This is a genomic window from Streptomyces sp. NPDC029526 (assembly GCF_040637405.1).
Classification (GTDB): Bacteria; Actinomycetota; Actinomycetes; order Streptomycetales; family Streptomycetaceae; genus Streptomyces.
The window spans coordinates 111,983-164,168 of the sequence record NZ_JBEZWE010000012.1; the positions used below are offsets into that span (position 1 = coordinate 111,983).

Below are 52,186 nucleotides of genomic sequence, written 5' to 3' on the forward strand. Positions count from 1 at the left end.
TAGCCGTGCTGCTCGGCCCAGCGCAGGTACATCCGCTGCAGCTTCTCGGCGAAGTCGGCCGCGTCGACGCCGCCGGCCTCGGCACGGATGTTGACCAGGGCCTCACGGGCGTCGTACTCGCCGGACAGGAGGGTGCGGACCTCCATCTCGTCCAGCGCCTTGCGGACGGCCTCGAGCTCGGACTCGGCCTCGGCGCGGGTGTCCGGGTCGTTCTCCTCCTCGGCCATCTCGAAGAGCACCCCGAGATCGTCGATCCGGCCGCGCAGCGCCTCCGCCTTCCGGACCTCGGCCTGGAGGTGGGAGAGCTTGCTGGTGATCTTCTGCGCCGCTTCCGGGTCGTCCCACAGGGACGGCGCGGCCGCCTGCTCCTCGAGCACGGCGATATCTGCCCTCATCCGGTCGAGGTCCAGGACGGCCTCGATCGACTCCATGGTCGAGGAGAGGGACTTCAGCTCTTCGGATACATCGACGACTGCCACGCCCTCCAGCGTAACGGTTCCGCCGCCCGGCCCACGCCGGGTCCGGCACGGGCGGGACCACGGCCCGCGGGCGGGCGGAGGGCGCGGATCCCTGGCCGGGGCCGCGGCCTGGGCCGAAGCCCCGGACGGCCCGGGGGCGGCGTGAGGGCGGCGTGAGGGCGGTCTGGCGGCGGTCCGGGGGCGGCTTGGAGGGGCGCGGAGCAGGTACGGGGGCAGCTCGGGGCGGGCCCGGGGAACGGGCCGGAACGGGCCCGGGGAACGGGCCGGAACGGGCCCGGGGAACGTCCTGGGCAACCGTCCGGAGCACCCAGGCAACCGTCCGGAGCAGCCTGGGACCCGACCGCCGGACCGGTGGCGGGGTCCTGCGCGCCCCCGTGGGGCCCGAGTCCGTCAGCCCGCCGTGCGGGACGCCCGGCGGGCTCGGGTCCCGCCGGGGGCCGGGTGGGCGGGCTCGGCGTCGCGGGGCCGTGGAGGGGCTGCGGAAGCGCGGTCAGGGCGTCGAGGGTGCGGAGTTCCGGGTGTCCTGGGGGGTGGTGGTGTCGTCGTCCGCCGTGGCCAGCCAGGCGCCGACCCCGAGGGCGGCGGCGAGCACCACCGCGGCGGCGGCCAGGGTGATCCGGCGGCGTCGGGCGACCGCGCGGTTGCGGGCCGAGCCGGGACGCGGGGCACCGGCCGCCCGGGGTGCGCGGGCGGTGCCGCGGGCGCCGCCGGCCAGTTCGTCAGGGGCCGGGACCCGCATCGACGTGTGCGTGTCGCGGTTGGAGTCGGCGGGCTTGGCACCCGGCACCAGCGGCACCGCTCCCCGGCGGCGCACCGGCTGCCCGGCGGCCGGGGCGGCGGGGGCGGCGTCCTGCGGAACCTCCTCGGCCGGTTCGGTGCCCGGCTCGTCCACGTCCAGCGGGGGCATGCCCGCCAGCAGCGGGAGCAGCTCGCGCAGCCGGGCCCCGAGCTCGGAGGCGCGCAGCCGGGAGGCGGGGGCCTTCGCCAGGCACTGCACCAGCAGCTGCCACAGCTCGTCCGGGATCCCGGGCAGCGGGACGACCGACTCGGTGACGTGCCGGCGCAGCACCGCGCCCGGGTGCCCGCCGCCGAACGGCGTGAAGCCGGCCAGCAGCTCGTACAGGACCGTGGCCAGGGCGTAGATGTCGACGGAGGCGCGCGGCGGCAGGCCCTCCACGATCTCCGGGGCCAGGTAGTCCGGTGTTCCGATGATCTTCGTGGCGCGGGTGCGGCGGGGGGTGTCGATCAGCTTGGCCACGCCGAAGTCGGTCAGCAGGGCGCGGTGCGAACCGCCGGGGCCGAGCGGGCCCTGCATGTCCAGCAGGACGTTCTCCGGCTTGACGTCGCGGTGCACCACCCCGGCGGCGTGCGCTGCCGCCAGCCCGTCGGCGACGTCCGCGACGATCGCCACGGCCGCCTCCGGGGCGAGCCGGCGCTCCCGGTCGAGGCGGGTCCGCAGGTCGGTCCCCCGGACCAGGTCCATGACGAGCGCGAGGTCGTTGCCGTCGACGACCAGATCGCGCACCGAGACCACGTGCGGGTGCTCCAGGCCGAGCAGCGCGGTCCGTTCCTGCACGAACCGTCCGACGAGTTCCTCGTCGGAGGAGAGGTCCTCGCGCAGCAGCTTGATGGCCACCGGCCCCTCGGGCCCCTCACCCAGCCACACCGTGCCGGCGCTGCCCCGCCCGAGGATCTGGTGGGCGGTGTACCGGCTGCCGATCTTCCGTGCCAAGACTGCTCCTACCGACGCGTGTTGTCGCCAAAGCTACGCGTCCGGGGAGGCAACCTTCACGGCGGAGGCGGAAATCACCCGCCGGGTGTCGACAAATCGGCAGGCTCGGCGTGTCGGAAGTGCCCTCGGGGGGCGGCGGCCGGGGGCGAATTCCGGCCGGACGCCCGTCCGCGGTGCACGGGAACGGCCTGATCCGGCGGAGCACCCCGCCCCGGGAGCGTTCCCTTCCCGGCGAAGCGCTCCCGAAGCGCTCCGATCCTCCCGAACGCCCCGTTTCCTCCCGAACACCCCGCTCCCGGAAGCGTCGCTCCCACCGGAGCGCCCCGATCCGCCGGACACCTCGTTCCGCGGCACGGCCGCGTTCGCGGGGTCGGGTGCCGGTGGAGTGCCCGGCCTCGGGGCCGCGGCACGGCCGCGTTCGCGGGATCGGGTGCGGCTGGAGTGCCCGGTCTTCGGGGCCTGTGGCCCCGGACGCCCGTCGGGGACGCCCGTCGGCCGGCGGAACCCACCGGACCGGGCACGGCCGGGAGAGCCTCCCGGCCGGGCCGCACCGCACCCGGCCGCCCAGGACGCTTCCGGCCGGGCCCCTGCGGGGGTCCGCCGCGTCCCGGTCACCTCTCAGGGCTGCCGGTGTCCCGTCAGGGGGTGCCCGTGCCGCCGTCCGACCCGCTGCCCAGGTTCTGGACCCAGTCCGTGGCCGTGCTGAACCAGTCGGTCAGCTGGGCCCAGTAGCCCTTGCCGGTGCCGATCCAGTCCTGCAGCGGGGTCAGCTCCCAGATCAGCCAGCCCGCCACGAAGAAGATGACGAGCGTGAACAGGCAGCCCTTCAGGCAGCCGAGCCCGGGGATGCGCATCGGGTTGGCGCTGCGCTGCCGCTGCCGGGGCTCGCGCGGCGGACGCTGCGGCTCGGGGGCCGGTGCGTACCGCTGCGGCTGCGGCTGCGGCTGGGGCGGGGGCGGCGGCGGGGCGTACTGCTGCGGGCGGTGCTGCTGCGGGTGTCCGTAGCCGGGCCCCTGCTGGGGCTGCGGCCGACGCTGGGGCGGCTGCTGGGGCGGCGGCTGCTGGGGCCGGGCCACCTGCCGCTGGGGGCGGCGGCGCAGCGGGTCCTCGTCGGGGGCCAGGTACTGCACCTGGGTCTGCTCGTTGCGGTCGCGGGCGGCGCGCAGCTGGTTCTGCCAGGGGTGCGGGTCCTCGGGACCGCCGCCCTGCCCGTTGTTGCCGGGCGGGCCGGGGGGCACCGGGGGCATGACCGCCGTGGGGTCCGCCGCGCCGCCGGGGCCCGCGGTGTGCGGCAGGACGCTGGTGGCGCCGTTCGGGTCGTAGGCGCCCGCGGTGTGCGGGAGCACCTGCGTGGGGTCGGAGGCACCGGGGGTGCCGGGCGTGCCCGGCACCGGGGCGGGTGCCGGGTCGGGCATGAGGAGGACGCCGACGTTCTCCGCGGCGCCGATCTGCGCGGAGTTCGCGTGCACCCCGATGCCGTCGGCGACGACCCGCAGGCCGCGGGCCAGGTTCTCGGCGCTGGGCCGCTGGTCCGGGTCCTTGCGCAGGCAGCGCTCGATGACCGTCCACAGCGGGTCGGGGACGGTGGACGGGCGGCGCGGTTCGGCGCTGAGGTGCTGGTGCAGCACCTCCAGGGCGGAGCCGCCGGAGAACGGCGGCCGGCCGGTGACCAGCTCGTACAGCAGGATGCCGGCGCCGTAGATGTCGACCGCCGAGGTCTGCGGACGGCCCTCGGCGGACTCCGGCGCGATGTAGGCGGGCGTGCCGACGAACTCGTGGGTGCGGGTCAGGCCCGGGGAGTCGGCGAGGCGGGCGATGCCGAAGTCGGTCAGCATCGGGTGCATCTCGCCGCCGTCCTGCTTGAGCAGCACGTTGGCGGGCTTCAGGTCGCGGTGCACCACGCCGTCGGCGTGGCTGGCGCCGAGCGCGTCGGCGATCTGGGCAGTCAGCAGCGCGGCGGCGACCGGGGTGAACGGGCCGTTCTCCCGGAGGTAGCGGTGCAGGTCGGGGCCCTCGACGAGGTCCATGACCAGGGCCAGCAGATCGCCCTCGACGACCAGGTCGCGGACCCGGACGATGTTGGGATGGGTCAGCCGCAGCAGCACGTTGCGCTCCCGCAGGAAGCGCATCACGACGTCCGCGTCGTTCGCCAGCTCCTCCTTGAGGACCTTGATCGCGACGGTCTCGCCGGGCTGTCCGGGCACGGCCGCCTCGGCGCCCGCGGTCTCCCGCTGGCGTGCTCGCCAGACGGTGCCCGTGGCGCCGCGTCCCAGCGGCTCCTCGAGCAGGTACTTGCTGCCTACCGGCCGCACGTCATGCTCCCTGCTGCTTGCTTGGCGTACACCGTGGTCCACCGTGCTGCGGAATGTTCCGACCCACTGTAGTGCCGCCACGCGGGGCACCGGCCTGACGACTTCGTCGTCGTCCCTTCCGTGGGCCTTACGCGCCGGGCCCCGCCGGCGTTCGAAGGTTCGGGGGAAAGACGTGCGACGTGGTCCGTTGGTTGCCACGGGCCGGACGTGACCGATCTCAAGTCGGCGCACAACGATCATCCACGCGTCACTGGTCAGGCATTTTTGGGGGCAGAGCCGACCAATCAAGATCATTCGCTGGCGGGGGGCGGGCGCGTTGTCGGTGGCAGGTGCGAGGATGCCGGGAGAACTGGCCGTACGTGCGCGTGTGGCGGTGGGGGAAGTCCGCGGTGGGGGACCGCGGGACCGGCTTTCGTCCTCCCGTGTCGCGAGCGCCCGCGCAGAAGGGACCGCTGACGGCGATGCAGATCCGGCTGACCGTCGTAGACCCGTCGGGATCCTCCTCCCCCGCGCGGGACCGGGCCGCGAGCTGCGACGTGCTGGTGACGGCGCCCGCGGGCACCGCCCTGGCCGCGGTCGCCTCCGCCCTCGCCTCGGCGGTGACGGGCCCCGAGGGCTCCGGTTCCTCGGGCACCCCCGTGCTGTACGCGGGCGGGCACCGGCTGGACGCCCGGCGCTGCACACTCGGCGAGCCGCCGCTGATCGACGGTGCCGTGCTGGCCGTGGGCGCCCCCGGCGAGCCCGAGGCGCACCCCGAGCTGGACGAGGCCCCGACCCGGCTGCACGTCGTCGCCGGTCCGGACGCGGGCGGGGTGCACCTGCTGCACGGTGGTGAGATCCGCGTCGGCCGCTCCGCCGACGCCGACGTACCGCTCGACGACCCGGACGTCTCCCGCCTGCACTGCGCGGTGACCGTGGGGCCCGACGGCCGCGTCCAGGTCGCCGACCTGGGCTCCACCAACGGCACCACCCTGGACGGCCGTCCGGTCGGCCCCCGGCCGGTCCGGCTGGCCCCGGGCGCGCTCCTGCGGGTCGGCGAGTCGAGTCTGAGTCTCACCCCGGCGGCCGGGCCCGGCGCCCGGACCGGGACCACCCCCGACGGCGAGGGCCATGTGCGCGTGCCCGGGCCGCGGTCGCACGGGGACGCCGACGGCACGGCGCCCGCACCCGCCGCCTCCGCACCGACCGCCTCCGTGCCCGCGCAGGCGGCGGGCCCGGGCGGGGAGGGCGCCCCGGGCGGGGCCGCCGGTCCCGCGCCGGTGCCCGACGCGCCGACCGGGCACGGCCGGGGCGGGGCCCACTGGAGCGGCGGTCCCGCGGACCGCGGCCCCGCGGGCGGCCACCGGGAGCCGGCCGGGCCGCCGACGGTGCCGGAGCAGGCCGCGGCGCCGGCCGTCGAGCAGCGGGACACCCGGCGCGCCCCGGGCCCCGGCGGCCGGACCCTGCACGTGGCACCGCGCGGCGAGCTGCCCCGGGTGCCCAAGGGGCGGCGGGTGTCCCGGCCCCGCCCGGCCGACGGCGCCCCGGACGCGGGCCGGCCCGGAGACGGCGCACCGGCCGATGCCCCACGTCCGGAGGGCGGCCGGACCCCGGCCGCCGACGCGGCCCTCCCCTTCCCCGCCCAGCGCGGCAACGACGCGGCCATCCGGCCCGACACCGCCCCCGCCCCGGCGCCGTACGCCACCGGTGACGACGCGGACGGCCCCGGCTCCCCCGCCGCCACCCGCAAGGCCACCCCGCTGCGGGGCACCGACCTCCCCCCGCCCGCCGACGCCCGCAGGCGCGGTGGCCTCGGCGCCTGGGCGCGCCGGCTGGCCGGGAAGCGCCCCGAGCAGCCCGCCCCGGAGGCCGACGACCATGGCGACGCCCCGGACGCCCCCGCACCGGAGGCGGCCACCGCCCCCGCCCGGCCGGACACCTGGCCCGACCCGGCCACCCTGCTGCTGACCGCGCTGGGCCCCGGCCCCCGGCTGTGGGAGCGCGGACCGGACCACCCGGAGGCGCTCGCGGTGCGCCTCGGCACGGCCGACCGGGCGGCACCCGACGGCTCGGGCCTGCTGCCCGCCGTTCCCGTGACGTCCGGCCTGCGCGAGGTGGGCGCCCTCGGCCTGGCCGGTCCGCGCGCGCGGCTCGCCGGGCTGGCGCGCGCGGTCCTCGCCCAGCTCGCCGCACTGCACTCCCCGGACGTGCTGGAGATCGTCCTGATCGCCGCGGACCGCTCCCGCCCGCTGCCGGAGCGCACCGCCGAGTGGGCCTGGCTGGGCTGGCTGCCGCACGTCCGCCCCGGCCACGGGCAGGACTGCCGGCTGCTGCTGGCCCACGACCGGGAACAGGCCACCGCCCGCACCGGGGAACTGCTGCGCCGGCTGGCCGACCACGAGCAGGCGTCCGCGCCCGCAGCCGGGCCCCCGCCCGACCCGGCGCCCGCCGGCCCCGGACGGGCCGCCGACCCCGGACACTCCGCCGGCCGCAGCCCGTCCTGGGCCCGCGGCACCGGCGGCGCGGACGGCCCCGGCCCGTTCACGGTGGTCGTCGTGGACGGCGACCCCGGGGGCGCCGACGTGCGCGAGGCGGTCGCGCGGCTGGCGGTGGAGGGGCCGCGGGCCGGGATCCACCTGGTGTGCCTGGCCGAGGCGCCCGCCGCCTCGCCCACCTCGCCGCTGGGCGAGACGTACGAGGCGGCCTGTGCGGTGGCGCCGGCGTTCCGGGCGTGCGGGGCGGTCGCCCTGCTCTGCGGGGACGTGGCGACCACGCTGCGGCTGCTGCGGGTGGCCGCGACGGCCCCCGGCTCCGTACCCGGCCCGGTCGGGCACGGCACGCTCGCCACGGTCGACGCGGTCTCCCCGGCCTGGGCGGAACGCTTCGCCCGCGCCCTGGCCCCGCTGCGCCCGGACGGCCCGTCCGGCGGGCGGCACACCCGGGTGTCCGCGCCGCTGCCGCAGTCCGCGCGGCTGCTCGACGAGTTGGGCCTGGCCCGGGCCACCCCCGCCTCGCTGATGGCCCGTTGGGCGGACGCCGTCGACGACACGGAGGCGCTCGGCGGGCGGGCCCGAGCCGTGCTGGGCGCCGGGACCCGGGGCCCGGTCGTCGCCGACCTCGCCGCCGACGGCCCGCACCTGCTGGTCGAGGGCCCCTCCGGCAGCGGCCGCACCGAGACGCTGCGCGCCGTCGTCGCCTCGCTGGCCGCCGCGGAGCGCCCCGACCGGCTGGGCATCGTGCTGGTCGACGGCCGGGGCACCGGCGGTGCGGGCGACGGTCCCGTGGACGGCCTCGGGGTGTGCACGGACGTGCCCCACGTCACCACCCACCTCGCGGCCCACGACCCGGTGCGGATGCGGGAGTTCGCCCAGTCCCTGACCGCCGAGCTGAAACGGCGGGCCGAGCTGCTCGGCCGTTCCGACTTCACCGAGTGGCACACCGGGCGGGCGCTGGCGGACCGCATGGTCGCCCAGCGCAACCGCTCCGCGTCCGCCCCCGGCGCCGACCAGGGCGACCTGGACGCCCCGCCCAGCACCACCATCCGGCTGCGGCCGGGAGCGGCCCGGCGCGCGGCGGACGCGGCGCCCCCGCTGCCCCGGCTGGTGGTCGTCGTCGACGACCTGGACGCCCTGGTGTCCCCGGCGCTCGGCTCCCCCGGCCGGCCCGCGGCCGGCTCGGTGCTGCGGGCCCTGGAGGCGGTCGCGCGGGACGGTCACCGCCTCGGCGTGCACCTGGTAGCGGCGACCGCGCCGTGTCCCCGTACGGCGGCGAGCGAACCGGTGAAGCAGGCCTCGCTGCGCGTCTCGCTGGACGCGCCCGCCACGGGCCCGGACCAGCCGGCGCCCGGCCGGGGCCGGCTCACCCGGGCGGACGGCCGGGTGACCTCGCTGCAGGCCGGGCGGGTGACGGGCCGGATCCCGCGGACGGCGACCCTGCGGCCCACCGTGGTCCCGCTGGAGTGGCACCGCATGGGCGACCCCCCGGCCCGCCGCCCGGTCCGGGAACTCGGCAACGGCCCCACCGATCTGGCGCTGCTCGCCAGCGCGTTGGAGCGGGCCGCCCGGGAGGTGGCCGCGTCCCACGTTCCGTCACTTCTGTAACTCCCGTACCAGGCACGGGTGTTGGTCGTCACGACGCGGTCACGATCGTCCGCTTGACACCGGACGCACTCTTGCCACCCTCCGACCCCGGCGGTAGACCGGAGCGCACGGGACACGCTCGGCGTTCGAGGTTGCGAAGAACGGGGCAGTGATGCGCAGGACGAGCAGGATCATCGGCATACGCACGTCGCCCGGAACCCCCACGGCGCCCTCCCGCGCCCGCCGTTCCACGCGGGCGGCGGCTGCCCTGGCGGCGGGGGTGCTCGCGGTCTCGCTCACCGCGTGCGGAGGCGGGGACGACGGCGACGACGAACCGGGCGGCGGCGCCGAGGAGACCGGCTCCACCGTCACCCTCCCGAAGCTGGACGGCGAGAAGCTCGAAGTGGCCGCCGTATGGACCGGCGCCGAGCAGGCCAACTTCAAGAAGGTCCTCGCGGAGTTCGAGAAGCGCACCGGCGCCGAGGTGACGTTCGTGCCCGCCCAGGACCCGATCATCAACTTCCTCGGCTCGAAGATCGCGGGCGGTGCCCCGCCGGACGTGGCGATGCTGCCGCAGCCCGGCGCCATCAAGCAGGCGGTGGAGAAGAAGTGGGCCAAGCCGCTGGGCGCCGAGGCGAAGGCGGAGCTGGCCAAGAACTACTCGCAGGGCTGGCAGGACATCGGCTCGGTCGACGGCGAGCAGTACGGCGTCTACTACAAGGCCGCCAACAAGTCGCTGATCTGGTACAACGCCCAGGTCTTCGAGAACGCGGGCGCGAGCGAGCCCAAGACCTGGGACGAACTGCTCACCACCGCGCAGACGGTGTACGACTCCGGGGTCACCCCGTTCTCGGTCGCCGGGGCGGACGGCTGGACGCTGACCGACTGGTTCGAGAACGTCTACCTCTCGCAGGCCGGCCCCGAGAAGTACGACCAGCTCGCCGCGCACGAGATCAAGTGGACCGACCCGTCCGTGAAGGACGCGCTGACCACCCTGGCGGAGATCTGGGGCAAGAAGGACTACGTCGCGGGCGGCCCGTCCGGCGCGCTGCAGACCGAGTTCCCGGCCTCCGTGACGCAGACGTTCACCGGCGGCGACCAGCCCGCGGCGGGCATGGTCTACGAGGGCGACTTCGTCCAGGTCAACATCGCCGAGACCGAGGCGGAGATCGGCACCGACGCGAAGGTCTTCCCGTTCCCCGCGGTCGGTGACACCGCGCCGGTGGTGTCCGGCGGCGACGCGGCGGTCATCCTGGAGGACTCCGAGGCGGCGCAGGCGCTGGCGACCTTCCTGGCCTCCCCGGACGCGGCGAGCATCCAGGCGAAGCTGGGCGGCTACCTCTCGCCGAACAAGAACGTGCCCAACTCGGCCTACCCCAACGACGTACAGCGCCGTACGGCCCAGGCGCTCGTCGACGCCGGCGACGACTTCCGCTTCGACATGTCCGACCAGGCACCGCAGGCGTTCGGCGGCACGCCCGGCAAGGGCGAGTGGAAGGCGCTGCAGGACTTCCTGAAGGACCCCTCCGACATCGCCGGCACCCAACGGCAGCTGGAGGCCGACGCGGCCGCGGCGTACGGGAACTGATCCGGCATGACGTCGGTCAGGACGGCGGGGGCGTCCGGTGCGGCCCCCGCCGCCGCCCCCAGGTCGCGCAGGAGCGTCACCGGCACCCGCAGGACCGTCGCGGCGCTGTTCCTGCTGCCCGCGCTGGTCCTGCTCGGCGCGCTCGTGGTCTACCCGATCGGGTACTCCGTCGTCCGCAGCTTCTACGACCAGTCCGGTGACGCCTTCGCCGGACTCGACAACTACCGGGCGCTGTTCACCGACGACGGCATCCGCACGGCGCTGAAGAACAACGTGATCTGGGTGGTGTTCGCCCCGACGGTCGCCACCGCCCTCGGCCTGGTCTTCGCGGTGCTGACCGAACGGATCCGCTGGGGCACGGCGTTCAAGCTGGTCGTCTTCATGCCGATGGCCATCTCGATGCTGGCCGCCGGAATCATCTTCCGCCTGGTGTACGACCAGGAGCCGGACAAGGGCGTCGCCAACGCGGTGTGGGTCGGGGTGCACGACACCTTCGCCCAGTCCTCCGCGTTCCCCAAGGCGCACCCGGGCCGCGAGTCGCCGCTGGAACCGGCCGGCGGGGGCGCGTTCGTCACCACGGCGACGGTGAGCCCGGGCGACGTCGTCGCCCTGCCGCTGGTGGGCGTGGCCCCCGACATGATGCCGGACGACGCCGTCAGGGCGGTGGCGGCGACGCCGGACCCGGACCGGATCACCGGGACGACCTGGCAGGACTTCACCCGGGGCAAGGGCGTCGGCACCCTCAACGAGGTCGACGCCTCGGAGCTGGGCTACCCGGGGATGCGGATCGAGGCGGTCAGGGACGGCGAGGTGGTGGAGAGCACCACGGCCGCCGCCGACGGCACCTTCTCGCTGTCCGCGAAGGCCGACGGCGCACACCTGCGGCTGCCCGCGAGCAACTTCGCGGCGCCCTACAACGGCCTGGACTGGCTCGGCCCGGCGCTGGTCACCCCGTCGATCATCGGCGCGTACATCTGGATGTGGGCCGGTTTCGCGATGGTGCTGATCGCCGCCGGGCTCGCCGGGATGCCGCGGGAGCTGCTGGAGGCCGCCCGGGTCGACGGCGCCAACGAGTGGCAGGTGTTCCGGCGGATCACGGTGCCGATGCTGGCGCCCGTCCTCGCGGTGGTGGTCGTCACCCTGATGATCAACGTGCTGAAGGTCTTCGACCTGGTCTTCATCATCGCGCCCGGCTCCTCCCAGGACGACGCCAACGTCCTGGCCCTGGAGCTGTACCGCCAGGGCTTCTCCGCCGACCAGCCCGGGATCGCCAGCGCCATCGCGGTGTTCCTGCTGCTGCTGGTGATCCCGGTGATGTGGTTCAACGTCCGCAGACTGCGGCGGGAGGTCAGGCGATGACCGTGAAGGCCGACCCTCCGGTGGCGGCGTCCCCCGCACCGGAACCCGCCCGCGCGGCCAGGGAGCCACTGGGGTCCCGGCTCGCCCGGTGGGTGAGCGGCGGGGTGGTGCGGGTCTTCCTGATCGTGGTGGGACTGTTCTGGCTGGTGCCCACCGTCGGGCTGCTGCTGGCCAGTCTGCGCACCCCCCGGGACATGGCCTCCAGCGGCTGGTGGACGGTGTTCACCGAGCCCTCCCAGCTCACCTTCGGCGCCTACGAGACGCTGCTGAGGAACGACGACATCACCGACTCCCTGCTCAACACGGTGCTGATCACGGTGCCCGCGACCCTGCTGGTCGTCGTCATCGGCGCCCTGGCGGGCTACGCCTTCGCCTGGATGGAGTTCCCGGGCCGGGACTGGTGGTTCCTCGCCGTGGTGGGACTGCTGGTGGTGCCGGTCCAGGTGGCGCTGATCCCGATCGCCGAACTCTTCGGCCGCATCGGCGTCTTCGGCTCGGTGATCGGCGTGATCCTGTTCCACGTCGGCTTCGGCCTGCCGTTCGCGGTGTTCCTGCTGCGGAACTTCTTCGCGGAGATCCCCCGGGAGCTGCTGGAGGCGGCCCGGCTGGACGGCGCCGGTGAACTGCGCCTGTTCGCCCGGGTGGTGATGCCGCTCGCCGGTCCGGCGGTGGCCTCGCTCGGCATCTTCCAGTTCCTGTGGGTGTGGAACGACCTGCTGGTGGCGCTGATCTTCTCCGACTCGGGGAGCCAGCCGATCACGGTCGCCCTGCAGACGCAGGTCCGGCAGTTCGGCAACAACATCGACGTGCTGGCCCCGGGCGCGTTCATCTCGATGGCCATCCCGCTGGTGGTGTTCTTCGCCTTCCAGCGGCAGTTCGTCTCCGGGGTGATGGCGGGCGCAGTCAAGTAGCGCACGCGGCGACGATCCGGGGGGCGGACCGCCGAAGGTCCGCCCCTTCGGGTGAGCGGATTCCCCCGGATGCCGCAGCGGGCAGTAACCACATCGGCCCAATGCCCGTTCCCGGGCCGAACGTCCGCAGCGACCGTTGGATGGCCCGTGCCCAGGTTCAGTGTCATTGTCCCCGCGTACCAGGTCCAGGCGTACCTCTCCGAGTGCCTGGATTCGGTGCTGTCCCAGTCGTACCCGGATCTCGAACTGATCGCGGTCGACGACGCCTCGCCCGACGCGTGCGGCGCCCTGATCGACGCGTTCGCCGCCCGCGACCCGCGCGTGAGGGCCGTGCACCTGCCGCGGAACACCGGCCCCGGCCCCGCCCGCAACGCCGGGATCGAGCGCTCCACGGGCGACTACCTGCTGTTCCTCGACGGCGACGACACCCTCGCCCCGGAGGCGCTGCTCGCGCTCGCCGACCGGCTGAAGGAGACCGAGGAGCCGGACGTCCTGGTCTACGGCCACGCGCGCACGCACTGGTCCGGCCAGGCCCCCGTCGGCCGGGCCGCCGCCGGACCGCTCACCGAGTGCGGTCCGGCCCCGTTCCGGCTCGCGGACCGGCCGGCGCTGCTGAACCTGCCGGCGGTGGCCTGGGACAAGGCGTACCGGAGGGAGTTCGTCGAGCGGGAGGGTTTCGCGTTCCCGCCCGGCCTGCACCAGGACGCGCCGTGGACGTACCCGGTGCTGATGACGGCCCGGACGGTCGCCACCCTGGACCGGGTGTGCGTGCGCCACCGGCAGCGGCGCGTCGGCGGCCTGATGCGCACCGCCGGTGAACGGCACTTCGACGTGTTCGACCAGTACGACCGGGTCTTCGCGTTCCTCGACGAGCGGCCGGACCTGGCGCGCTGGCGGCCGGTGCTGTTCCGCCGCATGGTCGACCACCTGACGGCCGTCTACGCGCACCGCGACCGGCTGCCGCGGGGCGCGCGGGGCACGTTCCTGCGCCGGGCGCGCTCCCACTACCGCCGCCACCGCACGCCCGGCGCGTCCGTCCCCGCCGGGGCCCGCGTGCGCCACGCCGTGATCCGTCTCGGCCTGCGCCGCACCCACGCGGCCCTGCGGCTGGCCTCGGCCCTGCGGCGCGGTACGGCGCGGCGCACCGGACGGCTGCTGCGCGCGCTGCGCGGCGCGGCCCTGCGGGTGCACTACCGCACCCAGCGGCTGCTCCCGCTGCGCACCGACCTGGCGGTGTTCAGCTCCGGGGACGGGCACGGGCACGGCGGCGACCCGGGCGCGCTGGAGTCCGCGTTCCGCTCCCTGGCGCCGCACATCCGCACCGCCTGGGTCTCCCGGCCCGAGCACCTGCACACCGTCCCGCCGGGCGCGCGCCGCCTGGGGCCGGGCACCGCCGCGTACTGGACGGCCCTGGCCCGCGCCGCCCACCTGGTGAGCGACACCGCCTTCGACCCGCGCCTGGTCAAGCGCAAGGGCCAGGTCCTGGTGCAGACGCGGCAGGGCACGCCGTTCGCCCGTACCGGCCTGGACCTGGCGGAGCGCCCGGCGGCGGCCTCCGGGGCCGCCCTCGCGGCGCTGCTGCGGGACGCCGGCCGGTGGGACTACCTGGTCTCCGCCGACCTGCACTCCACGCTCACCCACGAGCGGACGCTCCCGGGCGGCTACACCGTGCTGGAGTACGGCCGGCCGCGCGCCGACCGCCTCCACACGGCGACCGCGGCGGACGTGGCCCGGCTGCGGGACGCGCTCGGCGTCCCGGACGGCGCGGTGGCGCTCCTGTACGCGCCCGCCGACCGCGACTACCGCCGCACGCAGGTGCCGCTGCTGGACCTGGAGCGCCTGGCCCGCCGGCTCGGTCCGCGCTTCGTGATCCTGGACCGCTCCCCCGCCGGCCACGACGCCCCGCCACTCGCCGCCACCGGCCGGGTGCTGGACGTCTCCGGGCACCCGCACGTCGAGTCGCTCTGCCTGGCCTCGGACGTGCTGGTGACCGACTACGCGCCGCTGATGGCCGACTACGCCGGGCTGGACCGCCCGATCGTGCTGCACCTGCCCGACCGGGAGGCGTTCGAGGCCACCCGGGGGACCGTCCTCGACCCGTGCGCGTTCCCGCCCGGCGCGGTGGCGCGCAGCGCGGACGAACTGGCCGACATCTTCGCCACCGGCCACTGGCGCGGCTCCCGTTCGGACGAGCTGCGGGCCGCGTTCCGGGCCCGGTTCTGCCCGCACGACGACGGCCACGCCGCCGAACGCGTGGTGCGGCGGGTGCTGTTCGGCGAGGACGGACTGCCGGTGGTCGTGCCGCCCGGGGAGCGCCGCCCGGCGCCGTCGCCGTCCGCCGCGCGCTCCGCCACCCCGCTCACCACGGTGCCCGCGCCCGCCCCGGCCGGGGACGTGTCGGTGCCGGAGCCCCGGCCCGGCCTGCTGGTGGCCGCCGCCGACCGCGGCTGACCGCCCCGCGACGAGCCGCCGTGCGCCCGGCCCCACCCGGCCGGCCCCGGGCCGCCCGCACCCCGGCGGCCCACGGGGCGTCCGGGCCGGTCCGCCGCCCCGGCGGCGGGGGCTCCCCTCACCCGATGAGGTGAGGGCGGGTCACGGGCGGGCCGCGTGGCCGGGCCGGGCGGGAAGGTACGGCAGATGCTCCCCGTCTCCCGACCGAACGGCCCGGACCGGTGACCCCCGCGGTCCTGGCCCGGCGTGCCCTGACCGGGGCCACGGCGCTGCGCGGCGGCCGCGCGTGGCGGCCCACGCCGTACCAGCTCGCCGGCCTGTTGTGCTGGCTCACGCTGTCCCTGGCGTTCTGGGCGGTGCCGCTGTGCTGCGACGCCGGACTGCACGCGGCGGCCGTGGAACGCCTGCGGGACGACCTGCTGCACCCGCGCCACCCGACGGCCGACCTGCCGGGCGCGGGCAGCCCGGCCTACTCGCCGTACTCCCTGGTCCAGGGCGCCGTCGCCCGGCTGACCGGACTGGGCGGCCGGGAGGTGCTCCTGCTGACCGGGCCGCTGAACCTGCTGGTGCTGATCGTGGGGCTGGGCCGCTTCGTCCGGATGCTGACCCCGCGCCGCTGGGCGCCGGTCCTGGCACTGGCCGGGGTGACGTCGTTGTGGGGGGCGGAGGGCGCGGGGTGGAGCGGCGGCCCCGGGCTGCTGCCACCGGCCGCGACCCTGGCGTACCCGTCGGTGCTCGCCCTCGGACTGACCTGCTGGGCGTGGGCGCTGACCGGGGCACGGGCGCGTGACGCGGACCCCGTGCGCCACGTGGGGCCGAGCGGGCTGCGCGGGCCGTCCGGGTGGGCGGCCCTGGGTGTGCTGTACGGGCTGGTCCTGCTGGTCCACCCGGCCGGCGCGGTGACGGCGGGGCTGGGCGCGGTGGCGCTGGTCGCCGGCGGGCAGCGCGGGTGGCGGCCGGCGGTCGCGGCGCGCTGGGCGCTGACGGGGGCGGTGGCGTTGCTGGCGGGGGCGGTGTGGCCGTACTTCGACGTGCTCGACCCGGCGGTGTGGCGGGGCGCGGGCGCGGAGCACCGGCACCTGTACCGGGGACTCGCCGGGGTGTTCTGGCCGGTGCTGCTGGGGCTGCCCGCGCTGTGGCTGCGGGTGCGGCGGGGGTCTCCGCGCGATCCGCTGGTGCTGATGGCCGTCCTGGGCGGGGCGGTGGCGGCGTACGGCTGGACGGACGGCCGGCCCGCGTGTGCGCGGGCGCTGGGGCTCGTCGTGGTGGCGGCGCTGTGCGCGCTCGCGGTGGAGCTGGCGGCGCCCCGGCCGTGGCCGGCGGTGCGGCGGGTGCTGGGCGTGGCGGCGGCGGCCGGGTTCGGCGTGGGACTGCTGACCGTGCACGCCGGTGCGGTGGTGCCGCGGGCGCTGGATCCGGTGGGTGCCGTGCAGCCGTCGCGCTGGCCCGACTACACCTGGGCGGCGCGGCACATCGGGCGGGGCGAGGCGGTGGTCGCGGACGACCCCCGGGCCGCGCTCGCACTCCCCGGGTACGGGGCCGACCTGGCCGCCCCCACCGTGCCGGACCCGGCCCTGGACGAGCGGGAACGGCAGCGGCGGCTGGCCGGTGTCCGCGTCGTGCTCGATCCCGGCGCTACCCGGGTGGAGCGCGCCGGGGTGGTGCGGCGCCTGCGGGTGCGCTGGCTGCTGCTGACGCCCCGCACGCCGGTGCCCCCGGAGGCGGTGGTGGTGACGTGGAGCCCCCGGACGGGGGAGGTGCTGGCCCGCATCGGCGGCTGACCCACGGCCCGGACCCGGAGCCCGCGCGTCGAGGGGCCGTGGCCCGGGGCCGGTGCTTCGGGAGGCCGGTGCTTCGGGGGGCCGGCGCTTTGGGGGGGCCGGTTCTCAGGGCCCGGTGCTTCGGGGGGCCGGTTCTTCAGGGGCCTTGAGCTCGACCGGTGCTCCGGGGTACGGGCCCCGGGGCCCGTGCCTCAAGAGCCCGGGGGCCTCGGGCCACGGACCGGGGGCGCCGGCGGACGGGTGGCGCGGCCCCGGTCCGCCGGGAGTCACTCGATGACGAGGTCGACGGCGATGTTGCCGCGGGTGGCGTTGGAGTACGGGCAGACCTGGTGGGCCTGCTCGACCAGCTTGCGCCCGGTCGCCTCGTCCAGGCCGTCGGGGAGTTCGACGCGCAGGGTCACCGCGAGCGCGAAGCCCTCGCCCTGCTTGCCGAGGTCCACCTCGGCGGTCACCGCGGCCTCGCTCACGTCGACCTTGGCGGCCCGGCCGACGACGCCGAGGGCGCTGCCGAAGCAGGCCGCGTAGCCGGCGGCGAACAGCTGCTCCGGGTTGGTGCCCGTGCCGCTGCCGCCCAGCTCGGTGGGGGCGGTGAGGGCGAGGTCCAGCTTGCCGTCGGAGGTGACGGCGCGGCCTTCCCGGCCGTGGGTGGCGGTGGCGACGGCGGTGTAGAGCGCGTCCATGAAGGAACCCTCCGTGGGTGGTTGTCCGGTTCGGGCGGCCGTCCGGCGCGTGCTCCCGGCCGCCTCACGACCACGAGTAGAGCACACAATTGAATTGCACGCAATTGAATGACGGCCGGGGCTACCCTGGAGGCATGGCAGCGACCTCCCCACCGAACCCCCCGGCCCCCCTCCCGGTCCCGGATCCCCAGCACGGCGACTGGCTCCGCCTCGACCAGCAGATCTGCTTCTCCCTGCACGCCGCGTCCCGGGCGTTCAACGGCGTCTACCGGGTGGTGCTCAAGGACCTCGGGCTCACCTATCCGCAGTACCTGGTGATGCTGGTGCTCTGGGAGCACGGCACGCTGCCCGTGAAGCAGCTCGGCACCCACCTGCGCCTCGACTCCGGCACCCTGTCCCCCCTGCTCAAGCGGCTGGAGGCGGCCGGTCTGGTGGTGCGCGAGCGCAGCGCCCGGGACGAACGCTCGGTGGAGGTGCGGCCGACCGAGGAGGGTGCCGCCCTGCGGGAGCGGGCCCTGCGGGTGCCGCAGCGGGTGACCGCGGCGACCGGCTTCGACCTCGACGGGATCCGGGACCTGCGGGCCCGCCTGGACTCCCTCACCGCGGCCCTGGACGCGGCAGCGGCGGCCGAGGACGCGTGACGGGCCCGGCAGGGGGCACGTGACCGGCCCGGGGAGGGACGCGCGACCGGCCCCGAAGAGGTACGAAACGGCCCGGGGCGGGAAGGAGCCGAGTAACCCGCCCGCCCCACCGGCCCCGAGCCCCTCAGGAAACCCATGCCTTCCGACCCCCGTCCCGCCTCGTCCGCCCCGTCCGCCTCGTCGGCCCCACCGGCCGCCGCCGTCGCCGTCGTCGTCCTGGGACGGGACGGCGCCCCCGTGACCGACGCGGTGCGCTCCGCGCTGGCCCAGGGACCGGCCGTGCGCGAGGTGATCGTCGTCCCCGGTGCCTCCGGCCGGGCGGACGGCGGCGCCACGCCGCCCGGCGATCCGCGCGTGCGGGTGGTCCGCCACCCCGACGGCCCCGTCGCCCCGCGTGACACCGGGCTCGGCGCGGTGGGCGCGCCGTACGTGATGTTCCTGGACGGCGGCGACGTGCTGCCGCCGGGCGCGGTGGAGGCGCTGCTGCGCGCCGCGACCGGGGCCGACGCCCAGGTGGTGAGCGGCCTGTGCGTCCGGCGGGAGCTGCCGTCGGGCCGCGAGACCCGGTGGCTGCCCACCCTGTACGCCGCCCCGGCCGTGCTCCCCGAACCCGAGCGGCAGCCGCGCCTGGTCCACGACACCCTGTACGTCAACAAGCTGTACGCCACCGCCTTCCTGCGCGAGCACGGCATCCGCTTCCCCGAGGGCCGCCCCACCCACGAGGACGCCGTTTTCACCGCGCGCGTGTGGGCGGCGCGACCTCGGACCGCCCTGATCCCGGACCGGGTCTACCTCTGGCAGGTGGACCGGTCCGCCGCCCCCGCCGGCACGGCCGGCACGGCCGGCGGGGCCGACCCCGTGGACCTCGACGTCTGGCGTGCCCGCACCGGCGCGTGCCGGACGGCCCACACGACGCTGTTGGAGGCCGGCCAGGCCCGGCTGGCCCGGGCGGTCCGGGCCGGCTTCCTCGACCACGACCTGCGCAGGTCCGTACGGGAGCTGCCGCAGTACGACGACACCCACCGGCGCGCCTGGTGGGCGCACACCCGCGCCTTCCTGTCCGGGTTCGACGCCGCCGACTGGGACCGCGACCCGGTCGCGCCGGGGCGGCTGATCGGCCGCGTGCTGCTGGCCTCCACCGAGCCCCGCGACCTCGACCGCCTCCGGAACCTGGCCGCCCGCCCGGCCCGGCTGCTCCCGCCCTACGCCCACACCGAGGACGGCACGCCCTGCTGGTCCGACGACCTGCCCGGCATCGAGCTGGACGGGCTGCTGACCCGGCCGGTCGCCCTGCTCCCGCTCGCGGTCGACGCGGAGCTGCGCCTCACCGCGCGGTCCGGCACGCTGCGGCTGCGCCTGCACGACCTGTACGGCCGGGTGGAGCTGGTGGGGGCGCTGGCGGTGGACGTGGAGTGGCGGCACCGGGGGCCGGAGGGCGCGGCCGTCCGCCGCACGGTGCCCCTGCGGGCGTCCACCGAGGGCGGCTGGACCGTGGAGACGGCCGTCCGCCCGGCCCGGCTGGCCTCGCTCGGCCCCGGCGCCTGGGACCTGCGGCTGCGGCTGCGCTTCCGGGACGGCTCGGACCGGGAGGTCACCGCGCACGCGGTCGACGGCCCCGGCCTGCTGGACCGCCGGGTGCTGCCGAGCCGCCGGCACGGGGTGCTGCTGGTCCGGCCGTACGCCACGCACTCCGGGTCCCTGGCCGTGCGGGTGGCGGCCGGGGTGCACGGGCTCGCCGCGGTCACCCGCGCGCGGGTGCGGCGCCTGGTTCACTGAGGCCGACGACGGCCGCCGGGACGCCCGCGCCGAGGGGACACCGGGTCCGTCGGCCCGGGGCCCGCGGCCCCCGCGCCGGGACTTCGGGTCCGTCGGGCCCACGGCCCCCGGCACCCCCGCGCCACGGGTTCTCGGGTCCGCAAGGCCCGCGGCCCTGCTGTCCCGCTGTCCCCGCGCCACAGCTTTTCGGGTCCGTCGGGCCCACGGCCCCCAGCACCCCCGCGCCACGGGTTCTCGGGTCCGCAAGGCCCGCGGCCCCGCCGTCCCCACGCCGTAGCTACTCGGGTCCGTCAGGCCCGTGACCTCGGTGTCCCCCGCGTCACAGGGCTCTCAGGGCCGCCGCCGTGGCCCGGGTCAGGGCCGCCAGGTACCCCTTGGGCGGCTTCGGGCCGCGGATGACGACGGAGCGCCAGTACAGCGGGCCGGAGATCAGGTCGAGGGCCAGGGCGTGGTCGAGGCCGGGGGCGAGTTCGCCGCGCTGCTGGGCCGCGGTGACGATGCCCCGGGCGACGCCGTCCTGGCCCTCCCGCAGCGCCTTCTGCAGGGCCTCGGCGATGTCCGGGTTGCGGGCCGCCTCGGCCTGGAGGTCGGGGAGGATCTGGGAGGCGACCGGGTGGCGCAGGGCCCGGGCGGTGACCTCGTACAGCAGGCGCAGGTCGCCCTCCAGCGAGCCGGTGTCCGGGGCGGGCAGCCCCTGGACGGCGAGCGCGGAGACGAGGTCGAGGACGAGGTGCAGCTTGGAACGCCAGCGGCGGTAGACCGCGGTCTTGCCGACCCCCGCGCGGCGGGCGATGCCCTCGATGGACATCCGCGCGTAGCCGACGGCGGCCAGTTCCTCAAAGACGGCGGACCGGATCGCCTCCGTCACGTCCTCCCGCAGGACGGCGGCCCCGGCGGGGGCCCGCCGGCGCGGACGCGGCTGGGGCTCCTCGGCGTTCGTCGTCATGCGGACCAGCATAGGGCGTGACGACGATACGGTTGCGTTCCGACGTGCATTCGACTTACGCTCGCGTGGCGACGATACGGTGCCGTCCCGACGCGTCGCCCCTCGCGCCCCCGCCCCCTAGCGAAAGCAGCGGATGTGAGTCAGGCCCTCCACACACCGCCCCCCGCACCCCCGGGCCGCCCGGCCGGCGGGGAAGACCTCGCGGCCCTGGCCGCCCGGCACGGCCTCAGCGTCAGCGGCGCCCGGCCGTCCTTGCCGGAGTACGTCCGTCAGCTGTGGGGGCGGCGGCACTTCATCCTGGCGTTCTCCCAGGCGAAGGTGACGGCCCAGTACAGCCAGGCCAAGCTGGGCCAGCTGTGGCAGGTGGCGACGCCCCTGCTGAACGCGGCCGTCTACTTCTTCATCTTCGGCCTGCTGCTCGGCGCCCGGAAGGGCATACCGAGCGAGATGTACGTGCCGTTCCTGGTGACCGGCGTGTTCGTGTTCACCTTCACCCAGAGCTCGGTGCTGGCCGGCGTACGGGCGATCTCGGGGAACCTGGGGCTGGTGCGGGCGCTGCACTTCCCGCGGGCCTCGCTGCCGGTGTCGTTCGCGCTCCAGCAGCTCCAGCAACTGCTGTTCTCCATGATCGTGCTGGTCGTGGTGGTGATGGCGTTCGGCTCCCTGCCGACCTGGTCCTGGCTGCTGGTGGCCCCCGCGCTGCTGCTGCAGTTCGTCTTCAACACCGGCCTGGCCCTGATCTTCGCCCGCCTGGGCAGCCGCACCCCCGACCTCGCCCAGCTGATGCCGTTCGTGCTGCGCACCTGGATGTACGCCTCCGGCGTGATGTTCAGCATCCCGGCGATGCTGGCCGACAAGAACGTGCCCGCCTGGCTGGCCGACGTGCTCCAGTGGAACCCGGCGGCCGTCTACATGGACCTGGTCCGCTTCGCCCTGATCGACGGCTACGGTTCCTCCTACCTGCCCGCGCACGTGTGGGCCTTCGGCCTCGGCTGGGCCCTGCTGGCCGGCGGGGTCGGCTTCGTCTACTTCTGGAAGGCTGAGGAGACCTACGGCCGTGGCTGAGCACACCGACGAGAAGATCCCCACCGTGATCGCCGACGGCGTGGACATCGTCTACGAGGTCAACGGCACCGGCGCCGGGCGCGGCTCCGCCACCGCCGCGCTGAACCGCATCCTGCGCCGCGACAAGGCCCGCAAGGCGGCCGGCGTGCGTCGGGTGCACGCCGTGCGCAACGTGTCGTTCGTGGCGTACCGGGGCGAGGCCATCGGCCTCATCGGCTCCAACGGCTCCGGCAAGTCGACCCTGCTCAAGGCCGTCGCCGGGCTCCTGCCGGTGGAGAACGGCCGCATCTACACCGACGGCCAGCCCTCCCTCCTCGGTGTCAACGCCGCCCTGATGAGCGACCTGACGGGCGAGCGCAACGTCCACCTGGGCGGCCTCGCGATGGGCATGACCCGTGAGCAGATCCGGGCGCGCTACCAGGAGATCGTCGACTTCTCCGGCATCAACGAGAAGGGCGACTTCATCACCCTGCCGATGCGCACCTACTCCTCCGGCATGGCCGCCCGCCTGCGGTTCTCCATCGCCGCCGCCAAGGACCACGACGTGCTGCTCATCGACGAGGCGCTGGCCACCGGTGACCGGTCCTTCCGCAAGCGGTCGGAGGCCCGGATCCGGGAGCTGCGCGAGCAGGCCGGCACGGTCTTCCTGGTCAGCCACAACAACAAGACGATCCGCGACACCTGCGACCGCGCGCTCTGGCTGGAGCGCGGCGAGCTGCGCATGGACGGGCCGACCGAGGAGGTCCTCGCGGAGTACGAGAAGTTCACCGGCGACACCGGCGAACGCCCCCGCAAGGCCCGCCCCAAGGCGGCCAAGCCGGCGCCGAAGGCCGTGACCGCCGACGCCTGACCGGCCTGGGGGCGGGCAGGGGCCGGGCCGAGCTGTCCGCCCCGGTCCGGCCCCTGCCCGTACCCGCCCTTCCGGTTCGGTGGAGCCCGCCGGTCCGCGACGAGGTCCGGCCCACCCGGGCGGCTGCCTCCGCGCCCCGGCCGTGAGCCGCGGGCGGCGGCGGCCTCGGAGCACCGGCCGCCGGGGGCGCCGTTCGACGGTGACCGGCCGCAGGGGACACCGCTCCCCGGCCGGCGTTCTCCGGCCACCGTCCTCCGGCCGCAGGTCGCCGTATCAGCGGCCGCCGCCGTCGCACGGGACCGCCGTCGCACCGGACCGCCGGCTCACCCCGGGGACCGGGTCGCCTTCCCGCCACGGTCCCGCGCCGGACGGCAGACCGGGACCCGCCGCCCGCGACGCCACGGGGGCGCCCCCGGCCGCGACGGCCCGGGGCGCCCCCGTCACACGGTTCCGTCAGGAGTGGGTGCGCAGCAGCGTCCGCATGGTCCGCATGGCCACCGACAGGTTGGCCAGGTCGAACGTGTCGGAGCTCTGGATCTCCTCCAGCGTGGTGCGCGCGCGGCCCAGCAGTGCCGCGTTCCGCTCCTCCCAGACCTCGAAGCGCCGGCTCGGCGTCGACGTGCCGTCGCCGACCGCCAGGACCTCCGCGGTCAGCGACGCGTGCGCGGCGTACAGGTCCTCACGGATCGCGGCGCGGGCCATCGACTGCCAGCGGTCGGTGCGCGGCAGTTCGCTGATGCGGTCCATCAGGCCGGTGATGCGCAGCCGGTCGGCGAGGTCGTAGTACACCTCGGCGACGTCCAGCGGCTCCCTGCCCATCCGGTCGGCCACCGCCACGATGTCGAGGGTCGGGAAGGCGGAGGAGAACCCGGCGACCCGGGTGGCGAGTTCGTCGCCGACGCCGACGCCCGTCAGCTCGTCGTGGATCTTCTGGTACCACTCCAGGTCCGCACCGCGCAGCAGCTTGGGCAGCTGCGACCAGACCTGCTCCACCCGCTCGGAGAAGAACGACACCGTCTCCCCGAGCTCCAGCGGCTGCGGCCGGTTGTTGAGCAGCCAGCGCGTGCCGCGCTCGACCAGCCGCCGGGAGTGCAGCCGGATGCGGGTCTGGACGTCGGCGTCGACCTTGTTGTCCAGGGCCTCGACCCCGTCCCACACCACCGCGGCGCGGAAGATCGCGCGGGCCGCGGTCTGCGCCCGGACGATCTCCTCTAGCGACGCCCCGGTCTCCTCGCGCATGCGGTGCAGGTACGTCGTACCGCCGGTGTTGACCGTGTCGTTGACCAGGACGGTCGTGGTGATCTCGCGGCGCAGCGGGTGGCCGTCGATCCGGTCCAGGTACCGCTCGCGCAGCGCCGACGGGAAGTAGGCGTGCAGCAGCACCTTCAGGTAGGGGTCGTCGGGGAGCGAGGTGTGCAGCAGCTCCTCGGCGACCGTGATCTTCGTGTACGCCAGCAGGACGGCCGTCTCGGGGCCGGTCAGCCCCTGCCCGTTGGCGAGCCGCTCGCGGATCTGGCGGTCGGTGGGCAGGAACTCCAGGGCCCGGTCGAGGTGGCCCTCGCGCACCAGGTGCTTCAGGAAGCGCTGCTGGGCGTGGAGCATGTCCTTGGACTGGGCCAGGGCGTTGGCGATGGCGGTGTTCTGCGCGTAGTTGCTGCGCAGCACCATGGCGCCGACCTCGTCGGTCATCTCGGCGAGCAGCTTGTTGCGCTGCTTGACGGTCATGTCGCCGTCCGCGACCAGGCCGTTCAGCAGGATCTTGATGTTCACCTCGTGGTCGGAGGTGTCCACGCCCGCGCTGTTGTCGATGGCGTCGGTGTTGTTCTTGATGCCGTGCAGCGCGGCCTCGATGCGGCCGAGCTGGGTCATGCCCAGGTTGCCGCCCTCGCCGATCACCCGGACCCGCAGGTCCTTGCCGTCGACGCGGATGGCGTCGTTGCCCTTGTCGCCGACGTCCGCGTGGGACTCGGTGGACGCCTTGACGTAGGTGCCGATGCCGCCGTTCCACAGCAGGTCGACCGGGGCCTTGAGGACGGCCCGGATCAGCTCGGGCGGGGTCATCTTGGTGACGCCCTCGTCGATGCCGAGGACCTCGCGCATCTGCGGGCTGACGGGGATCGACTTGGCGGTGCGCGGGAAGATCCCGCCGCCGGGCGACATCAGCCCGGTGTCGTAGTCCGCCCAGGAGCTGCGGGGCAGCTCGAACAGGCGGCGCCGCTCGGCGTAGGAGACGGCCGCGTCGGGGGCCGGGTCGACGAAGATGTGCCGGTGGTCGAAGGCGGCGACCAGGCGGATGTGCTCGCTCAGCAGCATGCCGTTGCCGAACACGTCACCGGACATGTCGCCGATGCCGACGACCGTGAAGTCCTCGCTCTGGGTGTCCACGCCCAGCTCGCGGAAGTGCCGCTTGACGGACTCCCAGGCACCGCGGGCGGTGATGCCCATGCCCTTGTGGTCGTAGCCGGCCGAGCCGCCGGAGGCGAAGGCGTCGCCGAGCCAGAAGTCGTACGACGCGGCGACCTCGTTGGCGATGTCGGAGAACCGCGCGGTGCCCTTGTCGGCCGCGACGACGAGGTAGGTGTCGTCCTCGTCGTGCCGCACGACGTCGGCGGGCGGCACGACCTCGCCGCCCACCATGTTGTCGGTGATGTCCAGCAGCGCCGAGATGAAGGTCTTGTACGCGGCGACGCCCTCGGCCATCCAGGCGTCCCGGTCCACGTTGGGGTCGGGGAGCTGCTTGGCGACGAAGCCGCCCTTGGCGCCGACCGGCACGATGACGGTGTTCTTCACCATCTGCGCCTTGACCAGGCCCAGGATCTCCGTGCGGAAGTCCTCCCGGCGGTCCGACCAGCGCAGACCACCGCGGGCGACCTTGCCGTAGCGCAGGTGCACGCCCTCCACCCGCGGCGAGTACACCCAGATCTCGAACGCCGGGCGCGGGGCCGGCAGGTCGGGGATGGCCGTGGGGTCGAACTTCATGGCGACGTAGTCGTGCGGACGGCCGTCGCCGGTCATCTGGAAGAAGTTCGTGCGCAGCGTCGCCTTGATGACGTTGAGGAAGGACCGCAGGATGCGGTCCTCGTCCAGCGAGGCCACCTGGTCGAGCGCGGCGTCGACCTCCTCCAGCAGGGCGTCCACCAGTTCGTGCCCGGCGCGCTGCCGGTCCGGCGACATCCGGGCCTCGAACAGGGAGACCAGGAGCCGGGTGGTGTGGACGTTGTTGCGGAGGGTGTCCTCCATGTAGTTCTGGCTGAACGTGGAGTTGGCCTGGCGCAGGTACTTGGCGTAGGCACGCAGCACCACGGCCTGGCGCCAGGTCAGGCCGGCGCTCAGCACGAGGGCGTTGAGGCCGTCGTTCTCCGCCTTGCCGGTCCAGGTGGCGGCGAACGCCTCCTGGAACCGCTCGCGGGCGTCGTCGCCGAGGTAGTCCGCACCCCCGGCGGGCGTCCTGGGCAGGCGCAGGCCGAAGTCGTAGATCCAGGCGATGTCGTGGTCGTCGCAGCGCAGCTCGTAGGGCCGTTCGTCGACGACCTCGACGCCGAGCCGCTGCAGCACGGGCAGCACCGCGGACAGGGAGACGGCCTCACCCTTGCGGTAGATCTTGAAGCGGCGCTCCTCGGGGGCCGCGCCCACCGGCTCGTACAGGCTCAGCTCGAAGTCGTTCTCCTCGTCGAGCTGTTCGAGGCGGACCAGGTCGGCGACGGCGCTGCGCGGGGTGTGGTCGGCCTTGTAGCCCTCGGTGAAGGCGCCCGCGTAGCGGCGGAGCAGCTCGGCGGCGCGCTCCTCTCCGAACTCGGCGTGGAGCGCCTCGCCGAAGCCGTCGTGCCAGGAGCGGGCGGCCTCGACCAGCCGGCCCTCGATGCGCTCCCGGTCGCTGTCCGACAGGTGCTTCAGTTCTGTGCCCTGCGGGACCCGGACGACGAAGTGCAGCCGGGAGAGGACCGACTCGGTGTTCCAGGCCGTGAAGTCGACGCTGACGCCGCCGAGTTCCTCCTTGAGGATGTCGATGATCCGCAGGCGGACACCCGTGGTGTAGCGGTCGCGCGGCAGGTAGACGAGGGCGGAGTAGTAGCGCCCGTACTCGTCCTGGCGCAGGTAGAGGCGCAGCCGCCGCCGCTCCTGGAGGTAGAGCACCGAGGTGACGATCGACTGGAGTTCCGCGAGGGGCGTCTGGAACAGCTCGTCGCGCGGGTAGGTCTCCAGGATCTGCAGCAGGTCACGTCCGTCGTGGCTGTGCGGCGAGAACCCGGCGCGCTCCAGGACCTCCTCGACCTTGCGGCGGATCACCGGCACCCGGCGGACGGACTCGGTGTAGGCCGCGGAGGAGAACAGGCCCAGGAAGCGCCGCTCGCCGACGACGTTGCCGTCCGCGTCGAACTTCTTGACGCCGATGTAGTCCAGATACGACGGCCGGTGCACGGTGGCCCGGCTGTTGGCCTTGGTCAGCACGAGCAGCTTGTGCTCGCGCGCCTTCGCGCGGGCGTCCGCGGGCAGCCGCTCGAAGGACGGGCTGACCGGGTGGCCCTCGGCGGTGGCGTGGGCGGGGTCGGAGCGCAGGATGCCGAGGCCGGTGCCCGGGATGGCGCCGAGGGAGTCGTCGTCGCGCAGCTCGTACTCGCGGTAGCCGAGGAAGGTGAAGTGGTCGTCGGCCAGCCACCGCAGCAGCTCGCGCGCCTCGTCGACCTGCTGCTCGGCGACGTCCCGCGGCATCGGCTCGTCGGGCAGCTCGCCGGCGAGCCGGGTCGCCGCCTCGCGCATCTTGCCCCAGTCCTCGACGGCCTCGCGGACGTCGGAGAGCACCCGCAGCAGGTCGGCGGTGATCTGCTTGAGGTCGCCGCGGTCGGTCTCGCGGTCGATCTCGACGTGGATCCAGGACTCGACGTGGGCGTCGTGCGGGAGGTCCCCGGCCGGCCGGACCGGGCGCACCTCGATCAGTTTGCCGGTGACGTCCCGCCGCACCACCATCTGCGGGTGGATGACGACGTGGATGCCGCGGCCCTGGCGGGTCAGCTCGTTGGTGACGGAGTCGACGAGGAAGGGCATGTCGTCGGTGACGACCTCGACGACGGAGTGGCTGGACGTCCAGCCGTTCTCCTCGACCGTCGGGGTGTGCACCCGGACGTTGGCCGTGCCCTGCGGGCGGTTCTCGGCCAGCCGGTGGTGTGAGACGGCGGCTCCGAAGACGTCGACCGGGTCACGGTCGGTGAGGTCCTCCGGGGCGGTGTGCAGGTAGTAGCGCTGGAGGAACGCGAGCACGGATTCCCGGTCGGGCGTGCTCTGCTCCGTCGTCCCAGTCGGTAGTTTCCCCCCGGCCGGGCTGTTCTCAGCTACCCGGGCGGCCCTCTCGAGCAGCTCGGCCTTGGCTTCGTCCAGCTTGGTCTGCATTGTCCTCTGACTCCTGTCGCGCGCCGTTGCGTGACGTAGAAGGAAATACGGTGCCCGCGCTCGCGGTGTGCGGCTGGTGCGGCGCGGGGTGTCCGGTCCGTACCGACGCTATGCCGCGAGATGGGTGGAGCGGGGGCTTCTCGGCCGATGTCGTCGCATCCGGCCGGTATGACGCCGCTGAAGGCGTCCTCGGTGGGACGATCCGCGTCCCGGGTACCCTCCGGGCCCCGCCCCGCTCGTGGGGATCGGCGACCGCCACCCGGTCACGGTTGTGGTCCGTGCTCGCCGGGCGAACAGCGGGGACGTCCATGTCCCCGCGACGTATCGCGCTGATCACGCCACCCAGGCTATCGCTCTCCACAGGGGGCCCGTCATGAGCCGTATGTGTACAAAACCGGGGGTGGAAGTTTGACGTTTCGCACAGTGTGCCCGGACGCGGGGATCGGGCATCGCGGGCGGGCGCGGGGCGCCGCGCCATGGCGGGCGCGGGCGCGCTATGGCGGCCCCGGGGTGTCAGGCGGCCAGGCGCTCCGCCTCGGCCACCGCCTCCGCCAGCGTGTCGACCACCGGCACGCCGACGGACTCCAGGCTGGCCCGGCTGTGCGAGCCTCCGGTGTAGAGGACGGCCTGCGCGCCCACGTGCCGGGCGGCCAGCGCGTCGTCGGCGGCGTCCCCGATCACCACCGTGCGCTCCGCGACGACGTCCGTCAGGGAAGCCAGGTGCCGCACCATGTGCTCCGCCTTGCTGCCCCCGGAGGGCCCCGTCCGCCCGTCGACGCGCAGGAAGTGCGGCTCGATGCCGAAGCCGCGCACCAGGGGCACCAGCTCCTCGTGCCCGTACATGCTGAGGATCGACTGGCTGCGCCCCGCGGACGTCCAGCCCGCCAGCAGCTCCGCCACCCCCTCGGCGAGACCGCACGCCACCCGGTGCTCCGTGTAGTACCGGTGGAAGATCGTGTCCATCCGCTCCCACTCGGCCTCGGTCGGCAGCCGCCCCAGAAGCCGTTCGTAGAACTTCGGCACCGGCACGCAGTACAGCTCCCGGTACCGCTCCAGTGTCAGCGGTTCCAGGCCGAGTTCCGCGAAGGCGGCGTTGGTCGCCCCGATCACCGCGTCGACGTCGTGGAACAGCGTGCCGTTCCAGTCCCAGACGATGTGCGCGTCCCTGTGCGTCTGCGTCCCCATGCAGGAAAAATACCCGGCCGCACCGACATCCGGCACGGAGCGACGGCCGTCCCCGGGGCCCCGGGCCCCGCTCACGGGCAGCGGACGACCCCATACCGGCCGCGGAGGACCACATACGGGCCGCGGAGAACCACATACGGGCCCCGGACGACCACATACGGACCGGCGGGGACCGCCGCACACGGGTGGCAGGCCGTCCGCAGGCGGACGGCGGGCACCCGCAGACGGGCCGCGGGCCTCCCGGACGGGGCCCCGCGCCTGGCGGCGCCCCTCGCGCTCAGTCCCGCCGGTCCGCCCGGTCTCCCCGGTCCACCAGGGCCGGGATCTCCTGCGTGGCGAACCAGAGCAGCTCGTGGTCCTCGGCACCGTCCACGGTGAACCGGGCGTCGTCGTCCCCGGCGTCGGCGGCGGGCAGGGCGTCCGCGGCGGCCGTCACGTCCGTCTCGGCGTCCTCCGCGTCCACGTGCACCGCCGCCGCCTTCGCCAGGGGCACCGGTCCGGCGACCCGCACCTCCCCGAGGGCGGCGGGGTCGAGGCCCCGGCCCGGGTCCACGGACGCCGACCGGTCGGGGACGTCCACCGCGACGACGACCCGGCGGCGCGGCGCGGCGGGGTCGGCCGCCAGGAGCCGCAGGGAGGCGTGCGCGGCGCGGTTCAGCGCGGCGTACTCCAGCTCCTCGATGTCGTCGGAGAGGTACCACTCGCGCAGGGCCGGGGTGACGGCGTAGGCCACCACGGGACCGTCGCCCAGCTCACCCGCCGCGTGGGCCTCGGCGAGACCGGGAAGGGTCAGTGGGACGTAGACGCGCATGTCGGCCGTTTTCCTGTCTCGAAGCGTTTCCCGGAGCGGGCGGGACGGGGTGGTGCACGGAGTGGGGGGCAGGCCGGCGAAGCCGTCCGGCGGGGCCTTCAGGATACGTGCGCGTGTCCCCCATCGAGTCCCTCCCCCGGCGTCCCCGGGCGTCCACTTCCGTCCCGCGCTTCACCCGGTAGTCCCGCCCGGACACCGGCCCGGCCGCCGTCCGGTCACCCGGATAAGTGAATTCCGCACGGGCCCGAACCGGCCCCGCCTCGTGTTGCCGTCGCAGCTCCGCGCCCCGTACAAGATCCCCAGCCAGGAAGTTACCGCCCGGTACCGCCCCGATCCCCGAGCCGGAGCGCTGCCGGGCCCGTCGAAACGGGGTCCCGTGAACAAGGTCATGACCAGGACGCAGCAGCGCGCCGGCTCCCGTCCGCCCCAGCGCCGCGACTCACGCCGCCCGCACGGCACCACTCCGCCCCGCACCCCGGCCGGAGGTCCCGCGCGCACCACGTCCCCCGGCGGCGGGAGGCCGTCCGCCACCGCCCCGAGCACCCGGCCCGCGGACAACAGGCCCGCCACCGCCGCGACCGCCCGCCCCGGCGCCACGGCCCCCGTCCCGCGCCCCACCCGGGCTCCCGCACTCCCCCGGGCGTCGGACGCCCGGGCCGCCTCCGTACGGGCCGCCCGCGTCCTCGCCGGAGCGCCGGTCTCCGGGCCCGTTCCCGGGCCGGGGCGGGGCATGGGTGCTGCCGGGTCCGGCGCACCCGTGGGCGGCGGGCACGGCGCCGGGGGCGCGGGGACGGTGGCCCCGGCCGCGCCCGCCGCCCTGCCGAGGGTGCCTGCCCAGATCCCGCGCAGGCCGCCGGCCGCCGTCCCGCAGCCCCGCCCCACCGACCGGTTCGCCGAACTGCTGCTCGCCGTCCTCAGCGGGCAGCGCCCCGTCCACGCGATGCTGCGCCACACCGCCGGGCGCGCCTACGACGACGTGGCCCGCCTCGCCGAGGACGGCCCGCTCCTCGCCCTCGGGCACCGCCCGGTGGTGCGGGACATCGGCTACTTCGTGACCTGGGAGGGCGCCCTGGAGGTGTTCGCTCGGATCGGCGCCGGCGACCGGCTGCGCGCCATGGCCTTCCGTCTGGAACGGGGCCGGGACCTCCGCTGGCGCTGCACCGCCGTGGAGCTCGACGGTCCCCGCGGCCGTCGCTCCGCCCCCGAGGACGCCTGACTCCCCCGCGCCTCCGGGCCCGGCGCCCCCGCGCCTCCGGGTCCGGCGCCCCCGCGCCTCCGGGTCCGGCGCCCCCGCCCCCGCCGCTCCAGCCGCGACGGCCCCTGAGCGCGGCCGGGCGCGGCCGGACGAGCGCCACCGGGCGCCGGGCGAGCGCCACCGGGTGCCATCGGGCGCGGGGCGGGGCGCCAGGCGGGCGCCCGGGCGCGGGGTAGGCACCGGGCGGACGCCAGGCGGAGGCCGGGTGCCATCAGGCGCCGGGCGAGCGCCACCGGGCGCCACCGGGTGCCATCAGGCGCCGGGTGCCATCAGGCGCGGGGCGGACGCCAGGCGGGCACCGGGCGCGGGGCAGGCACCGGGCGGACGCCGGGCGGGCGCCGGGTGCCACCGGGCGGGGCGGCCGGAACCAGGAGCCTCCGGCCTCCGCACCCGGCCCGGCCGCCGACCGGCGCCCGCCGACCCGCGACCACCGACGCGCAACAACCGACTCGCGACAACCGACGGTCGAGAACCGCCCCCGCGCCAACCGCTTGCCGGCACCCACCCAGCGGCAGCCGCCCGTATCCCGTATCGGACCACCCCACGCCGTGTCAGGGAGCCCTCCGGCGCCGGCCACCTCGGCGCCCCGGCCGCACCGGACTCCCGTCGGCACCCCCGCATGGTCGACACCCCCGCATGGTCGACGCCCCGCATGGTCGACGCCCCGCATGGTCGACGCCCCGAACGCCGGAGGGCCGGGCGCCCCAGGATCTCCTGGGACACCCGGCCCTCGGCCGGTCTCACCGCCGCCCGCCGACGAGGCGGGCGCCGGTGGTCACTTCTTGCGGCGGCGTCCGCCCCGGGCCTGCTTGCGGCGCTCGGCGCGGGTGAGGCCGTCGGCCGCGGAGCGCACCGGCTCGTCCTCGGCGAACTCGCCCTCGACGGTGCCGCCCTCGCCGTCCACGGTGGGCGCCGAGAAGTGCAGGTTGCGCCGCTGCGGGGCGTCGAGGCCCTTGGCGCGGATCTCGGGGCGGGAGGCCCCGGCCTGCGCCGGCACGGCGTCCTGGGCGGCCTGCGGGGCGTCCTCGACCGGGACCTCCTCGACCTGCTGCTCGACCTGGACCTCCAGGTTGAACAGGTAGCCGACGGACTCCTCCTTGATGCCGTCCATCATGGCCTGGAACATGTCGAAGCCCTCGCGCTGGTACTCGACCAGCGGGTCCTTCTGCGCCATGGCCCGCAGGCCGATGCCCTCCTGGAGGTAGTCCATCTCGTAGAGGTGCTCGCGCCACTTGCGGTCCAGGACCGACAGCACGACCCGGCGCTCCAGCTCACGCATGATCTCGGAGCCGAGCTGGGCCTCGCGCTCCTCGTACTGGCGCCGGATGTCCTCCTTGACGGAGTCGGCGATGAACTCGGCGGTCAGCCCGGCCCGGTCGCCGGCCTCCTCCTCCAGCTCCTCGACGGTGACCTTCACCGGGTAGAGCTGCTTGAAGGCGCCCCACAGCCGGTCCAGGTCCCAGTCCTCGGGGAAGCCCTCGGCGGTCTCCGCCTGGACGTAGGCGTCGATGGTGTCGTCCATGAAGTGGTGGATCTGCTCCTGCAGGTCCTCGCCCTCCAGGACGCGGCGCCGCTCGCCGTAGATGACCTCGCGCTGGCGGTTGAGGACCTCGTCGTACTTCAGGACGTTCTTGCGGGTCTCGAAGTTCTGCGTCTCGACCTGCGACTGGGCGGAGGCGATGGCCCGCGTGACCATCTTGTTCTCGATCGGCACGTCGTCCGGCACGTTCGCCATGGACATCACGCGCTCGACCATCTGGGCCTTGAACAGCCGCATCAGGTCGTCGCCCAGCGACAGGTAGAAGCGGGACTCGCCCGGGTCGCCCTGACGGCCGGAACGACCGCGCAGCTGGTTGTCGATGCGCCGCGACTCGTGGCGCTCGGTGCCGAGGACGTAGAGGCCGCCGATCCGCTCGACCTCCTCCTTCTCCGCCTTGACCGCCTGCTCGGCCCGCTCCAGCGCCTCGGGGAGGGCCTGCGCCCACTCCTCGATGTGCTGCTCCGGGTCGAGGCCGCGCTGGCGCAGCTCCGCCTCGGCGAGGTCCTCGGGGTTGCCGCCCAGCTTGATGTCCGTACCGCGGCCGGCCATGTTCGTGGCGACCGTGACACTGCCCTTGCGGCCGGCCTGGGCGACGATCGACGCCTCCCGCTCGTGGTGCTTGGCGTTGAGCACCTCGTGCTGGATGCCGCGCTTGCTGAGCTGCTGGGAGAGGTACTCGGACTTCTCCACCGAGGTGGTGCCGACGAGGATCGGCTGCCCCTTGCGGTGCTTCTCCTCGATGTCGTCGACGACCGCCTCGAACTTGGCGACCTCGGTGCGGTAGATCAGGTCCGACTGGTCCTTGCGGACCATCGGCCGGTTGGTCGGGATGGGCACCACGCCGAGCTTGTAGATCTGGTGGAACTCGGCGGCCTCGGTCATCGCCGTACCGGTCATCCCGGACAGGCCCGGGACCTCCTTGCCGTCGTGGTCCCGGCGCTTGTAGAGGCGGAAGAAGTTCTGCAGCGTGATCGTGGCGAGCGTCTGGTTCTCGTCCTTGATCGGCACGCCTTCCTTGGCCTCGATGGCCTGGTGCATGCCCTCGTTGTAGCGGCGGCCGGCGAGGATACGTCCGGTGTGCTCGTCGACGATCATGACCTCGTCGTCGATGATGACGTAGTCCTTGTCGCGCTTGAAGAGCTCCTTGGCCTTGATCGCGTTGTTCAGGTAGCCCACCAGCGGGGTGTTCACCGACTCGTAGAGGTTGTCGATGCCCAGCCAGTCCTCGACCTTGGCGACGCCGGACTCGTGGATGGCGACCGTGCGCTTCTTCTCGTCGACCTCGTAGTCGCCGGTCTCCTCGATGCCCTTGAGCGGGTTGCCGGGCTCGCCCCGCTTGAGGCGCCTCACCAGCTTGGCGAAGTCGCCGTACCACTTGGTGGCCTGGTCGGCCGGACCGGAGATGATCAGCGGCGTACGGGCCTCGTCGATGAGGATCGAGTCCACCTCGTCGACGATGGCGAAGTTGTGGCCGCGCTGGACGAGTTCGTCCTTGGACCACGCCATGTTGTCGCGGAGGTAGTCGAAGCCGAACTCGTTGTTGGTGCCGTAGGTGATGTCGCAGCCGTACTGCTCGCGGCGCTGGGCCGGCGTCATGTTGGCGAGGATGCAGCCGACGTCGAGGCCCAGGAACTTGTGGACGCGGCCCATCATCTCGGAGTCGCGCTCGGCCAGGTAGTCGTTCACCGTGATGATGTGGACGCCCTTGCCGGCCAGCGCGTTGAGATACGCGGGCAGGGTACCGACGAGGGTCTTGCCCTCACCGGTCTTCATCTCGGCGACGTAGCCCATGTGCAGGGCGGCGCCACCCATGATCTGCACGTCGTAGTGGCGCTGGCCGAGGACGCGCTTGGCGGCCTCGCGCACGGTGGCGAAGGCCTCGGGGAGCAGGTCGTCCAGGCTCTCACCGTCGGCGTACCGCTGCTTGTACTCGTCGGTGAGGGCCCGCAGCTCGGCGTCGGAGAGGTCGACGAAGTCCTCTTCGATGGAGTTGACCTGGTCCGCGATGCGGTGCAGCTTGCGCAGGATCTTGCCTTCGCCTGCACGCATGATCTTCGAGAGGACGGACACGGGGGTTGGTCTCCTTGCCGGTCGGGCCTGGGACGGTCGGTTTCGTTCCACTGACGGGGCAACGGCCATCGTATGCGAGGACCCCACCACGCCGGGAGGCCTGCCGGGGCGGTGACCGTCGGCTGCTTCACATCTGTTGCACGGCTGCTCCACAGGGGACAACGGACGGGCCCCGTCGATGGTGCCGCATCACCCCGGCGAATTTGTGCGAAGGGTGATCACCCTCTCACGCACGGCGCAGCCGATGGCGCCGTGCGGACCCCGCGCGCAGAATCGGCCGATGGACCCCGTCACCCTCACCACCGACCGTCTCGTCCTGCGCACCGTGGGCCCCGAGGACACCGACGCCGTGTACGCGGCCTGCCAGGACCCCGAGATCCAGCGCTGGACCACGATCCCCTCGCCCTACCTGCCCGAGCACGCGCGGGGCTTCACGGAGCAGATGGCCCCGGAGGGCTGGGCGAACGGATCGATGTTCACCTTCGGCGTCTTCCTGCCGCCCGGGGAGCTGACGGGCATGCTCAGCATCACGATGCGGTCCCTGGGCGTCGGCGAGATCGGCTTCTGGGGGACCAAGGAACACCGGGGCCGGGGCCACATCACCGAGGCCGCCCTCGCGGTCTGCCGCTGGGCGTTCACGCGGCTGTCCGTCGACCGCGTGGAGTGGCGTGCCGAGGTGGGCAACCGGCCCTCGCGGGCGGTGGCCGAGCGCGCGGGTTTCGTGGTGGAGGGAACGCTGCGCTCGGCGCTGAACAACAAGGGTGTGCTGCGGGACTGCTGGGTCGGATCGCTGCTCCCCTCCGACCTGGGCCTGCCGTCGTCCGCGCCGTACCTCCCGGCCCCCGGGTGAGGCCCGTGCGGGGGCGGGCGATGATGCTCCTCTCGGCTGTCAGTGCCGCGGTCTATCGTGCGGACGTATGACGACGACCCTCCCGCGTCCCACCACGGAACTGTCGGCTGACGAGGCCCGCCGCATCGCCCTGCGGGCCCAGGGCTACCTCGGCGCGCCCGACCGGCGCTCGGGGGTGCGCGGGGTGCTCCGCCGGCTGGGCGCGGTGCAGCTCGACACGATCTCCGTCCTCGCCCGCTCCCACGAGTTGATCGCCTACGCCCGGCTGGGCCCCGTGGGCCGCGCCGCGGTCGAGGAGGCGTACTGGAGGACCGGCCCGAAGCCGCCGCACTCCTTCGAGTACTGGTCGCACGCCGCGTGCATCCTGCCGATCGAGGAGTGGCCGCACTTCGCCTTCCGCCGCCGCGCCTACCGCAACCGCCCGCACTGGCACCACGACCTTCCCGACGGCACCTACGACCGGGTCGTCGGGCAACTGCGCGCACAGGGTCCGCTCACGGCGACGGAACTGGGCGGCGCCAAGCGCACCAGCGAGTGGTGGGACTGGTCCGGCTCCAAGGTCGCCGTCGAACGCGCCCTGATGTACGGGGAAGTGGTGTGCGTGGAGCGGCGCGGCTGGAAGCGGGTCTACGACCTGGCCGAGCGCGCCGTGCCCGACGCGCTGCTGCACGACGCACTGGACGACACCGAGTGCCTGCGCCGTCTGGTGGGCCTGGCGGGCCGCGCCCTGGGGGTGGGCACGCGCGCGGACATCGCCGACTACCACCGCCTCAAGGGCGAGCAGGTGGACGCGGTGATCGCCGACTCGGGTCTGGTGCCGGTGACCGTCGAGGGCTGGGCCAAGCCGGCCTGGGCGGATCCGGAGGCGCTGGCGGCCCCGCCGCGCGGGCGGCACCGCACGACGCTGCTGTCGCCGTTCGACTCCCTGGTGTGGGAACGGGCGCGCACAGAGCGGATCTTCGGCTTCACCCACCGGCTGGAGGCGTACGTCCCGAGGCCGAAGCGGGTGCACGGCTACTTCGCGATGCCGCTGCTGGCCGGCGGCCGGCTGGTGGGCCGGGTGGACCCGGCACGCGAGGGCCGCACGCTGGTCGCCCGGCAGGTCTCGGTGGACGGCCCCGGCGCGGTCCCGGCGCTCGCACGGGCGCTGGTGGAGGCGGCCGGCTGGGTGGGCTGCACGGACGTCCGCGTCGAGCGCCTGGACCCGGAGGAACTGCGGGGCCCGCTGACCGCGGAACTCGCCCGCACCCTCGGCTGATCCACGGCCTGGGCGGTCACGGCGGCGCCGGACGGGACGACGCAGGCGGACCATGCGGACGCGGCGGCGCAGACGGTCCCGGCGGCGCACGGCGGAATCGGTGCGGGGCCGTGGCACCGGACGGGGCAACGCCGACGGACGCGGCGGCGCGCGGCGGAATCGGTGGTCGCGGCAGGCGGCAGCGCCGGCGGTAGCGGTTAGCGGTTAGCGGTTAGCGGTACGCGGTGGCGATGGCGGCGGACGAGTCAGCCCCCGAGGGGCCGGACTGCGCGCCGCTGCCGCCGGGCCTCGGATCTCAGGTACCAACGAGCCGGCCTGACCAGCGGACCAGCGGATCAGCGGATCTCGAGGATCTTCTCCCGCATCGCGTAGACCACGGCCTCCATCCTGGAGTGCAGTTGCAGCTTCTCCAGGATGTTGCGGACGTGGTTCTTCACGGTGTTCTCGGAGATGAACAGTTCCTTGGCGATGTCCCGGTTGTTCATTCCGGTGGCGACGAGTTTGAGGACTTCCAGCTCACGGTCCGTCAGGCGGGGGGCGGGGACGAGCCGGCGTTCGTCGGTGCGCTGGATCATCGACTTGAACTCGGTGAGGAGTTTGGACGCCATCGACGGACTGATCTGGGACTGCCCGTCGGCGACCGCGCGGATGGCGGTGGCCACCTCGTCGGTGGAGATCTCCTTGAGCAGGTAGCCGGTCGCGCCCGCCTTGATCGCGTCGTAGAGGTCGGCTTCCTCGTCGCTGATCGTCAGCATGATGATCTTGGCGCTCGGGGCGACCTCCTTGATGGAGGTGCACGCCTCGATCCCGCCCCGCTTGGGCATCCGCACGTCCATCAGGATGATGTCGGGCAACAGGTCGGCGGCCTTCTCGACGGCTTCGGCACCGTCCCCCGCCTCCCCCACGACCTGGATGTCCTCCTCGGCGGCGAGGACGATCTCCAGGCCACGGCGGAACAGCGCGTGGTCGTCCACCACCAGGACTCTGATCGGTTCCGTGCGGGATGAGCCCGCGGCCGGGCCCGTGCCGACCGTGCCGTCGTCGGCCCCCGCGTCCCGCATCGGTCCAAAGCTGTCCGCCATCGTTCCTCCCCCTGAAGGCTGTGGCCTGTGGTTCTGAGCCATCGCCAACCCAAGGCAACGACCCACCGGTTGGGCCGCTGCCGCCATGATTCCATGCCGGACGCCACAGGGGTGACAGCGCGCGGCGCCCCCGGGGGGCGCACACCGGTGCCCCTGGGGGCGCACACGCGCACCAGGGGCACCGGCCCTGCTGTCACCCGGCGGTCAGCCGCCGAGCGTCCCGCCCGCCTCGGGGGAGTGGGACTGTGTGACCATCGTGTCGGTCTGCAGGTGGATCACGCCGTAGTCGTAGGCGTGCCGCCGGTAGACGACGCTGGGTTCCTTGGTCTCGGAGTCGACGAAGAGATAGAAGTCGTGCCCCACCAGTTCCATCTCGTAGAGGGCCTGGTCGAGCGTCATGGGGGCGGCGACGTGCGTCTTCTCGCGGACGACGAGGGGACCGTCCCCCTGCACCTCCAGCGAGCCGATCTTCTTGGTCGGGACGGCCTCGGTCTCCTCGTCGGAGACCTGCGCACCGGTGCCGTTGAGCGTCGCCACGCCCGGGACGTGGTCGGGGACCTCGGCGGCCGAGATCCTGCGTGCGCCACGTCGCGAGAAGCGCTTGTCGTGCTGCTTGCGCAGCCGGGCGTCCAGCTTCTCCGCCGCCAGGTCGAGCGCCGCGTAGGGGTCGCTCGCCGCGGCTTCCGCCCGGATCACCGGACCGCGGGTGCGCAGGGTGATCTCCACCCGGTCGCAGCGGTCGGCCTGTCGGGGGTTGGGCTCCTTGGACACCTCGACGTCCAGGCTGATCACCTTGCCGTCGAGCTTCTGGATCTTGTCCAGCTTCAGCTTCTCGGCCACGTGCTTCCGGAACCGCTCGGGCACCTCTGTCTTGCGGCCCTTGACGACGATGTCCACGCAGAACTCCGTTCCCGGATCACTCCGCCTCGGTGCGGAGCGTCTCCCTTTTGCACCCGGTTCCGGTAACACCCGGAACCTCGGACTCGGTGACTTCCACCTCCTCCCCCGCGGGCGAGATCTCCACTCCACCGGCGTGGGTGATAACGGAAAACCCACGCCTCGGCATTCGGATTCGTCAGGTGTGGCCTGCGGCTTTCCCTCACAACCGAACATATCTCGCCCGGACGGATGTCGTCACCCTCTACCGCGTCGTACCTCCGTTCAGGTGAATTCGGCCTCTCGTTACCTGCAACGACGCAAGATTCTTGTCAGTTCCGGTTTATTTCGAAGGAAGCCGGTGATGCCGCGACCACCGCCGCCACCACTCCGTCCGTTCCGATCCCCGTGTTCGCGTCGGCGCGGCCTTCGCCCGCCGTTCCCGCCGTGTGCGCCGGACGTCTCGTCCGCCGTCCCGCTCTCCCTCGTTCCGGTGCGATCCGCCGTTGCCCTCTCCCTTCCCCTGTCTCACCCGTGTACACGAGCGCGGGCGCCGGATTGCTCGATCCGTACCCCGCACCGGCCGCGGTATCCGGCCGACCGGCCCGCCGGTGGTCCCCACCGGGACGGCCGGACCGGGCCGATGGGGACCTCCCGGTCACCGCCGTCCGCCGCTCGGCCGCGGTCCGCATCGCCACGCGCACCGCACGCGCGGCCTCCGCCAGGGAGGCCCCCGTGGTCATCAGGTCGTCGACGATCACCACCCGCCCTTCGCCGAGCAGCCGCCCCGCGCCGGGAACGACCCCGAACGCGCCGGCCACGTTGGCCAGCCGCTCCCGGGGGCCGAGCTCCGACTGGTCGGCCACCGACCGCCGTTGCCGCAGCGCGGGAAGTACCTGGGCGGGTACCCCCGCCCGCCGCAGGTCACCCGCGGCGGCCAGCGCGATCCGCCGGGCGGGGTCGTGTCCGCGGGCCCGCACCGCCCGCCGCGCGGACGGCACCGGCACGAGCAGCACACCGCCCCCGCCGTCCCCGCCGGCCGGCTCCCCGGACGCGGTCAGCGCCGCCCGCACCGCGCCCGCCAGTGCCTCGCCCAGCGGTGCCGCCAGGGCCAGGGCGCCGCGTTCCTTGTGCGCCAGCAGCGCCGCCCGCACCTCGTCGCCGTACCGGGCAGCCGCGTGCACCTCCGGCAGGCCGGGCGGCTCGGACCGGGGACGCACCCGGCGCGGCCCGGTCCGCTCCAGCACCGCACGGCACCGCGGGCACAGCACCGTGCGCGGTCTGGCGCACCCGCCGCACTCGGGCGGGAGCACCAGGTCGGTGAGGTCCTGCCACCAGGCGCGCATGAGGCCACTGTGCCCCGGCCCACCGCCCCCGGCCAGCCCTGTGGACGGCGCCTGTGGAAAACCGGGCGGGTCACGACCGGCCGGAATCGCTCACCCGGGATAGACCGGCGCGGTCCCCTTGGTGATCTTCTGCCACTGGCCCGCCGACGGGAGCCGGACGATGCCGTCCACCGAGTACGCCACCAGCGGCACCCGGTCGTCCGGGGAGGCGGTGACCGCCTTGACGCCGGTCAGCGCCGCGGGCTGCGGCACATCGGGCGTGGAGCCGTCGACCTCCACGTAGCGCATCTGCTCCACGCCGCCCTGCTCGCGGCCGACCACGACCAGCCGGCTGTCCCCGGTCCACGACATGGCGGTGACCTGCTCCAGTTCGGGGGCCGCGGAACGCAGTTCCAGCACGGTGACCGGGGAGCGTTCCGCCGTTCTGCCGTCGGGCCTGCTGCGCTCGATCCGCCCGATCAGCAGGGACCGCCGGTCGCCCTTCTCGACGACGAGGGCGATCCGCACCCCGTCGGCGGCGACCCGGACCGCCCTGATCCGGCCGTCCAGCCCCGGCGTGCGCACCTCCATCGGCTCCCCGGCGCCCTCCTCCAGGAGCAGCAGCCGGGGCGCCTCGGGGTCGCGGTCCGCGATCCACAGGCCGCCGCGGGCGTCCCAGCTGGGCGCCGTCAGCCGGTCGGTCTCCCCCTTGCCGGCACTGCGCAGCACCGGCTCGCCGAGGGACCCGCCCGACACCAGCGACCCCACGTACAGTGCCTTGCCGTCGAGGGTGACCCCGGCGGCGGTGTGCTCGTCCCAGGCCACGCCCACCGAGCGCAGCTGGTTCTCCCCCTCGCCCAGGGCTCCGGGCACCGGCTCGGGTTCGGTGGCGTCGGCGCCGGCGGCTATCCGCACCGCTCGCTGTTCCTCGTCGAGGAAGTACAGGTACTCGGGGCTGTGCAGGGAGCCGCGGGTGGCGACGGCCTCGGCGCTCTCCTGCGCCAGGGAGCAGAGTTCCCGGCCCCCGGAGCGCAGCTCGACCTCGTCCACCGCGGGAGTGGTGCTGCGCACCGTGAACAGCAGCTGGGCCGCCATCTCCTCGCAGCGGCTGGTGCCGACCTGGGCGGCCCTGCCGTTCAGCGGCACGACCAGACGGCCGCGGTCGTCCGGGGTCAGCGGTCCGGCCCCCTTGGCGAGCGCCGTGCCGGTGGGGAAGCCGGAGCGCACCACCGGGTCGAGCCAGGTCGTGGGGCCGGTCAGGAGCGAGCGCACCATCTGCGTCGTGGGGTCCACGTGGCTTCGCACGTAGACGGGGTCGGCGACCGCCATCGGCGGCTCGTCGCGGGACGCGCCGCCGGTGTTGGAGGCGAAGTAGTACTTGTTGACGGACATGTAGTTGCGCTCGAAGTCCGACTGCCCCATGACGACGCCCTGCGGCACCGCGTCGATCCTCCACTGCCGGGTCTCGGGGTCACGTATGAGGCGCAGCAGCTTGGTGTACTGCCCCGAGGACGGGTTGAACGCCTGCTGCGCGTCCACGGTGGCGACCTCGCGGCCGGTCAGGGTGAAGGCGACCTCGTCCTCGGTGTCCCGGACCGGGGTGCGGACGGTGGCGTTGGGTCCATCGGCCAGCACGGTGGTGGACCGTTCCGGCTGCCAGGTCTTCGCCGCCCGGGGTGTCAGGTACATCCGGGCGGTCTTGTACTGGGGGTCGTCACTGGTGAGGGCCTCGAGGAAGCCCTGCACCAGCTGGGTCGGCGTCGCGTCGTCGCTCGGCGGCATGGCGAACACCCGGACCTGGGCGTCCCGGCGGGGCGTGGACTCCACACCCCGCAGGTCGCCGCTGTCCGGCATCGACGCGCATCCGGCCAGCAGGACGGCGCCGCCGGCGGTGAACACCACCGCCCGCCGCCGCGTCCACCGCCCGCGCCGCACGCGCTCACCGCCGCCCACGCGAAGCCTCCTCGTCCCCGGTCCTGTCCCTGGTCGTGCCCTTGGTCGCGCCCCGGGGCGCGCTGGTCCCGTCGCCGTCGCCGTCTCGGATGTCCCCGTCGCCGTCGCCGTTCCGGATGTCCCCGTCGCCGTCGCGGGCGCCGTCTCCGGCTCCCCGCGGGCCCGGGTCCGGGCGGGGGTCCGGGTCCGGGCCGGATCCCCCGGCGGCACCGCGGCGCGGTCCGGGCGAGGGGGCCGACAGGGTGTCCGGTGCCTCCGCCGTGCGGCGGGGGGCCGCGGCGGGCCGGGCCACCACGCGCGCGCCGTTGCCGGGCAGCGCCGTCGGGTCGGCGGTGGGCGGCTCGGCGGACGTCCGCGGCACCAGCGGGTCCCGGGAGGCGTGGGTCTGCCCGGTGGTGCCGGGCGGGTGCACGGGCACCGTGGCCCGCTTCTCACCGTCGCCGCCGCGGGGCAGGCCGGCGTCGTCCAGGCCCCGGTTGCGCCGCGAGTCCTTGGGTTCCAGGGCGATGGGGGATCCCCGCAGCGGCTCGTCGGCCGTCCGGGGCAGCGTCAGCCGGAACTGCGATCCGCCGCCGGGCTCGCCCCACGCCTGGAGCCAGCCGCCGTGCAGCCGGGCGTCCTCCAGGGCGATGGAGAGTCCCAGGCCCGTGCCCCCGGTGGTGCGGGCGCGTGCCGGGTCGGCCCGCCAGAAACGGCTGAAGACGCGCGTGGCCTCCCCGGGCTTGAGCCCGACGCCGTAGTCGCGCACGGCCACCGCGACCGCGCCGCCGGCGGCCGCCAGCCGCACCACGACGTCCTTGCCCTCGCCGTGCTCCACGGCGTTGACGACGAGGTTGCGCAGGACGCGTTCCACCCGCCGCGCGTCGGCCTCGGCGACGACGGGCTGCTGGTCGCCGAGGACCCGGATGCGGGTGCCCTTGCGCTCGGCGAGCGGCTCGGCCCCGCCGACCACGCTGCGGACGACGTCGCGCAGGTCGATCGGCTCCGCCTCCAGCGCCGCCGCGCCCGCGTCGAAGCGGCTGATCTCCAGGAGGTCCGCGAGCAGCGACTCGAAGCGGTCCAGCTGGTCGGCGAGCAGCTCGGCCGACCGCGCGGTCACGGGGTCGAAGTCCTCCCGGGCCTCGTGGATGACGTCGGCGGCCATCCGCACCGTGGTGAGCGGCGTCCGCAGCTCGTGCGACACGTCGGAGACGAACCGGCGCTGCATGCGCGAGAGGTCCTCCAGCTGGTTGATCTTCAGCTGGAGGTTCTGGGCCATCTTGTTGAACGCCTCGCCGAGCCGGGCGATGTCGTCCTCGCCGGTGACCTTCATGCGTTCCTGCAGGCGCCCCGCGGAGAGCCGTTCGGCGATCCCGGCCGCCATCCGCACCGGGGTGACCACCTGCCGCACCACCAGCCAGGCGATGGCGCCGAGCAGCACGACGACGAACAGCCCGGCGGTCGCCAGGGTGGTCTTGACCAGGCTCAGCGACTTCTCCTCCTGCGTCAGCGGGAAGAGGTAGTACAGCTGGTACGGGTCGCCGTTGGGGTCGTTGACCTGCTTGCCGATGACCAGTCCGGGCTGGGACGGCTCACCGTTGAAGTAGACGATCCGGGTGTAGCTCTGGGACGCGGCGGTACTGCCGTCGAGCCGCTCCCGCAGGGCCACCGGGACGCTCTGCGCCGGGTCGACGTGCCCGGAGGCGCGCGGACCGCGCCCGCTGCCGCTCTCGGTGCCGGCGGGCAGCGTGACGACGTCGAAGGCGCCCTGGCCGCCGCTGGAGAGGGATTCGACGAGATCGCTCATCCACTGGATGACGCTGGTCGAGGAACGCGTCCCGTCGACCGCTCCGGCGTCGTCGATGACGCTGGCCGCCTCGTCGGACTTCTGCTTGGCCACGGCGAAGCCGCCGGTGGCCTGGCTCTGCGAGGCCTTCACCTTGGCGTCGAGCAGGCCGTTGCGCACCTGGCCGATCACCACGAAGCCCAGCAGCAGCACCACGCCCATCGACATCAGCAGCGTGGTGGCGACGACCTTCAGCTGGATGTTGCGGCGCCACAGCCGCATGACGGGCAGCAGCGGCCGGCGCACCCAGCGCACGAACAGCCGGATGACCGGGCTGCCCTGGACCCCGCCCCGGAGCAGCCCGCCCTCCAGCAGGCGGCCCCAGCGGGAGCCCGATGTACGGTCCCGGCCGACAGGCCGCCCCGGACGGCCCCCGGAGCGGCCGGACGCCGAAGCGGCGCTGTCACCGGACATGTCAGCTCGGTCCTGCCTTGTACCCGACGCCACGGACGGTCACCACGATCTCCGGCTTCTCCGGGTCCTTCTCGACCTTGGAGCGCAGCCGCTGGACGTGCACGTTCACCAGCCGGGTGTCGGCCGCGTGGCGGTAGCCCCAGACCTGCTCCAGCAGCACCTCGCGGGTGAACACCTGCCAGGGCTTGCGGGCCAGCGCGACCAGCAGGTCGAACTCCAGGGGCGTCAGGGCGATCGACTGCCCGTCCCGCTTCACGGAGTGACCGGCCACGTCGATCACCAGGTCGCCGATGGCGAGCTGCTCCGGGGCCGGCTCCTCCGACCGGCGCAGGCGCGCCCGGATGCGGGCGACCAGCTCCTTCGGCTTGAACGGCTTCACGATGTAGTCGTCGGCGCCCGACTCCAGGCCCACGACGACGTCGACCGTGTCGCTCTTGGCCGTGAGCATCACGATCGGCACCCCGGACTCCGCCCTGATCAGGCGGCACACCTCGATGCCGTCCCGGCCGGGCAGCATCAGATCCAGCAGCACCAGGTCGGGTTTGGCCTCGCGGAAAGCGGCCAGCGCCTTGTCACCGTCGGCTACGAAAGACGGCTCAAAACCCTCACCACGCAGCACGATGCCGAGCATCTCGGCCAGTGCGGTGTCGTCGTCGACGACAAGGACTCGTCCCTTCATAAACGACATCATCCCATTAGCTCATCGTTACCTGGCGTGACCTGGCACACAGCTCGGCAAGGGCCTCGGTGGTCACGGGCGAGACCGCGCCCTCTTCGGTGACGATCGCCGTCACCAGTTCCGGTGGTGTCACGTCGAACGCCGGGTTGTACGCCTGGGTCCCCAGGGGGGCCACCGGAATCCCGCCTCCCGCCTCCATCCCCGCCACCGGCACCTGCGGCGCCGTGACCTCGGTCACCTCGTGGCCGGAACGCTGCTCGACCTCGATGGACGCCCCGTCCGGGGTCTCCGGGTCGACCGTCGTCACGGGCGCCACCACGATGAACGGCACATGGTGGTACCGCGCGAGCACCGCGAGCGGATAGCTCCCCACCTTGTTCGCCACCGAACCGTCGGCCGCGATGCGGTCCGCCCCGATCAGCACCGCGTCCACCTCGCCCGCCGCGAACAGCGATCCCGCCGCGTTGTCGGTGAGCAGGGTGTACGCCATGCCGCTGCGGGCCGCCTCGTACGCCGTCAGGCGAGCACCTTGCAGCAACGGACGCGTTTCGTCCACCCACAGGCGCCTCAGACGTCCCGCCCGGTGCGCCGCGAGGGCCACCGCGAACGCCGTCCCCTCCCCGCCCGACACCAGCGAACCGGTGTTGCAGTGCGTGAGGATCCGGTGCCCGCCGCCGGACATCATCTCGTCCAGCAGCGCCAGCCCGTGCTCGGCCATCCGGGCGCTCGCCTCGGCGTCCTCCCGGTGCAGCTGCCGTGCCGCGGCCAGCGCCGCCCCGGCCGCCTGCCGCGCATCGCCGGTACGGGTCAGCGCCGCCCGGTACGCCTCCCGCGCCCGGCGCACACCGACCGCGAGGTTCACCGCGGTGGGCCGGGCGCTCTCCAGCGCCTCCGCCGCGTCGTCCACGTCGTAGCCCCGCACGGCGGCGAGCGCGACGCCGTAGGCGCCCGCGATGCCCAGCAGGGGCGCCCCGCGCACCGCGAGCGAGCGGATCGCCTCCACCAGGGCGGGCGCGTCCGTGCAGACGAACTCCACCTCCTCGGCGGGCAGCCTCGTCTGGTCGAGCAGGACCAGGACGGGCCCTTCGGGCGGCTCGTCCCAGCGGATCGCGGGGATACCGGTCGGCCGCCGGGGGTCTGCGCTGTGCGCGTACTGATCAGCCATGTCGCCAGTCTGCCCCCTGCGGCGCGCACAATTGAAGGTGTGCTGGTCCGACCTCGCCCGGACCCGGCACAACCACCCCATGGCACGATGGCTGCCACACTGCCGCCGCGCCCGCGGACGCGCACCGTGAAGGAGCGAGGATGAACGACACTCCGGGCTGGGCCTCGCCCGGATCCACACCCGACGGACAGGAGCCGTCCGCGCCCGGCCCGGCCGGCCCGGCGCCACGCCCCGGGGAGCCGGAACGGGCCCCGGGGGAACCCGGCGTGAAGTGGTCCAAGGAGCAGCCGCCCCCGAGCCAGTGGTCCACGCCCATCGGCCCGTCGGGCGCCCCGGGCCCCGGCCAGGCTCCCCCGCCCCCGCAGGGACCGGGCTGGGGCGGCACCCCGCCCGGCGGCCCCGGCCCCGGCGGTTACGGTCCCGGCGGCTGGGGCGGGCCCCCGCCCGCGGCGAAGCCCGGGATCATCCCGCTCCGCCCGCTGGGTGTGGGCGAGATCCTGGACGGCGCCGTCTCCACCATGCGCACCTACTGGCGCACGGTGCTCGGCATCTCGCTGACCGTCGCCGTCCTCACCGAGGTCGTCGCCGTCCTGCTCCAGGGCTTCGTCCTGGACGAGTCCAGCGTCGCGGTCCTGGAGGACGAGAGCGCCACCCTCGACGAACTGACCAGCGCCCTGGGCGACGCCCTGCTCACCTCCGGCGTGCTCTTCGTCGTGACGCTCCTCGGCACCGTCGCCGCCACCGCCCTGCTCACGACCGTCACCAGCCGCGCGGTGCTCGGCAGACCGGTCACCATCGGCGAGGCATGGCGGGACGCCCGCCCGCAGGTCGTGAAGCTGCTGGGCCTGATGCTGCTGCTCATGCTGATCACCGCGGCGGTCGTGACCGTCGGCGCGCTGCCCAGCCTGCTGGTGAGCCTCGCGGGCGGCGGCGGAGGCGCCGTCGCCCTGACCGTCCTCGGCCTCCTCGCCGCCGCGGTCGTCGCCGTCTGGCTCATGGTCCGCTTCTCGCTGGCCTCGGCCGTGCTGATGCTCGAGAAGCAGGGCGTCCTCAAAGCCCTGACCCGCTCCGCGAAGCTGGTCCGCGGCGCCTGGTGGCGCGTGTTCGGCATCCAGCTGCTCGCGATGATCATCGCGAGCATCGTGGCGTCGATCATCGTCATCCCCTTCACCGCGGTCGCCTCCGCCTTCGGCGAGGGCGGCGTCAACGGCTTCCTCGAAGGCAGCGGCGGCTTCGGCTGGACGTTCCTCGTCATCACCGGCATCGGCTCGGTCATCGGCTCCACGATCACCTTCCCGATCACGGCCGGCGTCACCGTGCTGCTCTACGTCGACCAGCGCATCCGCCGCGAGGCGCTCGACCTCGAACTCGCCCGCGCCGCCGGTCTCCCCGGGCAGGGCCCCGACGCCACCCCGGGGGGCTGACGGGGTGATCACCGCGGGGGGAGTTCTCACATCGGTCCAGGCGCTGCCGACGGCCGCCGGCAGCGCGGCACGCACCGTCCTGGGCGCCGAGGAGCCGCCCGTCACCATCCCGCGCGACCCCGCGCGGGATGCGGCCGAGCGCGAGCTGTCCAAGCGCATGTACCACGAGAACGAGCCCAGCTGGTTCCACAAACTCCTCAACGCCTTCTGGGACTGGGTCGGCGAACTCTTCGACACCGCGTCCGCCGCCACCCCCGGCGGCACCCTGGGCCTCGTCGTCGTCATCGCCGCCGTGATCGCCGTGGTGGGCGCCCTCTGGTGGCGGCTGGGCACCCCGCGGCGGGAACCGGCCTCCGCACCCGCCCTCTTCGACGACCGCCCCCGCAGCGCCGCCGAACACCGCGCCGCCGCCGAGGCGCACGCCGCCCAGGGCCACTGGAACAGGGCCGTCCAGGAACGCATGCGGGCCATCGTGCGCTCCCTGGAGGAACGCGCCCTGCTCGACCCCAGGCCCGGCCGCACCGCGGACGAGGCCGCCGCGGAAGCCGCCCGCGCCCTGCCCGCGCACACCGACCGCCTGCGCGCCGCCGCCCGCGGCTTCGACGACGTCACGTACGGCGGCCGGACCGCGACCGAGACGGCGTACCGGAGCATCGCCGGCCTCGACGACGACCTGGAACGCAGCAAGCCCAGGCTCGCCGGCACCACGGCCGGCGCGCACGGCACGCAGCACGACACCACCGGGGGAGCAGCCGGATGACGACCGAGGCCACACTCCCGTCCACCTCGGCCTCGCCCACCGCCCGTCAGATGTGGACCCGCTCGCGCGGCATCGCCCTCGCCCTGGTGCTGCTGCTCGCGGCCGCCGTCGCGATCGCCGTGGTCCGCGCCGACACCCGCCACGGCGAACTCGACCCGCGCTCCGCCGACCCCCACGGCAGCCGGGCCGTCGCCGAACTCCTCGCCGACCGCGGCGTGGACACCCGCGTGGTCACCACGCTGGACGAGGCCACCGCCGCGGCAGGACCCGACACCACCCTCCTGGTCGCCGTCCCCGACCTGATGACCCCCGGCCAGCAGTCCCGCCTGCACACCGCCACCGCCGACTCCGGCGGCCGGACCGTCCTGGTCGCCTCCGGCAGCGCCTCCGTGGAACGCCTCGCGCCCGGGGTCACCGCCGCCCCGGCCACCAGCCTCGCCTCCACGCTCTCCCCCGACTGCGCCCTCCCCGCCGCACGCCGCGCGGGCAGCGCCGACCTCGGCGGCCTGCGCTACACCACGGTCCACCCCGACGCCGACGAGTGCTACCCCAGCGAACGCCTGGCCACCCTGCTCCGCATCCCGGACAGCACCGGCGACGGCGACACCGTCCTCCTCGGCTCCCCGGACATCCTCCTCAACGACCGGCTCGCCGAGCAGGGCAACGCCTCGCTCGCCCTCCAGCTCCTCGGCTCCCGCCCTCATCTCGTCTGGTACCTCCCCACGCTCGCCGACGCCTCCGCCGCCTCCGAGGACGACCAGCGCGGCTTCTTCGACCTGGTCCCCTCCGGATGGCTCTGGGGCACCCTGCAACTCTTCGTCGCGGCAGCACTGGCCGCCCTGTGGCGGGCACGCCGACTGGGCCCGCTGGTCCCCGAGAAACTCCCCGTCGCGATCCGCGCCTCCGAAACCGTCGAAGGCCGCGCCCGCCTCTACCGCCGGGCCGACGCCCGCGACCGCGCGGCGACCGCTCTGCGCTCCACCGTCCGCACCCGCCTCGCCCCCCTCGTCGGCGTCCCCGTCTCCCAGGCGCACGCGCCCGAGGCCCTACTCCCCGCCCTGTCCACCCGCTTCCGCGGCGACGACGGGCAGTCCCTGCACGCTCTCCTGTTCGGCCCGCCGCCCGCCGACGACGCAGCACTCATCCAGCTCGCCGACCAACTCGACGCCCTCGAAAGAGAGGTACGCCGTCCATGATGGACCCGACCACTGACAACGCCGCGCACACCGGGGACCCGGCCGCCGCCCGGGCCGCCCTGGAGGCCCTGCGCGCCGAGATCGCCAAGGCCGTGGTCGGCCAGGACCCCGCCGTGACCGGCCTCGTCGTCGCCCTCCTGTGCCGCGGCCACGTCCTCCTCGAAGGCGTCCCCGGCGTCGCCAAGACCCTCCTGGTGCGCGCGCTCGCCGCGACCCTGGAACTCGACACCAAGCGCGTGCAGTTCACCCCCGACCTCATGCCCAGCGACGTCACCGGATCCCTGGTCTACGACGCCCGCACCGCCGAGTTCTCCTTCCAGCCCGGCCCGGTCTTCACCCACCTCCTCCTCGCGGACGAGATCAACCGCACCCCGCCGAAGACCCAGTCCTCGCTGCTGGAGGCGATGGAGGAGCGCCAGGTCACCGTCGACGGCACCCCCCGCACCCTCCCCGACCCCTTCCTGGTGGCCGCCACCCAGAACCCCGTCGAGTACGAGGGCACCTACCCCCTGCCGGAGGCCCAGCTCGACCGCTTCCTCCTCAAGCTGACGATCCCCCTGCCGTCCCGGCAGGACGAGATCGACGTCCTCACCCGCCACTCGCAGGGCTTCGACCCCCGCGACCTGAAGGCCGCCGGCGTCCGTCCCGTGGCGAACGCGGCCGACCTGGAGGCGGCCCGCGCCGCGGTCGCCCGCACCACCGTCTCGCCGGAGATCACCGCCTACGTGGTGGACATCTGCCGGGCCACCCGCGAGTCGCCGTCCCTCACCCTCGGCGTCTCCCCGCGCGGCTCCACGGCCCTGCTGGCCACCGCCCGCGCCTGGGCCTGGCTGACCGGCCGCGACTACGTCACCCCGGACGACGTCAAGGCCCTCGCCCTGCCCACCCTCCGCCACCGCGTGCAGCTCCGCCCCGAGGCCGAGATGGAGGGCGTCACGGCCGACTCGGTCATCAATGCCATCCTGGCCCACGTCCCCGTCCCCCGCTGATGGCGCTCACCGGACGCACCGCCCTCCTGGCGGCCCTCGGTTCCCTCCCGGTCGGCTTCCTGGAACCCGGCTGGACCGGCCTCCTCGCGGTCAACGCCCCCCTCGCGGTGGCGTGCGCCTGCGACTACGCCCTGGCCGCACCCGTGCGCCGCCTCGGACTGACACGTTCCGGGGACACCTCGGTACGCCTGGGCGACACCGCCGACGTCACCCTGACGATCACCAACCCGTCCGGGCGGCCCCTGCGCGCACGGGTCCGTGACGCCTGGCCGCCGAGCAGCTGGCGGCCCGGCACCGAGACCGCCGCCTCACGGCACCGCCTGGTCGTCCCCGCGGGCGAACGGCGCCGCGTCACCACGCGTCTGCGACCCACCCGTCGGGGCGACCGCGCGGCCGACCGCGTCACCATCCGCTCCTACGGCCCGCTCGGCCTCTTCGCCCGCCAGGGAACCCACCGGGCCCCCTGGACGGTACGGGTCCTGCCGCCGTTCGCCAGCCGCAAGCACCTGCCGTCCAAACTGGCCCGGCTGCGCGAACTCGACGGCCGCACCAGCGTGCTGACGCGGGGTGAGGGCACGGAGTTCGACAGCCTGCGCGAGTACGTCCCCGGTGACGACACCCGCTCCATCGACTGGCGCGCCACGGCCCGCCAGTCGGCCGTCGCGGTCCGCACCTGGCGTCCTGAACGGGACCGTCACATCCTGCTGGTGCTCGACACCGGCCGCACGTCCGCGGGCCGCGTGGGCGACGTGCCCCGGCTGGACGCCTCCATGGACGCGGCGCTCCTCCTGGCCGCGATCGCCTCCCGGGCCGGCGACCGGGTCGCGCTCCTCGCCCACGATCGTCGTACCCGTGCCCTCGTCCAGGGCCGCTCCGCCGGCGATGTCCTCCCGTCCCTGGTCAACGCGATGGCCACGCTGGAACCGGAGCTCGTCGAGACGGACGCCCGGGGCCTGGCGGCCACGGCACTGCGCACGACACCGCGCCGTTCCCTGATCGTGCTCCTGACGACGCTGGACCCGGCTCCCATCGAGGAGGGGCTCCTTCCCGTCCTGCCTCGACTCACCCAGCGCCACACGGTTCTGCTGGCGTCGGTCGCCGATCCCCACATCGCGCGGATGGCCGAGGCCCGCGGTTCGACGGACGCGGTGTACGAGGCGGCCGCCGCCGCCCAGTCCCACGCCGAACGCGAGCGCACCGCCGAGCAACTCCGCCGGCACGGCGTCACCGTCGTCGACGCGACCCCGGAGACCCTGGCACCGGCACTGGCGGACGCCTACCTGGCCTTGAAGGCGGCGGGGCGTCTGTAACTCCGGTCCATACCTGCGAGGGCCCGCGTGACATGCACGGGGGCTTTCAGGCACACCCCCGACAACGCAATAAGCCCCCGTGCCGAAAGGCACGGGGGCTTATCGCAATGATTGTTCGGCGGCGTCCTACTCTCCCACAGGGTCCCCCCTGCAGTACCATCGGCGCTGTAAGGCTTAGCTTCCGGGTTCGGAATGTAACCGGGCG

At 74.5% G+C, this 52,186-nt stretch carries 34 protein-coding genes and 1 rRNA gene (1 of these 35 only partly in view); 18 read left to right on the forward strand and 17 right to left on the reverse strand.

What is annotated here, in order from left to right:
* From prfB to AB0F01_RS23310, 3 genes are all read right to left on the reverse strand, one after another.
* A protein-coding gene (prfB, locus tag AB0F01_RS23300; protein WP_362098943.1) for a peptide chain release factor 2 crosses the window boundary here: on the reverse strand, positions 1–479 show its 5' portion. 628 nt of this gene lie to the left of the window's left edge; 479 of the gene's 1,107 nt are visible here — the first part of the coding sequence; it begins with the start codon at positions 477–479; the stop codon falls past the left edge of the window.
* 490 nt (positions 480–969) lie between these two features.
* Positions 970–2,211, reverse strand: a complete 1,242-nt coding sequence (locus AB0F01_RS23305) for a serine/threonine-protein kinase (protein ID WP_362098945.1) — start codon at positions 2,209–2,211, stop codon at positions 970–972.
* Positions 2,212–2,849: 638 nt separating this feature from the next.
* A complete protein-coding gene (locus AB0F01_RS23310; protein ID WP_362098948.1) occupies positions 2,850–4,523 on the reverse strand; it encodes a serine/threonine-protein kinase in 1,674 nt (557 codons plus the stop codon).
* Positions 4,524–4,984: 461 nt separating this feature from the next.
* Here AB0F01_RS23310 and AB0F01_RS23315 point away from each other — a divergent pair, with 461 nt between their 5' ends.
* The 6 genes from AB0F01_RS23315 to AB0F01_RS23340 all read left to right on the forward strand — a co-directional run bounded on the left by AB0F01_RS23315 (position 4,985) and on the right by AB0F01_RS23340 (position 16,671).
* A complete protein-coding gene (locus AB0F01_RS23315) occupies positions 4,985–8,602 on the forward strand; it encodes an FHA domain-containing protein (protein ID WP_362099032.1) in 3,618 nt (1,205 codons plus the stop codon).
* 151 nt (positions 8,603–8,753) lie between these two features.
* Complete coding sequence (locus tag AB0F01_RS23320) at positions 8,754–10,169, forward strand: ABC transporter substrate-binding protein (RefSeq protein WP_362098951.1); 1,416 nt, start codon at positions 8,754–8,756, stop codon at positions 10,167–10,169.
* Between the two features lie 6 nt (positions 10,170–10,175).
* Complete coding sequence (locus AB0F01_RS23325) at positions 10,176–11,528, forward strand: sugar ABC transporter permease (protein ID WP_362098954.1); 1,353 nt, start codon at positions 10,176–10,178, stop codon at positions 11,526–11,528.
* Entirely contained in the window at positions 11,525–12,439 is a 915-nt protein-coding gene (locus AB0F01_RS23330) for a carbohydrate ABC transporter permease (RefSeq protein ID WP_362098957.1), read from the forward strand. Before AB0F01_RS23325 ends, AB0F01_RS23330 begins: the two co-directional genes overlap by 4 nt.
* 147 nt (positions 12,440–12,586) lie before the next feature.
* Positions 12,587–14,890 (forward strand): CDP-glycerol glycerophosphotransferase family protein, encoded by a 2,304-nt coding sequence (locus AB0F01_RS23335; protein ID WP_362098961.1) that lies wholly within the window; start codon positions 12,587–12,589, stop codon positions 14,888–14,890.
* Positions 14,891–15,111: 221 nt separating this feature from the next.
* Positions 15,112–16,671, forward strand: a complete 1,560-nt coding sequence (locus tag AB0F01_RS23340) for a hypothetical protein (protein ID WP_362098964.1) — start codon at positions 15,112–15,114, stop codon at positions 16,669–16,671.
* Between the two features lie 266 nt (positions 16,672–16,937).
* Here AB0F01_RS23340 and AB0F01_RS23345 read toward each other — a convergent pair whose 3' ends face one another.
* Positions 16,938–17,351: an organic hydroperoxide resistance protein gene (locus AB0F01_RS23345; RefSeq protein ID WP_362098967.1), complete on the reverse strand. Its 414-nt coding sequence runs from the start codon at positions 17,349–17,351 to the stop codon at positions 16,938–16,940.
* Between the two features lie 134 nt (positions 17,352–17,485).
* Between AB0F01_RS23345 and AB0F01_RS23350 the strand changes: the two genes are divergently transcribed.
* Together AB0F01_RS23350 and AB0F01_RS23355 are read left to right on the forward strand one after the other, a co-directional pair.
* Entirely contained in the window at positions 17,486–17,992 is a 507-nt protein-coding gene (locus AB0F01_RS23350; protein ID WP_362098970.1) for a MarR family transcriptional regulator, read from the forward strand.
* A 135-nt stretch (positions 17,993–18,127) separates the two neighbouring features.
* A complete protein-coding gene (locus AB0F01_RS23355) occupies positions 18,128–19,768 on the forward strand; it encodes a glycosyltransferase (RefSeq protein WP_362098972.1) in 1,641 nt (546 codons plus the stop codon).
* Between the two features lie 319 nt (positions 19,769–20,087).
* On the opposite strand, the gene AB0F01_RS23360 is transcribed toward AB0F01_RS23355, so the two are convergent.
* Positions 20,088–20,726: a TetR/AcrR family transcriptional regulator gene (locus AB0F01_RS23360; RefSeq protein WP_362098975.1), complete on the reverse strand. Its 639-nt coding sequence runs from the start codon at positions 20,724–20,726 to the stop codon at positions 20,088–20,090.
* Between the two features lie 195 nt (positions 20,727–20,921).
* Here AB0F01_RS23360 and AB0F01_RS23365 point away from each other — a divergent pair, with 195 nt between their 5' ends.
* Positions 20,922–21,779, forward strand: coding sequence for an ABC transporter permease (locus AB0F01_RS23365; RefSeq protein WP_362099035.1), 858 nt, complete (start codon positions 20,922–20,924; stop codon positions 21,777–21,779).
* Positions 21,772–22,629 carry an ABC transporter ATP-binding protein gene (locus AB0F01_RS23370; protein WP_362098978.1) on the forward strand — a complete coding sequence of 286 codons (858 nt, stop codon included), beginning with the start codon at positions 21,772–21,774 and terminating at the stop codon, positions 22,627–22,629. Before AB0F01_RS23365 ends, AB0F01_RS23370 begins: the two co-directional genes overlap by 8 nt.
* Before the next feature lie 453 nt (positions 22,630–23,082).
* Here AB0F01_RS23370 and AB0F01_RS23375 read toward each other — a convergent pair whose 3' ends face one another.
* The 3 genes from AB0F01_RS23375 to AB0F01_RS23385 form a co-directional block, all read right to left on the reverse strand.
* Positions 23,083–28,014, reverse strand: a complete 4,932-nt coding sequence (locus tag AB0F01_RS23375; protein ID WP_362098981.1) for an NAD-glutamate dehydrogenase — start codon at positions 28,012–28,014, stop codon at positions 23,083–23,085.
* A 513-nt stretch (positions 28,015–28,527) separates the two neighbouring features.
* Positions 28,528–29,199 (reverse strand): HAD hydrolase-like protein, encoded by a 672-nt coding sequence (locus tag AB0F01_RS23380; RefSeq protein WP_362098984.1) that lies wholly within the window; start codon positions 29,197–29,199, stop codon positions 28,528–28,530.
* A 277-nt stretch (positions 29,200–29,476) separates the two neighbouring features.
* Positions 29,477–30,010 (reverse strand): hypothetical protein, encoded by a 534-nt coding sequence (locus tag AB0F01_RS23385; RefSeq protein ID WP_362098987.1) that lies wholly within the window; start codon positions 30,008–30,010, stop codon positions 29,477–29,479.
* A gap of 388 nt (positions 30,011–30,398) precedes the next feature.
* On the opposite strand from AB0F01_RS23385, the gene AB0F01_RS23390 reads away from it, so the two are divergent.
* The gene (locus AB0F01_RS23390; RefSeq protein WP_362098989.1) at positions 30,399–31,226 is read left to right on the forward strand and encodes an Rv3235 family protein; all 828 of its coding nucleotides are present in this window, start codon (positions 30,399–30,401) and stop codon (positions 31,224–31,226) included.
* Between the two features lie 814 nt (positions 31,227–32,040).
* On the opposite strand, the gene secA is transcribed toward AB0F01_RS23390, so the two are convergent.
* Positions 32,041–34,875: a preprotein translocase subunit SecA gene (secA, locus tag AB0F01_RS23395; protein ID WP_362098991.1), complete on the reverse strand. Its 2,835-nt coding sequence runs from the start codon at positions 34,873–34,875 to the stop codon at positions 32,041–32,043.
* Positions 34,876–35,155: 280 nt separating this feature from the next.
* Here secA and AB0F01_RS23400 point away from each other — a divergent pair, with 280 nt between their 5' ends.
* Both AB0F01_RS23400 and AB0F01_RS23405 read left to right on the forward strand, forming a co-directional pair.
* On the forward strand, positions 35,156–35,725 hold the full coding sequence (locus AB0F01_RS23400) for a GNAT family N-acetyltransferase (protein ID WP_362098994.1): 570 nt from the start codon (positions 35,156–35,158) through the stop codon (positions 35,723–35,725).
* A gap of 67 nt (positions 35,726–35,792) precedes the next feature.
* Positions 35,793–36,983 carry a crosslink repair DNA glycosylase YcaQ family protein gene (locus tag AB0F01_RS23405; protein WP_362098996.1) on the forward strand — a complete coding sequence of 397 codons (1,191 nt, stop codon included), beginning with the start codon at positions 35,793–35,795 and terminating at the stop codon, positions 36,981–36,983.
* Between the two features lie 335 nt (positions 36,984–37,318).
* Here the strand turns inward: AB0F01_RS23405 and AB0F01_RS23410 are convergent, their stop codons facing one another.
* The 7 genes from AB0F01_RS23410 to mtnA all read right to left on the reverse strand — a co-directional run bounded on the left by AB0F01_RS23410 (position 37,319) and on the right by mtnA (position 46,302).
* On the reverse strand, positions 37,319–38,065 hold the full coding sequence (locus tag AB0F01_RS23410; protein ID WP_362098999.1) for a response regulator transcription factor: 747 nt from the start codon (positions 38,063–38,065) through the stop codon (positions 37,319–37,321).
* A 204-nt stretch (positions 38,066–38,269) separates the two neighbouring features.
* The gene (gene raiA, locus AB0F01_RS23415) at positions 38,270–38,962 is read right to left on the reverse strand and encodes a ribosome-associated translation inhibitor RaiA (protein ID WP_362099001.1); all 693 of its coding nucleotides are present in this window, start codon (positions 38,960–38,962) and stop codon (positions 38,270–38,272) included.
* Positions 38,963–39,273: 311 nt separating this feature from the next.
* Positions 39,274–40,287, reverse strand: coding sequence for a ComF family protein (locus AB0F01_RS23420; protein WP_362099004.1), 1,014 nt, complete (start codon positions 40,285–40,287; stop codon positions 39,274–39,276).
* Between the two features lie 90 nt (positions 40,288–40,377).
* Positions 40,378–42,120, reverse strand: coding sequence for an LpqB family beta-propeller domain-containing protein (locus tag AB0F01_RS23425; protein ID WP_362099038.1), 1,743 nt, complete (start codon positions 42,118–42,120; stop codon positions 40,378–40,380).
* An 85-nt stretch (positions 42,121–42,205) separates the two neighbouring features.
* The gene (gene mtrB / locus AB0F01_RS23430; protein ID WP_362099006.1) at positions 42,206–44,458 is read right to left on the reverse strand and encodes an MtrAB system histidine kinase MtrB; all 2,253 of its coding nucleotides are present in this window, start codon (positions 44,456–44,458) and stop codon (positions 42,206–42,208) included.
* 1 nt (position 44,459) lies between these two features.
* Positions 44,460–45,149, reverse strand: coding sequence for a two-component system response regulator MtrA (mtrA, locus tag AB0F01_RS23435; RefSeq protein ID WP_009188938.1), 690 nt, complete (start codon positions 45,147–45,149; stop codon positions 44,460–44,462).
* Between the two features lie 4 nt (positions 45,150–45,153).
* Entirely contained in the window at positions 45,154–46,302 is a 1,149-nt protein-coding gene (mtnA, locus tag AB0F01_RS23440; RefSeq protein ID WP_362099009.1) for an S-methyl-5-thioribose-1-phosphate isomerase, read from the reverse strand.
* Positions 46,303–46,442: 140 nt separating this feature from the next.
* On the opposite strand from mtnA, the gene AB0F01_RS23445 reads away from it, so the two are divergent.
* The 5 genes from AB0F01_RS23445 to AB0F01_RS23465 are packed head-to-tail and all read left to right on the forward strand — an operon-like array spanning position 46,443 to position 51,981.
* Positions 46,443–47,726, forward strand: coding sequence for a hypothetical protein (locus AB0F01_RS23445; protein WP_362099011.1), 1,284 nt, complete (start codon positions 46,443–46,445; stop codon positions 47,724–47,726).
* Positions 47,727–47,730: 4 nt separating this feature from the next.
* Positions 47,731–48,486 (forward strand): DUF4129 domain-containing protein, encoded by a 756-nt coding sequence (locus AB0F01_RS23450; RefSeq protein WP_362099014.1) that lies wholly within the window; start codon positions 47,731–47,733, stop codon positions 48,484–48,486.
* Entirely contained in the window at positions 48,483–49,682 is a 1,200-nt protein-coding gene (locus AB0F01_RS23455; RefSeq protein ID WP_362099017.1) for a DUF4350 domain-containing protein, read from the forward strand. Before AB0F01_RS23450 ends, AB0F01_RS23455 begins: the two co-directional genes overlap by 4 nt.
* On the forward strand, positions 49,682–50,671 hold the full coding sequence (locus AB0F01_RS23460; protein WP_362099041.1) for a MoxR family ATPase: 990 nt from the start codon (positions 49,682–49,684) through the stop codon (positions 50,669–50,671). Before AB0F01_RS23455 ends, AB0F01_RS23460 begins: the two co-directional genes overlap by 1 nt.
* The gene (locus tag AB0F01_RS23465; RefSeq protein WP_362099020.1) at positions 50,671–51,981 is read left to right on the forward strand and encodes a DUF58 domain-containing protein; all 1,311 of its coding nucleotides are present in this window, start codon (positions 50,671–50,673) and stop codon (positions 51,979–51,981) included. The genes AB0F01_RS23460 and AB0F01_RS23465 overlap by 1 nt, the downstream gene beginning before the upstream one ends.
* Before the next feature lie 113 nt (positions 51,982–52,094).
* Here AB0F01_RS23465 and rrf read toward each other — a convergent pair.
* Positions 52,095–52,186 (reverse strand): 5S ribosomal RNA (gene rrf / locus AB0F01_RS23470); the annotation flags it as partial.

Coding starts and splice junctions, on each gene's coding strand:
- AB0F01_RS23315 (WP_362099032.1), top strand. CDS start 4,985: ATGCAGATCCGGCTGACCGTCGTAGACCCGTCGGGATCCTCCTCCCCC.
- AB0F01_RS23320 (WP_362098951.1), top strand. CDS start 8,754: ATGCGCAGGACGAGCAGGATCATCGGCATACGCACGTCGCCCGGAACC.
- AB0F01_RS23325 (WP_362098954.1), top strand. CDS start 10,176: ATGACGTCGGTCAGGACGGCGGGGGCGTCCGGTGCGGCCCCCGCCGCC.
- AB0F01_RS23330 (WP_362098957.1), top strand. CDS start 11,525: ATGACCGTGAAGGCCGACCCTCCGGTGGCGGCGTCCCCCGCACCGGAA.
- AB0F01_RS23345 (WP_362098967.1), bottom strand. CDS start 17,351: ATGGACGCGCTCTACACCGCCGTCGCCACCGCCACCCACGGCCGGGAA.
- AB0F01_RS23350 (WP_362098970.1), top strand. CDS start 17,486: ATGGCAGCGACCTCCCCACCGAACCCCCCGGCCCCCCTCCCGGTCCCG.
- AB0F01_RS23355 (WP_362098972.1), top strand. CDS start 18,128: ATGCCTTCCGACCCCCGTCCCGCCTCGTCCGCCCCGTCCGCCTCGTCG.
- AB0F01_RS23360 (WP_362098975.1), bottom strand. CDS start 20,726: ATGCTGGTCCGCATGACGACGAACGCCGAGGAGCCCCAGCCGCGTCCG.
- AB0F01_RS23375 (WP_362098981.1), bottom strand. CDS start 28,014: ATGCAGACCAAGCTGGACGAAGCCAAGGCCGAGCTGCTCGAGAGGGCC.
- AB0F01_RS23380 (WP_362098984.1), bottom strand. CDS start 29,199: ATGGGGACGCAGACGCACAGGGACGCGCACATCGTCTGGGACTGGAAC.
- AB0F01_RS23385 (WP_362098987.1), bottom strand. CDS start 30,010: ATGCGCGTCTACGTCCCACTGACCCTTCCCGGTCTCGCCGAGGCCCAC.
- AB0F01_RS23390 (WP_362098989.1), top strand. CDS start 30,399: ATGACCAGGACGCAGCAGCGCGCCGGCTCCCGTCCGCCCCAGCGCCGC.
- AB0F01_RS23400 (WP_362098994.1), top strand. CDS start 35,156: ATGGACCCCGTCACCCTCACCACCGACCGTCTCGTCCTGCGCACCGTG.
- AB0F01_RS23405 (WP_362098996.1), top strand. CDS start 35,793: ATGACGACGACCCTCCCGCGTCCCACCACGGAACTGTCGGCTGACGAG.
- AB0F01_RS23410 (WP_362098999.1), bottom strand. CDS start 38,065: ATGGCGGACAGCTTTGGACCGATGCGGGACGCGGGGGCCGACGACGGC.
- AB0F01_RS23420 (WP_362099004.1), bottom strand. CDS start 40,287: ATGCGCGCCTGGTGGCAGGACCTCACCGACCTGGTGCTCCCGCCCGAG.
- AB0F01_RS23425 (WP_362099038.1), bottom strand. CDS start 42,120: ATGCCGGACAGCGGCGACCTGCGGGGTGTGGAGTCCACGCCCCGCCGG.
- mtrB (WP_362099006.1), bottom strand. CDS start 44,458: ATGTCCGGTGACAGCGCCGCTTCGGCGTCCGGCCGCTCCGGGGGCCGT.
- mtrA (WP_009188938.1), bottom strand. CDS start 45,149: ATGATGTCGTTTATGAAGGGACGAGTCCTTGTCGTCGACGACGACACC.
- mtnA (WP_362099009.1), bottom strand. CDS start 46,302: ATGGCTGATCAGTACGCGCACAGCGCAGACCCCCGGCGGCCGACCGGT.
- AB0F01_RS23445 (WP_362099011.1), top strand. CDS start 46,443: ATGAACGACACTCCGGGCTGGGCCTCGCCCGGATCCACACCCGACGGA.
- AB0F01_RS23455 (WP_362099017.1), top strand. CDS start 48,483: ATGACGACCGAGGCCACACTCCCGTCCACCTCGGCCTCGCCCACCGCC.
- AB0F01_RS23460 (WP_362099041.1), top strand. CDS start 49,682: ATGGACCCGACCACTGACAACGCCGCGCACACCGGGGACCCGGCCGCC.
- AB0F01_RS23465 (WP_362099020.1), top strand. CDS start 50,671: ATGGCGCTCACCGGACGCACCGCCCTCCTGGCGGCCCTCGGTTCCCTC.